Origin of the sequence: Kitasatospora sp. NBC_01246, assembly GCF_036226505.1 — a bacterium.
In the GTDB taxonomy this organism is placed as follows: domain Bacteria; phylum Actinomycetota; class Actinomycetes; order Streptomycetales; family Streptomycetaceae; genus Kitasatospora.
Window position 1 is genome coordinate 2511322 of sequence record NZ_CP108484.1, and the last position, 57671, is coordinate 2568992.

General features: G+C 74.2%; 45 protein-coding genes, 1 tRNA gene and 2 pseudogenes (2 of these 48 only partly in view). 30 read left to right on the forward strand and 18 right to left on the reverse strand.

Annotated elements, in window-relative coordinates; all coding sequences use genetic code 11:
* Both OG618_RS10975 and OG618_RS10980 read left to right on the forward strand, forming a co-directional pair.
* Positions 1-744, forward strand: partial view of a phosphotransferase enzyme family protein gene (locus OG618_RS10975; protein WP_329487156.1) — the 3' portion only. The gene continues 150 nt to the left of window position 1, outside the view; 744 of the gene's 894 nt are visible here — the last part of the coding sequence; its start codon lies beyond the left edge, outside the window; the stop codon is at positions 742-744.
* Positions 745-869: 125 nt separating this feature from the next.
* Positions 870-1955, forward strand: coding sequence for a polysaccharide deacetylase family protein (locus OG618_RS10980; protein WP_329487157.1), 1086 nt, complete (start codon positions 870-872; stop codon positions 1953-1955).
* A gap of 238 nt (positions 1956-2193) precedes the next feature.
* On the opposite strand, the gene OG618_RS10985 is transcribed toward OG618_RS10980, so the two are convergent.
* From OG618_RS10985 to OG618_RS10995, 3 genes and pseudogenes are all read right to left on the reverse strand, one after another.
* Positions 2194-2895, reverse strand: coding sequence for an exonuclease domain-containing protein (locus OG618_RS10985; RefSeq protein ID WP_329487158.1), 702 nt, complete (start codon positions 2893-2895; stop codon positions 2194-2196).
* 904 nt (positions 2896-3799) lie between these two features.
* A pseudogene (locus tag OG618_RS10990) lies at positions 3800-4249 on the reverse strand (GNAT family N-acetyltransferase); the annotation flags it as partial.
* Between the two features lie 88 nt (positions 4250-4337).
* Complete coding sequence (locus OG618_RS10995) at positions 4338-5615, reverse strand: SAV2148 family HEPN domain-containing protein (RefSeq protein ID WP_329487159.1); 1278 nt, start codon at positions 5613-5615, stop codon at positions 4338-4340.
* 445 nt (positions 5616-6060) lie between these two features.
* Here OG618_RS10995 and glgX point away from each other — a divergent pair, with 445 nt between their 5' ends.
* The 3 genes from glgX to treZ all read left to right on the forward strand — a co-directional run bounded on the left by glgX (position 6061) and on the right by treZ (position 12514).
* Positions 6061-8193 carry a glycogen debranching protein GlgX gene (gene glgX, locus OG618_RS11000; RefSeq protein ID WP_329487160.1) on the forward strand — a complete coding sequence of 711 codons (2133 nt, stop codon included), beginning with the start codon at positions 6061-6063 and terminating at the stop codon, positions 8191-8193.
* Positions 8194-8330: 137 nt separating this feature from the next.
* On the forward strand, positions 8331-10772 hold the full coding sequence (gene treY / locus OG618_RS11005; protein WP_329487161.1) for a malto-oligosyltrehalose synthase: 2442 nt from the start codon (positions 8331-8333) through the stop codon (positions 10770-10772).
* Complete coding sequence (gene treZ, locus OG618_RS11010; protein WP_329487162.1) at positions 10769-12514, forward strand: malto-oligosyltrehalose trehalohydrolase; 1746 nt, start codon at positions 10769-10771, stop codon at positions 12512-12514. Before treY ends, treZ begins: the two co-directional genes overlap by 4 nt.
* Positions 12515-12558: 44 nt before the next feature.
* On the opposite strand, the gene OG618_RS11015 is transcribed toward treZ, so the two are convergent.
* Positions 12559-13452, reverse strand: coding sequence for a transketolase family protein (locus OG618_RS11015; protein ID WP_329487163.1), 894 nt, complete (start codon positions 13450-13452; stop codon positions 12559-12561).
* Between the two features lie 58 nt (positions 13453-13510).
* Entirely contained in the window at positions 13511-14212 is a 702-nt protein-coding gene (locus tag OG618_RS11020; RefSeq protein ID WP_329487164.1) for a thiamine pyrophosphate-dependent enzyme, read from the reverse strand.
* 56 nt (positions 14213-14268) lie between these two features.
* On the opposite strand from OG618_RS11020, the gene soxR reads away from it, so the two are divergent.
* Positions 14269-14799 (forward strand): redox-sensitive transcriptional activator SoxR, encoded by a 531-nt coding sequence (gene soxR / locus OG618_RS11025; RefSeq protein WP_329487165.1) that lies wholly within the window; start codon positions 14269-14271, stop codon positions 14797-14799.
* A 66-nt stretch (positions 14800-14865) separates the two neighbouring features.
* Here soxR and OG618_RS11030 read toward each other — a convergent pair whose 3' ends face one another.
* On the reverse strand, positions 14866-15786 hold the full coding sequence (locus OG618_RS11030; RefSeq protein WP_329487166.1) for a PfkB family carbohydrate kinase: 921 nt from the start codon (positions 15784-15786) through the stop codon (positions 14866-14868).
* Positions 15787-16063: 277 nt separating this feature from the next.
* On the opposite strand from OG618_RS11030, the gene OG618_RS11035 reads away from it, so the two are divergent.
* From OG618_RS11035 to OG618_RS11050, 4 genes are all read left to right on the forward strand, one after another.
* Positions 16064-16924 (forward strand): helix-turn-helix domain-containing protein, encoded by an 861-nt coding sequence (locus OG618_RS11035; RefSeq protein ID WP_329487167.1) that lies wholly within the window; start codon positions 16064-16066, stop codon positions 16922-16924.
* The gene (locus OG618_RS11040) at positions 16914-17117 is read left to right on the forward strand and encodes a DUF397 domain-containing protein (protein WP_329487168.1); all 204 of its coding nucleotides are present in this window, start codon (positions 16914-16916) and stop codon (positions 17115-17117) included. Before OG618_RS11035 ends, OG618_RS11040 begins: the two co-directional genes overlap by 11 nt.
* Positions 17118-17151: 34 nt before the next feature.
* A complete protein-coding gene (locus tag OG618_RS11045) occupies positions 17152-17838 on the forward strand; it encodes an HAD family hydrolase (RefSeq protein WP_329487169.1) in 687 nt (228 codons plus the stop codon).
* A gap of 279 nt (positions 17839-18117) precedes the next feature.
* Positions 18118-18846 carry a class I SAM-dependent methyltransferase gene (locus OG618_RS11050; protein WP_329487170.1) on the forward strand — a complete coding sequence of 243 codons (729 nt, stop codon included), beginning with the start codon at positions 18118-18120 and terminating at the stop codon, positions 18844-18846.
* Positions 18847-18910: 64 nt separating this feature from the next.
* Here OG618_RS11050 and OG618_RS11055 read toward each other — a convergent pair whose 3' ends face one another.
* Positions 18911-20092 (reverse strand): hypothetical protein, encoded by a 1182-nt coding sequence (locus OG618_RS11055; RefSeq protein ID WP_329487171.1) that lies wholly within the window; start codon positions 20090-20092, stop codon positions 18911-18913.
* 259 nt (positions 20093-20351) lie between these two features.
* Between OG618_RS11055 and OG618_RS11060 the strand changes: the two genes are divergently transcribed.
* The gene (locus OG618_RS11060) at positions 20352-20768 is read left to right on the forward strand and encodes a hypothetical protein (RefSeq protein WP_329487172.1); all 417 of its coding nucleotides are present in this window, start codon (positions 20352-20354) and stop codon (positions 20766-20768) included.
* Positions 20769-20842: 74 nt separating this feature from the next.
* Here the strand turns inward: OG618_RS11060 and OG618_RS11065 are convergent, their stop codons facing one another.
* A complete protein-coding gene (locus OG618_RS11065) occupies positions 20843-21724 on the reverse strand; it encodes a LysR family transcriptional regulator (RefSeq protein WP_329487173.1) in 882 nt (293 codons plus the stop codon).
* A gap of 76 nt (positions 21725-21800) precedes the next feature.
* Here OG618_RS11065 and OG618_RS11070 point away from each other — a divergent pair, with 76 nt between their 5' ends.
* Positions 21801-22523, forward strand: a complete 723-nt coding sequence (locus OG618_RS11070) for a CTP synthase C-terminal region-related (seleno)protein (RefSeq protein ID WP_329487175.1) — start codon at positions 21801-21803, stop codon at positions 22521-22523.
* Between the two features lie 49 nt (positions 22524-22572).
* Here OG618_RS11070 and OG618_RS11075 read toward each other — a convergent pair whose 3' ends face one another.
* The 3 genes from OG618_RS11075 to OG618_RS11085 are packed head-to-tail and all read right to left on the reverse strand — an operon-like array spanning position 22573 to position 24452.
* Positions 22573-23127, reverse strand: a complete 555-nt coding sequence (locus tag OG618_RS11075; RefSeq protein WP_329487176.1) for a GNAT family N-acetyltransferase — start codon at positions 23125-23127, stop codon at positions 22573-22575.
* A gap of 38 nt (positions 23128-23165) precedes the next feature.
* Entirely contained in the window at positions 23166-23762 is a 597-nt protein-coding gene (gene coaE, locus OG618_RS11080) for a dephospho-CoA kinase (RefSeq protein ID WP_329487177.1), read from the reverse strand.
* Positions 23763-23810: 48 nt separating this feature from the next.
* Positions 23811-24452, reverse strand: coding sequence for an MBL fold metallo-hydrolase (locus OG618_RS11085; protein ID WP_329487178.1), 642 nt, complete (start codon positions 24450-24452; stop codon positions 23811-23813).
* Positions 24453-24513: 61 nt separating this feature from the next.
* Between OG618_RS11085 and OG618_RS11090 the strand changes: the two genes are divergently transcribed.
* Both OG618_RS11090 and zapE read left to right on the forward strand, forming a co-directional pair.
* Positions 24514-24972, forward strand: a complete 459-nt coding sequence (locus OG618_RS11090) for a MarR family winged helix-turn-helix transcriptional regulator (RefSeq protein ID WP_329487180.1) — start codon at positions 24514-24516, stop codon at positions 24970-24972.
* A 70-nt stretch (positions 24973-25042) separates the two neighbouring features.
* Entirely contained in the window at positions 25043-26104 is a 1062-nt protein-coding gene (gene zapE, locus OG618_RS11095; protein ID WP_329487181.1) for a cell division protein ZapE, read from the forward strand.
* Here the strand turns inward: zapE and OG618_RS11100 are convergent, their stop codons facing one another.
* Both OG618_RS11100 and rpsA read right to left on the reverse strand, forming a co-directional pair.
* The gene (locus OG618_RS11100) at positions 26105-28321 is read right to left on the reverse strand and encodes an MMPL family transporter (protein ID WP_329487182.1); all 2217 of its coding nucleotides are present in this window, start codon (positions 28319-28321) and stop codon (positions 26105-26107) included.
* A 252-nt stretch (positions 28322-28573) separates the two neighbouring features.
* Positions 28574-30064: a 30S ribosomal protein S1 gene (rpsA, locus tag OG618_RS11105; protein ID WP_329487183.1), complete on the reverse strand. Its 1491-nt coding sequence runs from the start codon at positions 30062-30064 to the stop codon at positions 28574-28576.
* Between the two features lie 412 nt (positions 30065-30476).
* On the opposite strand from rpsA, the gene OG618_RS11110 reads away from it, so the two are divergent.
* On the forward strand, positions 30477-31331 hold the full coding sequence (locus OG618_RS11110) for a class I SAM-dependent methyltransferase (RefSeq protein ID WP_329487184.1): 855 nt from the start codon (positions 30477-30479) through the stop codon (positions 31329-31331).
* Positions 31332-31473: 142 nt separating this feature from the next.
* On the forward strand, positions 31474-34011 hold the full coding sequence (hrpB, locus tag OG618_RS11115) for an ATP-dependent helicase HrpB (RefSeq protein ID WP_329487185.1): 2538 nt from the start codon (positions 31474-31476) through the stop codon (positions 34009-34011).
* A 66-nt stretch (positions 34012-34077) separates the two neighbouring features.
* Here hrpB and OG618_RS11120 read toward each other — a convergent pair whose 3' ends face one another.
* A complete protein-coding gene (locus tag OG618_RS11120; protein WP_329487186.1) occupies positions 34078-35295 on the reverse strand; it encodes a DUF3103 family protein in 1218 nt (405 codons plus the stop codon).
* Positions 35296-35519: 224 nt separating this feature from the next.
* Positions 35520-38219 carry a DNA polymerase I gene (polA, locus tag OG618_RS11125; protein ID WP_329492072.1) on the reverse strand — a complete coding sequence of 900 codons (2700 nt, stop codon included), beginning with the start codon at positions 38217-38219 and terminating at the stop codon, positions 35520-35522.
* 368 nt (positions 38220-38587) lie between these two features.
* Between polA and OG618_RS11130 the strand changes: the two genes are divergently transcribed.
* From OG618_RS11130 to OG618_RS11155, 6 genes are all read left to right on the forward strand, one after another.
* Positions 38588-39067, forward strand: coding sequence for a PaaI family thioesterase (locus OG618_RS11130; RefSeq protein WP_329487187.1), 480 nt, complete (start codon positions 38588-38590; stop codon positions 39065-39067).
* Between the two features lie 586 nt (positions 39068-39653).
* Positions 39654-40880: a branched-chain amino acid ABC transporter substrate-binding protein gene (locus OG618_RS11135; protein WP_329487188.1), complete on the forward strand. Its 1227-nt coding sequence runs from the start codon at positions 39654-39656 to the stop codon at positions 40878-40880.
* A gap of 129 nt (positions 40881-41009) precedes the next feature.
* Positions 41010-41939, forward strand: a complete 930-nt coding sequence (locus OG618_RS11140; RefSeq protein ID WP_329487189.1) for a branched-chain amino acid ABC transporter permease — start codon at positions 41010-41012, stop codon at positions 41937-41939.
* A 5-nt stretch (positions 41940-41944) separates the two neighbouring features.
* Positions 41945-43879 (forward strand): branched-chain amino acid ABC transporter permease, encoded by a 1935-nt coding sequence (locus OG618_RS11145; protein ID WP_329492073.1) that lies wholly within the window; start codon positions 41945-41947, stop codon positions 43877-43879.
* Positions 43880-43887: 8 nt separating this feature from the next.
* Positions 43888-44730, forward strand: coding sequence for an ABC transporter ATP-binding protein (locus OG618_RS11150; RefSeq protein ID WP_329492074.1), 843 nt, complete (start codon positions 43888-43890; stop codon positions 44728-44730).
* Positions 44727-45443, forward strand: coding sequence for an ABC transporter ATP-binding protein (locus OG618_RS11155; RefSeq protein WP_329487190.1), 717 nt, complete (start codon positions 44727-44729; stop codon positions 45441-45443). The genes OG618_RS11150 and OG618_RS11155 overlap by 4 nt, the downstream gene beginning before the upstream one ends.
* Positions 45444-45524: 81 nt before the next feature.
* Here OG618_RS11155 and OG618_RS11160 read toward each other — a convergent pair whose 3' ends face one another.
* Positions 45525-46214 (reverse strand): ANTAR domain-containing response regulator, encoded by a 690-nt coding sequence (locus OG618_RS11160; protein ID WP_380394343.1) that lies wholly within the window; start codon positions 46212-46214, stop codon positions 45525-45527.
* Between the two features lie 62 nt (positions 46215-46276).
* On the opposite strand from OG618_RS11160, the gene OG618_RS11165 reads away from it, so the two are divergent.
* The 3 genes and pseudogenes from OG618_RS11165 to OG618_RS11175 all read left to right on the forward strand — a co-directional run bounded on the left by OG618_RS11165 (position 46277) and on the right by OG618_RS11175 (position 47245).
* Positions 46277-46360, forward strand: a tRNA-Leu gene (locus OG618_RS11165).
* A gap of 99 nt (positions 46361-46459) precedes the next feature.
* Positions 46460-46606 (forward strand): annotated as a pseudogene (locus OG618_RS11170) (helix-turn-helix domain-containing protein); the annotation flags it as partial.
* 165 nt (positions 46607-46771) lie between these two features.
* Positions 46772-47245, forward strand: a complete 474-nt coding sequence (locus tag OG618_RS11175) for a hypothetical protein (protein WP_329492410.1) — start codon at positions 46772-46774, stop codon at positions 47243-47245.
* A gap of 45 nt (positions 47246-47290) precedes the next feature.
* On the opposite strand, the gene pyk is transcribed toward OG618_RS11175, so the two are convergent.
* Complete coding sequence (pyk, locus tag OG618_RS11180) at positions 47291-48721, reverse strand: pyruvate kinase (protein WP_329487191.1); 1431 nt, start codon at positions 48719-48721, stop codon at positions 47291-47293.
* 266 nt (positions 48722-48987) lie between these two features.
* On the opposite strand from pyk, the gene OG618_RS11185 reads away from it, so the two are divergent.
* From OG618_RS11185 to OG618_RS11195, 3 genes are all read left to right on the forward strand, one after another.
* On the forward strand, positions 48988-50079 hold the full coding sequence (locus OG618_RS11185; protein WP_329487192.1) for a hypothetical protein: 1092 nt from the start codon (positions 48988-48990) through the stop codon (positions 50077-50079).
* Between the two features lie 82 nt (positions 50080-50161).
* Positions 50162-51814, forward strand: a complete 1653-nt coding sequence (locus OG618_RS11190) for a VWA domain-containing protein (protein ID WP_329487193.1) — start codon at positions 50162-50164, stop codon at positions 51812-51814.
* Entirely contained in the window at positions 51801-52325 is a 525-nt protein-coding gene (locus OG618_RS11195; protein WP_329487194.1) for a hypothetical protein, read from the forward strand. Before OG618_RS11190 ends, OG618_RS11195 begins: the two co-directional genes overlap by 14 nt.
* Positions 52326-52362: 37 nt before the next feature.
* Here the strand turns inward: OG618_RS11195 and OG618_RS11200 are convergent, their stop codons facing one another.
* Positions 52363-55677, reverse strand: coding sequence for a helix-turn-helix transcriptional regulator (locus tag OG618_RS11200; RefSeq protein WP_329487195.1), 3315 nt, complete (start codon positions 55675-55677; stop codon positions 52363-52365).
* A gap of 535 nt (positions 55678-56212) precedes the next feature.
* Between OG618_RS11200 and OG618_RS11205 the strand changes: the two genes are divergently transcribed.
* The gene (locus OG618_RS11205; RefSeq protein WP_329492076.1) at positions 56213-56890 is read left to right on the forward strand and encodes a helix-turn-helix transcriptional regulator; all 678 of its coding nucleotides are present in this window, start codon (positions 56213-56215) and stop codon (positions 56888-56890) included.
* 285 nt (positions 56891-57175) lie between these two features.
* On the forward strand, positions 57176-57671 hold the 5' end (the start) of the coding sequence (locus OG618_RS11210) for a bifunctional metallophosphatase/5'-nucleotidase (RefSeq protein WP_329487196.1). Its footprint extends 1331 nt past the window's final position; 496 of the gene's 1827 nt are visible here — the first part of the coding sequence; it begins with the start codon at positions 57176-57178; its stop codon lies off the right edge, out of view.

A 57671-nucleotide genomic window follows, 5' to 3' on the forward strand; every position in this document is an offset into this window, starting at 1 on the left:
GGCCGCGGCCCCGAGCTGTCCGACCGGGCCGGGCGGGAGCTCGGCTTCGCCCGCTGGCTCGCCGACCGGGGCATCCCGGTGGTCCGCCCGTACGACGCCGTCCCGCCCGAGCCGAACGTCGTCGACGGCCACCCCGTGACCTTCTGGGAGCGGCTGGCCCCCGCCGAACGGCCCGCCCGGCCGGTGGACCTCGCGCCGCTGCTGCTCGCCCTCCACCGGCTGCCGCTGCCGCCCTTCCCGCTCGCCCGGCGGGACCTCCTCGCCCCCGTCGAGCGCTGGCTGGCCTCCGCCGAGGGGCACGTCGACCCCGCCGACGTCGCCTTCCTCCGGGACCGCCGCGACGACTTCGCCGCCGCGCTGCCCGGCCTGCCCGCGCAGCTGCCGACCGGCGTGATCCACGGCGACGCGCTGCCGCGCAACGTCCACATCGGGGCGGACGGACCCGTCCTGCTCGACCTGGAGTACGCCTCGCACGACCTGCGCGAGCACGACCTGGTGGTGCTCGCACTCAGCCACGACCGGTACGGCGTCCCGGCCGAGGAGTACCGGGCGTTCACCGAGGCCTACGGCTGGGACGTCCGGGAGTGGGCGGGCTTCGCGGTGCTGCGCGGCGCCCGCGAGACGGCGAGCGCCTCCTGGGTGGCCCAGCAGGCGCCGGGCAACCCGGCCGCGCTGGCGGAGTTCCGCCGGCGGGTCGATTCGCTGCGCGAGGGCGCCACCGGGGTGCGCTGGTACCCGTTCTGAGCCTGCCGTCTCCCGCCTGGGATCGGCGGCTGCGGCGTGCAACCGGGGCGGTCCGATGGGCGTCTTGTCGGACAGTCTCCCTGACCGGGGACCGGTAGCCGCCCAGTGCCTCAGGAGCCGCAGCCATGCCGGAGCACACCACCTCGCAGCGTCCCTCCCCCTCCGTCCGACGCCGCCGCCGGCTGCTCGCGGGCTGCGTGGCGGTGGTCGCCTCACTCGCCCTGGCCGCCTGCGGCACCGCCAACGGGGCGCTGCAGCCGCAGCCGGGCACCACCGCGTCGGGGAACGCCTCGGGCACCACCGCGTCGGGCACCGGCGCCCCGGCTCCGTCCGCCTCGCCCGCCGGGTCCCCCTCCGGCTCCTCCTCGGCGTCCTCGTCCCCGTCCTCGTCCCCGCCGTCGGGCAGCGCCCCCGCCGCCGCCCCGCCGGGCGACGCCGTCCCGGCTTCGAAGCCCGCGACCGGCGGACCGGCCACGCCCAAGCCACCGGCTCCTCCCCGGACCCCGGCGCCCTCGAAGACCCCGGTGCCCGCCAAGACCCCGTCCACCGCACCGGCCACCCGGCCGCCCACGACGGCACCGGCCCCGCCCGCCCCGCCCGCGACCGGGGTGTCCACCTCGGTCGTCCGCTCCACCGCCTCCGGCGGGCGGACGGTGGCGCTCACCTTCGACGACGGGCCGGGCCCCGCCACCGGCGAGGTCCTGGACGTGCTCGCCCGGTACGGCGTCAAGGCGACGTTCTGCCAGATCGGCCAGCAGGCCGCCGCCCAACCCGCCATGGTCAAGCGGATCCGGGCGGCCGGCCACCGGCTCTGCGACCACACCGTGAGCCACCCGCTGCCGTTCGCCCCGCTCTCGCACGACAAGGCCGCGTCCCAGATCTCCGGCGGCCGGGACATGATCGTGCGGGCCGGCGGGCCGGGCACCGAGGTCGCCTGGTTCCGGGCCCCCGGCGGCGGGTTCACCGCCGACAACCAGCACATCGCCGCGGCCGAGGGCCTGCGCCCGCTCGGCTGGTCGGTCGACCCGCGCGACTGGTCCCGCCCGGGCGTCGCCTCGATCGTCTCCACCGTGCAGAGCCAACTCCGGCCCGGCGGCGTGATCCTGATGCACGACGGCGGCGGCGACCGGAGCCAGACCGTCGCCGCGCTGAAGCAGCTGCTCCCCTGGCTGATCGCCCAGGGCTACCGCTTCGACCTCCCCGCGCGCTGACCCGGCCGACCGGCCGAACACCTCGCGACAGCCCGGCCCGGTGATCACCGCTCCGCACCGGGCGACCGATCAACCCGACGCGCCCGCACAGCGGTTGAACACCGGGTACGGGGTGCGACGCCTCCCCACCGCCGGCCACCCGGCCGGCGGACCTGATCACCGTCCCGCACGACCGGGCCGGTGCCCGACGCGGCGCGAGGCCCGGTCGGCCCGGCCGGGTGCTCCGGCGGTCAGGCCCTCAGCGCAGGGGCCAGCGCGGGTCGATGACGGCCTGCGGGTCCTTGCCGCGGCGGAGCCAGGCCTCCAGGCCCTCCGCCCAGCTCCGGTACCAGTCGATCTGGCGGGTGTGCAGGACGGCGAGCGGCACCTCGCCGACCTCGGCCGGGTACCGCTCCGCGAGGGCGACGGCGACCCGGACGGCGGCGAGGGCGTCGCTGCCGGCCTCGTGGGCGTCGGTCAGCTCGACCCCGTACACCTCGCAGACCCGCTGGAGGGTGCGCGAGCCCTTGCGGTACTTGTCGACGGCCCGGTCGATGACCAGGGCGTCGAGGACCGGCGCGACCGGACCGCCGAGGCGCTCGGCCAAGGGGGCCAGGCCGTGGCGGCGCAGCTCGGCGTCGAGCATCGAGAGGTCGAAGGGGGCGTTGAAGGCGACCACCGGGTGACCGGCGGCGAGCCGCTCGCACAGGGCGGTGGCTATCTCGTCGACCGCCGCCTTGGCCGGGCGGCCCTTGCTGCGGACGAGCTCGTCGCCGATGCCGTGGATCGCCTCCGCCTCGGCGGGGATCGGGACGCCCGGGTCGACCAGCCAGCCGGTGGCGCTCAGCCGGCGGGCTCCGACGGTGTCCACGAGGGCGGCCGTGACGATGCGGTCCACGGTCGGGTCGGTGCCCGTGGTCTCCAGGTCGAAGCCGACCAGTGGCTGCTGCCACCAGCTCATAGGGGTGCGTCCTTCCGTCCTGCTGGTCGAAAACAGCCCCTATCATCGCCCGGGCCACCGACAACGCCGCCGGTGGGGCGGGCGGGCACCGCCCCCGGGCCCCGCCGGGCAGGCTCCGGCCCGGCCCGCCGGCACCGTCCCGGGCCCGGTGGAGACCGGCGAAGTGCCCAGCGGCGGTGGCCCGCCGCGAGTGGCCCGGCGGCCGGTCCGGACCGCCGCTGACCGACGCGGCCATGACGGCTCCGCCACTGGCCCAGGCCCGGTCGACAGCCCCCGGGGTCGGTGAGCGGCCACCCGGGGCCGCCGCGAGCGGGCCGGGCCCGCCGGTCTCCGACCGACGCGGCGGCGGCGCTTCGGCGGTGGTGGCCGGACGCCCGGCGCCCGCGGATCAGTTCGCCGCCGCGGCCGACGCCCCGGCCGCCGCCCCGGCCCCGGCCCCCGTGTGCGCGGTCAGCCGGCGGGCCTCGGCCCACACCTCCTCGTCGAGTTCGCCGCGCGTCCGGGTGCTGCGGCCGAGCAGGTCGTAGTCGTCGTCGAGGAGGGCGAGCGCCTCGGCCGGCCCGTCCTCGTGTCCCCACCGCCGGTGCGCCGCGTGCGCCAGCTCCCTCGGCGTCAGCTCGCCGGTCAGCAGCCGGGCGGCCAGCGCCACCAGCCCCGCCCGATCGGCGGAGCGGCTGTCGACCTGCGGGAGGTCGAGTCCGAGCTCCGCGAGCGCCGGCGCCAGCAGCTCGGCGACCGAGGCGTCCGCCTCCCCGTAGGTGCAGGCGGCGAGGGCCCGCAGGGCCGGGGTGTCGAGCCCGGCGGCCAGGGCCCCGCAGGCCGCCTCCACCACCTCGCGGGCCCGCAGCTCGCCGATGGTCCAGAGCAGGGCCCGGTCCCGCAGCCGGGCGGCGGCGGGCGAGCCGACGGGCCGGCGGAGCAGCCGGACGTCCACCGGGTCCTCGGAGACCAGGGTGAAGCCGTGCCGCTCGTAGAGGCGGCGCGCGGGGCTGCCCCGGAGGACGTCGAGCCGCACCGGCTCGCCGGCGGCGTCGGCCTCGGCCAGGACGGACCGCAGGACGCCGGAGCCGACGCCCCGGCCCTGGAGCTCCGGGGCGAGGTAGAAGTGCTCCAGCAGCCGCCCGCCCCGCCCGTCGGGGCGGACGGTGACGCAGCCGGCGAGGGCGCCGTCGACCAGCACGGCCGACGTCCAGCGGGTGGAGAAGGAGTCGCGCAGCCGCCGCCGGACCCGGTGCTCGTCGTAGCGGCCGAGCCGTTCGAGGTCGGGGCGCAGCACCACGGCGCGCAGCTCGACCAGGGGTTCGAGGTCGGCGGTCGTGGCGGGGCGCTTCGTCCAGGCGGGGGTGGTGGTCACCGGGGCAGTCTTCCAGCGGCCCGGCCGGCCGGGCCAGCCGGTTTCGCGGCGGCCCCGGCCCCTGCGCGCCAGCCGGCCCGCCGGCCGCTCAGGAGACCGGCCGGGAGTCCCCCCAGATGCCCTCGAACTCCTCGCGGTAGACCTCCAGCAGCCCGGCGTCGGTGCCGCCCGGCTGCTGGCCGGCGCCGCCGCGCAGGACCAGGGCGGGCGACTCCATGCCGCGGGCCCGGCGCAGGTAGGGCTGGACCACCCCGAGGTCCCGGGTCTGCCGGCGGGGGCCGCCGGTCTGGCCGGACGGGCGCGGGCCCTCGACCAGGTAGGCGGTGAAGCGCGGGGTCTCGTCGAAGACCCGGATCTCGAAGCCGCCCTGGTCGCGCAGCCGGGCCCGGACCCGGCGCACGTGCATGATGTTCATCTCGATCGAACGGGCCAGCTCGCCGCGGCCGAGGCCCAGTTCGCGTTCCCGGCGGCGGACGGCGCTGCTCGCCGGGTTGAGGAAGAGCAGCCGGACCCGGCAGCCGTCGGTGGCGAGGCGGACCAGGCGCTTGCCGGTGTAGTTCTGGCAGAGCATGCCGAGGCCGATGCCGAGCGCGTCCAGCCGCCGGGCGCCGTCCAGCAGGTCCTCCACCGGCAGGTCGCGCTGGAGCCGGACCCGGTCGGCGTGCACCGCGACCACGTCCGCGTACCGGCCGGCCACCAGGGACTCGACGACGTCGGCGGGGACGCCGCCGGTCCCGCCGTCCAGCACGGCGAGCAGCCGGGCGGCGGCGCGTTCGGTCTGGGCGAGCACGGTCGGGGTGAGGACGCGGTTGCGGGAGACGACGTGCCGGGCCACCTCCAGTTCGTCCAGCGCCAGCTCGATCTCCCGGCGGTCGGCCAGGTAGGGGTCGAAGCAGGGCCAGTGCTGGACCATCAGCTCGCGCAGCTGGGGCAGGGTGAGGAAGACCAGCGGGTCGTCGTCGGCCGGGTCGAGCAGGTAGCCCTTGCGGCGGCTGACCTCGCGGACGGCGCCGGCCCGGTGGGCCCACTCCTCGCCGGCCGGGCCGGCCGCGGCCGTCACCCAGTCCTCGCCGTGGGCGGGCGCGTAAATGGGGTAGAGCACCTCGTCGACGAGGGAGCGCAGCCGCTGCTCGACCAGGTTGAGCCAGACGTACGCCCGCCCGGCCAGCCGGACCCGCTGGTAGGCGTCCTCCCACTCGGCGCCGGACCAGGCGAGGGCCGGTATCTCGACCGGGCCGCCCTGGGCCGGCACCACGGCCCGGCCGGTCATGGCGGGGCGCATGACGACCGTCGGGGCCTCGCTGCGGGCGCCGCCCCGGTCGGGGCCGCCGGGCCCACCGCCACGGCCGCCGGCGGGGTACACCATGCGCCACCTCACCTGGTTGCTGCCGGAGCCGGTGGTCTGCCGGATCGCCTGTCGGGTCTTCTGTCGGGTGCTGCCGGTCCTGCCGCGTCCGCCGGCGCCGCACTCCCTGATGGATCGCCACGGCGCGGGAAGCGGCCGGACGATCAAGGGTACTGCCCGCCGCGAGGCGCCCGCAGCCGGTTGGCCGAGGGGGGCGCGTGCGCCCCGGCCGCCCCGTGCGTCCCGGCGGCCCCGGGGGTACCCGGCGGACACCCGTTCGGGCGAACACGCGGCGAATGGCCCCGCCCTCGGGGGCGGCGTCGGGGAGTATGCGGACTGTGCCGTGCGTCACGGCGCGCGACCGTCGCACATGCCCGGCCGCCCAGCCGGGAAGAGAGCGTCGGGGTCCGGGCTGATAGTCGGACTACCTGTCAGTTTCCCTCCGACACAAGGAAGTTGAGGACTCATGCAGGTCTGGCCAGGGAAGCCCTACCCCCTCGGTGCCACCTTCGACGGGGCCGGTACCAACTTCGCGGTGTTCTCCGAGAGCGCCGACCGCATCGAGCTCTGCCTGCTCGACGAGGACGGGTCGGAGACGGCCGTCGAGCTGCGCGAGACGGACGCCTTCGTCCGGCACGCCTACCTCCCCGGGGTCCAGCCCGGCCGACGGTACGGCTTCCGCGTCCACGGACCGTACAACCCGGGCCTCGGCCAGCGGCACAACAGCGCCAAACTGCTGCTGGACCCGTACGCCAAGGCGATGAGCGGGAACATCGACTGGGACGAGTCGGTCTACGGCTACCACTTCGGCGCGCCCGAGCGCCGCAACGACCTCGACTCCGCCCCGCACACCATGCACTCGGTGGTCGTCAATCCGTACTTCGACTGGGGCACCGACCGGCCGCCGCGCACGGACTACCACCGCACGGTGGTCTACGAGGCCCACGTGAAGGGCCTCACCAAGCTCCACCCCGGCATCCCCGAGGAGATCCGCGGCACCTACGCGGGGCTGGCCCACCCGGCGGTGATCGAGCACCTGGCCAAGCTCGGCGTCACCGCGATCGAGCTGATGCCGGTGCACCAGTTCGTCCGCGACCACCGGCTGCGCGACCTCGGCCTGGCCAACTACTGGGGCTACAACACGGTCGGCTTCTTCGCCCCGCACTCCTCCTACTCCTCCACCGGGGACAGAGGCCAGCAGGTGCAGGAGTTCAAGTCGATGGTGAAGGCGCTGCACGCGGCCGGCATCGAGGTGATCCTGGACGTCGTCTACAACCACACCGCCGAGGGCAACCACCTCGGGCCCACCCTCTCGCTGCGCGGCCTGGACAACGTCTCCTACTACCGGCTCGCCCAGGACCAGCGGTTCTACGAGGACACCACGGGCACCGGCAACAGCCTGCTGATGCGCAGCCCGCACGTCCTCCAGCTGATCATGGACTCGCTGCGCTACTGGGTCACCGAGATGCACGTCGACGGCTTCCGCTTCGACCTCGCCGCCACGCTGGCCCGGCAGTTCCACGAAGTGGACCGGCTCTCCTCGTTCTTCGACCTCGTCCAGCAGGACCCGGTGGTCTCCCAGGCCAAGCTGATCGCCGAGCCGTGGGACCTCGGCGAGGGCGGCTACCAGGTGGGCAACTTCCCTCCGCTGTGGACGGAGTGGAACGGCATGTACCGGGACACCGTGCGCGACCTGTGGCGCGGCGAGAACGCCACGCTCGCCGAGTTCGGCTCCCGGCTCACCGGCTCCTCCGACCTCTACCAGGACGACGGCCGCCGCCCGATCGCCTCGATCAACTTCGTCACCTGCCACGACGGCTTCACCCTGCGCGACCTGGTCTCCTACAACGACAAGCACAACGCGGCCAACGGCGAGGACAACCGGGACGGCGAATCCTTCAACCGCTCCTGGAACTGCGGCGTCGAGGGCCCGAGCACCGACCCGGCCATCGAGGAACTGCGCGCCCGCCAGCAGCGGAACCTGATCGCCACCCTGATGCTCTCCCAGGGCGTGCCGATGCTCTCGCACGGCGACGAGCTCGGCCGCACCCAGGAGGGCAACAACAACGCCTACTGCCAGGACAACGAACTCGCCTGGGTGCACTGGCCCGAGGGTGACGGCCCCGAGTCCCGGCTACTCGAATTCACCCAGGGCATGATCTGGCTCCGCCGCGACCACCCCGTCTTCCGGCGGCGCCGCTTCTTCCACGGCCGCCCGGTCTCCGGCCGCCCGGCCGCCGGCCACTACGAGGACCTCACCGACATCGCCTGGTTCACCCCCGGCGGGGAGGAGATGACCAAGCGCAACTGGGGCGCCAGCTACGCCAAGTCGCTCACCGTCTTCCTCAACGGCTACGCCATCTCGGAGCCGGACCGGCGCGGCGGGCGGATCGTCGACGACTCCTTCCTGCTGATGTTCAACGCCCACTTCGAACCGCTGGAGTTCACCGTCCCGGCCGACCACGGCCAGGAGTGGCAGGTCGTGGTCGATACCGCCCAGCCCCGGCTGCCCGCCCCCGGCGCCGGCGCCCGGGTCAAGGCGGGGGACGCGCTCTCGCTCGTCGACCGCTCGCTGATGGTGCTCCAGCGGCCGGCCTAGGCCGGGTGCCGGACGCCCGGCCGCGGGGCGGCGCCCGGGGTCCGCGGCCGGGCCCCACGGCGTGCCGCGGTCACCGTTCACCTGTTCGGATCAGCAACGGGTCTTGGCCGCGGGCTCGCACGGGTAGTCATGGACACATGACCTACGCCGCCGAGCCCGCCCAGCCCCGCCCGGCCGCAGTACCGTCCGCCACCTACCGCCTCCAGTTGCAGCCCGGCTTCACCCTCCACGACGCCACCGCCGCGGTGCCCTACCTCGCCGCCCTCGGCGTCTCCCACCTCCACCTGTCCCCGCTGCTGGAGGCCGCCCCCGGATCCACCCACGGCTACGACACCGTCGACCACGGCCGGATCAGCGCCCAGCTCGGCGGCGAACCGGCGCTGCGCGCGCTGGCCGCCGAAGCCCACCGGCACGGCCTGCGGCTGCTCGCCGACGTGGTGCCCAACCACATGGCCGTCCCCGTCCCCGAACGGCTCAACCGGCCGCTCTGGCACGTCCTGCGGGACGGCCCCGACTCGCCGTACGCACCCTGGTTCGACATCGACTGGACCGCCCAGCCGGGCCCCCCGGACTCCCCCGGCCGCGGCCGGGTGCTGCTGCCGCTGCTGGGCGACCGGCTCGGGGCCGTCCTCGGCGACCTCGTGGTCGACGGCGAGGAGCTCCGCTACCACGACCACGCCCTCCCGCTGCGGCCCGGCACCGCCGGCCTCCCGCTCCCCGAACTGCTCAGCCGGCAGTGGTACCGGCTCGCCTGGTGGCGACTGGCCCGCACCGAGCTGAACTACCGGCGGTTCTTCACCGTCAACGAGCTGATCGCCGTCCGGGTCGAAGTCCCCGAGGTGTTCGAGGCGACCCACGGCGTGCTGCTGCGGCTGCACCGCGAGGGCGTCCTGGACGGGTTCCGGATCGACCACCCGGACGGCCTGGCCGACCCGCGCGGCTACCTGCGCCGGCTCGCCGGGGCCACCGGCGGCGCCTACACGGTGGTGGAGAAGATCCTCACCGGTGAGGAGCGCCTCCCCGGGGACTGGCCGTGCGCCGGCACCACCGGGTACGACGCGCTGCGCCGCATCGACGGCGTGCTCACCGACCACGCCGGCGCCTGCCAGCTGGCCGGCGCCTACGAGCACGCGGTCAGCGGGGCCGGGTCCGGCGGGGAGCCGTGCGCGGACCCGCACCCGGCCGTCGCCGCCGCCCGGCGCGGGCGGGCCGACATGACCGGCCCGCGCGGCGAGCTGGCCGCCGAGGTCGAGCGGCTGGTCCGGCTCGCCGTGCGGATCGGCGCCGCCGAACCCGCCCACGCCGACCACGCGCCCTGGCAGCTGCGGGACGCCCTGCGCCGGGTGCTCACCGGCTACCCCGCGTACCGCCCGTACGTCCGGCCCGGCGAGCCCGCCCCGGCGGTCTCCGAGGAGCAGGTGCGGGAGGCCCTCGACGGCTCCGAGGACGCCACCGGGCGGCTGGTCGCCGACCTCGCCCTCGGGCGGCTCGGCAGCGGGCCCGAGAAGGACGAGTTCTGCGCCCGCTTCGCGCAGACCGCCGCCGCCGTCGCCGCCAAGGGCGTCGAGGACACCGCCTTCTACCGGTGGAACGCGCTGCTCGCGCTGAACGAGGTCGGCGGCGAGCCGGCCCGGCCCGGGCTCCCGCCCGCCGCGTTCCACGCCTGGTGCCACTACGTCGAGGAGCACTGGCCGGCCACCATGACGGTGCTCTCCACCCACGACACCAAGCGCAGCGCCGACGCCCGCGCCCGCCTCGCCGTGCTCGCCGAGCAGCCGCGGGCCTGGGCCGACGAGGCCGCCGCCTGGTCCACCGCCGCCGGCCCGGGCGGCGACCCGAACAGCGACTGGCTGCTCTGGCAGACGCTGGTCGCGGCCTGGCCGATCACGCCGGACCGGCTCGTCCCCGCGCTGCTCAAGGCCGCCCGCGAGGCCAAGCTGCGGACCTCCTGGACGGCCCCCGACGCCGGCTTCGAGCAGGCCCTGGCCGACCGGGCCCGGGCCGCCTACGCCAACCCGGGGCTGCTCCCGCGGATCGAGGGCTTCGTCCGGGCCCTCGCGCCCCACGCCCGGGCCAACACCCTCTCCGCCGCCCTGCTGCACCTGACCGTGCCCGGCGTGCCGGACCTCTATCAGGGCAGCGAGGAGCCGCTGTACACCCTGGTCGACCCGGACAACCGGGGCGTGGTGGACCTCGGCGCGCTCGCCGTCCGCCTCACCGACTCGGCCACCCCCCGGGCGGGCGACCTCGCCCGGGAGAAGCTGCACCTGACCGCGACGGCGCTGCACCTGCGCCGCCGCCGGCCGCTGGGCGCCTACCGGCCGCTGGCCGCCCGGGGCCCGGCCGCCGACCACCTGCTCGCCTTCGCCCGCGGCGACGACGTGATCACGGCGGTCACCCGGCTGCCGTACGGGCTCGCCCGGGCCGGCGGCTGGCAGGACACCGCGCTGGACCTGCCGGCCGGCGGCGCGTGGACGGACGAACTGACCGGACGCCGCCACCCGGCCGGCCCGGTACCGGTGGCGGAGCTGCTGACCGCGCAGCCCGTGGCGCTGCTGACCAGGAGGGGCGAGGCGTGACGACGCACGAGGTCCGGACCTACGAGGTGTGGGCCCCGGCGGCCACCGAACGGGTCGAGGTGGAGGTCGACGGCGCGCGGCACCCGCTGGCCCGGGACGACGGCCGGCCCGGCTGGTGGCACGGGCCGGCGCCGGCCGGGGACTACGCGTTCCGGCTGGACGGCGGCCGCCCGCTGCCCGACCCTCGCTCGCCCCGGCAGCCGCACGGACCGGACGGGCCCAGCCGGTCCGTCGACCACGCCGCGTTCCGCTGGTCGCAGACCGGCTGGCGCGGCCGCCCGCTGCCCGGCGCCGTGCTGTACGAACTGCACGTCGGCACCTTCACGGCCGCCGGTACCTTCGACGCCGCCGCCGAACACCTCGACCACCTCGTCGAGCTGGGTGTCGACTTCGTCGAACTGCTGCCGGTCTGCCCGTTCCCCGGCCGGCACGGCTGGGGCTACGACGGGGTCTCGCTCTGGGCCGTGCACGAGCCCTACGGCGGTCCGGAGGGGCTGAAGCGCTTCGTGGACGCCGCGCACCGCAAGGGCCTCGGCGTCGTGCTGGACGTGGTGCACAACCACCTCGGCCCGTCCGGCAACCACCTGCCCGCCTTCGGGCCGTACTTCACCGACCGGCACCACACGCCGTGGGGCTCGGCGGTCAACCTGGACGCCCCCGGCTCGGACGAGGTGCGCCGGTACCTGATCGGCAGCGCGCTGGCCTGGCTGCGCGACTACCGGATCGACGGCCTGCGGCTGGACGCCGTGCACGCCCTCGCGGACGACCGCGCCGTCCACTTCCTGGAGGAACTCTCCTGCGAGGTGGACCGGTTGGCGACCGCCACCAACCGGCCGCTGTTCCTGGTCGCCGAGTCCGACCTCAACTCCCCCCGCACCACCACCCCCCGCGAGGCCGGCGGCCAGGGCCTCACCGCCCAGTGGAGCGACGACTTCCACCACGCGCTGCACACCGCGCTCACCGGCGAGTCCCAGGGCTACTACGGGGACTTCGCCCGCGCCCCGCTGGCCGCCGTGGCCCGGACGCTCACCCGCGGCTTCTTCCACGACGGCACCTGGTCCTCGTTCCGGGAGCGCAGCCATGGCCGGCCCTTCCCGCCCGCGCACGGCCACCGGCTGCTCGGTTACCTTCAGACCCACGACCAGATCGGCAACCGGGCCCTCGGCGACCGGCTCTCCCCCGGTCTCTCCCCGGGGCGGCTCGCCTGCGGGGCCGCCCTGGTGCTCTCCTCGCCGTTCACCCCGATGCTGTTCATGGGCGAGGAGTGGGGCGCGGCCACCCCGTGGCAGTACTTCACCGACCACACCGACCCGAACCTGGCCGAGGCCGTCCGCCAGGGCCGGCGGCGGGAGTTCGCCGAGCACGGCTGGCGGGCCGACGCGGTGCCGGACCCGCAGGAGCCGGCCACCGTGCTGCGCTCCGTCCTCGACTGGACCGAGCCGGGGCGCGCCCCGCACGCCGAACTGCTCACCTGGTACCGGACGCTGATCCGGCTGCGGCGCACCCGGCCGGAGCTCTCCGACCCGGACCTCGCGGCCGTCCGGACCGAGTACGACGAGGCGGCCCGGTGGCTGGTGCTGCACCGGGGGGCCCACCGGGTGGCGGTCAACCTGGGCGGCGCCCCCGCCGCGCTGCCGCTCGGGGGGCCGGGGCGGGAGGTGGTGGCGTCCTTCGGCGAGTGCGCGCTCGACGGGGCGGCGGTGCGGCTGGGGCCGGACTCCGTCGCGGTCGTCCGGCTGTGAGCGGCGTGGCCGGGGCCGGCCCGCGCCTCGGTTCGCCCGCCGGATCACCAGAGGAAGGTGCCGATCCGCTCCCGCAGCCCGGGCGCGTCCAGGCCGTAGGCGGCCAGGTGCTCGGCCATCGAGCCGTAGTGCCGGTGCTCCGCGCGCGGCACCCCGAGGGCGAGCACCCGGTGCGCCCGGTCCGCCAGCGCCGCGTGCACCTCCCCGGCGGACGTCCCGGCCAGGTAGGGCTCGACCACCACCACGTCCGCGCGTCCGCGGACCACCGCCCGGAGCCCGGCCGCGTCGAACGGCCGCACGGTGGCCGCGTACAGCACCGAGACGTCCAGCCCCTCGGTGGCCGCCAGCACGGCGTCCAGCATCGGGCCGACCGCGAGCACCACGCCCTTGGCGCCCCGGCGCAGGACGGTGAACCGCCCCGCCTCGACCGGTACCGCCGAGGCGTTGCGGTGCTCGGACAGCCGCACGTACACATTGCGGTCGCCGTCGGCCACCGCGTGCCGCAGCAACCGCTCCGCCTCGTCGGGGTGCCCCGGGACGTGGACCGTCCAGTCCGGCAGGGTGTCCAGCAGCGCGACGTCGCCCGGCGACATGTGGGTCCGGCCGCCGGCGGGCCAGTCGTAGGAGCCGACGGCGCTCACCAGCACCGCGCCGACGCCCTGGTGGACGAGGTCCAACTTGACCTGCTCGAAGGGGCGTTCGATCAGGAAGCTGGCGAAGGTGTGGGCGATCGGCCGCATCCCGGTGAGCGCCAGTCCGCCGGCCGCGCCGATCAGCAGCTGCTCGCGGATGCCCACGTTGACCACCCGGTCGGGGTGGCGCTCGGCGGCGGGGGCGAAGCCCGAGGCGCTGATGTCGGCCAGCACGACGGCCAGCCGCGGGTCGTCGTCGAGCAGCCGGGCGGTCACGTCGACGAAGCGCTCGCGCATGGTGTCCATGGAGGTGAAGTCCCTTACTGGTGAGAGGTCTTGTCGGGGCCGCGGACGGACGCGGCGCTCAGGGGTTCTTCGGCTCCACCCGGGCCACCACGACGCGCGGGCGCCCCGGGTGCTCGGCGGTGAACGCCGCGTACAGCGCCTCGTGGTCGCGCCCGTCCACGGTCTCGGCCGACCAGCCCTCGCCCGCGAAGCGCGCCGCGATGCCGCCCCGCCACCCGTGCGTGGCCGAGGAGTTGTCGATGACGACGACGTGCAGCCGGTCCAGCCCGTACGCGCCGGCGAAGGCCAGCGCCTCGTGGTTCGAGCCCTCGTCGAACTCCGCGTCCCCGAGCAGGACCCAGACCGCCGGGTCGTCGAGCCCCTGGGCGCGCAGCCCGAGCGCGGTCCCGACCGCCAGCGGCAGACCGTGCCCGAGCGAGCCGGAACTGATCTCCACCCCGGGGATCAGCAGGCGGTCCGGGTGGTGGCCGAGCGGCGAGTCGTAGGCGCCGAAGCTCGGGAGCAGCTCCGGGTCGATGAAGCCCTTCGCCGCCAGCACCGCGTAGTACGCCATCGGGCCGTGGCCCTTGGAGAGCAGGAAGCGGTCCCGCTCCCGGTCCTCCGCGGTGCCCGGGGTGACCCGCAGGACGCGGTCGTACAGCACCCAGAGCACGTCCAGGGTGGAGGTGGCGGCCGGGCCGTGCTTCTCGGCGCCGGTCATCCGGCCGATCAGGTCCGGGAGTTGCTCGAAGCCGGCCGCGGTGGCGGTGTTCGTCGTCATGCCCACGATCCTGCAACTTGAAGTCAGCTTGAAGTCAAGCGGCTACAGTGAGCGGCATGACCGCCCCCGCATCCGCCCGCGGCGAGAACTCCGGAGCCTCCACCGGACCGAGCCGGCACGACCTGCTCACCATCGGCCAGCTCTCCGAACGCAGCGGCCTCGCCACCTCCGCGCTGCGCTACTACGAGAAGCTCGAACTGATCCACGCCACCCGCACCACCGGCGGCCAGCGCCGCTTCACCCGCGGCACGCTGCGCCGGATCGCCTTCGTCCGCGCCGCCCAGCGCGTCGGCCTCTCCCTCGACGAGGCCAGGGTCGCCCTGGACCGGCTCCCCGAGCACCGCGCCCCCACCGGCACCGAGTGGGACGGCGTCGCCCGGTCCTGGCAGAACCGGATCGACGAGCAGATCGCCGAGCTGGAGCGGCTCAGGGCCAAGCTCACCGGCTGCATCGGCTGCGGCTGCCTCTCGCTCTCCCGCTGCGCCCTGTACAACGCCGCCGACCGCGCCGCCGCGGCCGGCCCGGGCGCGCGCTACCTGCTCACCCGCGACCCGGCCACCGGCCCCGAACCGGGCACCGACGATTGACCGCTCTCCCACGACGCACGCCGAGGGCGGCCGCACCGGGCGCCGTGACGGCGAACGGCCCGGGCCTCACCCTCCGAGCAACCGCTCCAGGTCGGCGCGGCCCGGCACGGCGCCGCGGGCACCGAGCGCGGTGACGGCGAAGGCTCCGGCGGCCGCCGCGGTGGCCGCCGCCCGGGCGAGCGGGAGGCCGCGGGCGAGTTCGGCGGCGAGCGCGCCGCAGAAGACGTCACCGGCGCCGGTGCTGTCGACGACGGCGACCGGCGGCGCCGTCACGCGTTCGCCGCGGCCGTCCTCGGCGACCAGCGCGCCGTCGCCGCCGAGGGTGACCACCGCGGCCCCGCCGAGCGCCGCCAGCGCCCGGGCCGCCCCGGCCGGATCGTCGTCGCCGGTGAGCTGCCGGGCCTCGACCGCGTTGGCGACGAGCAGGGTGCCCGGTCCGGCCGCCCCGGCCGGGAGCGTCCCGGCCGGCGCGGCGTTGTGCACCCATCGCGCACCCGGCACCGCGGCGACGGCCCCGGCCGCCGCTTCGAGGCACGGCGGCGGGACCTCGCCGCTGGTCAGCACCACGTCGCCGGCGCGCAGCCGCAGCGCGGCGAGGGCGTCGGCGACGTGCCCGGCCGAGAGCAGCGCGTTCGCGCCCGGCAGCACCAGGATGCTGTTCTCCCCGCCGGGATCCACCATGACCAGGGCCTGCCCCGTCGCGGCCGCGCCCTCGGTGCCCACCGTGCCGGTGCCGACCGCGCGGCGCCGCAGCTCGGCGAGTGCCCGGCGGCCGGCGTCGTCCGCGCCGACCCTCGCGACCAGGTGGGTGGCCGCCCCCAGCGCGGCGGCGGCGACCGCCTGGTTGGCACCCTTGCCCCCGAAGCCCTCGTCGACGGAGGTCACCAGCACCGTCTCACCGGGCGCGGGCAGGACGGGACAGCGCAGGATCCGGTCGGCGTTCACCGATCCGACGGCCACCACACGGCCGGGAGTCTCTCTGTTCACCCCTCCTGTCTAGACGGTCGGACGCCCGCGTGCCAGGCCGCCACGGACGGGTCGCGTGCGCGAGTGAATATCCGGGCCGGCCGACTTCCCGCTCCCGGCACGACCACCGCCCCGGCATTCCGGCTATTCACCGGCATCACTCCCGCCGGAATTCCGCCGAACCCCGCGCCTTCCGCACATTCGCACGCATGGAATTGCGCGCACTGGTAAGACTCTTGTGATCACGAGAGGAGGTGGCAGACTGTGACTCGACGTCAACTGACAAGGAGCGGCCAGAGTGGACAGCCCGACCGTGCTCCGGCGTAGGCTCGGATCCGAGTTCCGCCGCCTGCGCGAGCAGACCGGGCTGCAGGCGAAAACCGTCGCCGACACCCTGGGATTCAGCGCCGCAAAGGTCTCGCGCATCGAATCGGGCCAGACCACCCTGAAGGAATCGGACGTCCGCGCACTGCTCGAACTGTACGGCGTCCGGGACGATTTCGAGCGGCGGCAGTTCATCTCACTGACCCGCCGCAGCACCCAGCGGGGTTGGTGGCACGACTACGGGGACGCCCTCCCCGACTGGTTCCAGACCTACGTCGGGCTGGAGGCCGATGCCGCCCGCATACGCGCCTACGAGACCGAGTTGATCCCCGGGCTGCTGCAGACGCCGGACTACGCCCGCGCCATGTTCCGGATCTCGCCGTCGGAGCAGGGGCACGGGGAGATCGAACGCCGGGTCAGACTCCGGATCCAGCGCCAGGAGGTCTTCCAGCGCGCCGATCCGCCGGTCGTCCAGGCGGTCCTCAACGAGTCCGCCCTGCGCCGCGCGGTCGGCGGGGCAGAGGTCATGCGCGCCCAGGTGCGCCATCTCGCCGAGTTGGCGCACAAGCCCAGCGTCACGATCCAGGTGCTTCCCTTCAGCACCGGAACGCACCCCGCCATGAGCATGGCCTTCCACATTCTCTCCTTCGCCGACGTACCGGGCGACATCGTCTATGTCGAGGCATTGACGAGCAGCCTCTACCTGGAGAAGGAGTCGGACATCGCGCGTCATGTGCTCGTGTTCGACCAGCTCGCGTCGACCGCCATGAACGCCGAGGAGTCCCTGTCCTGGATGCACGATCTCGTCGCGGAGGGGTACGGAAATGACGACTGACCTGGTGTGGCGCAAGAGCAGCTTCAGCGGCAGCGAGGGCGGGAACTGCGTGGAGGTCGCGGACGGTGCCCCCGGTGCGGTGCCGGTGCGGGACAGCAAGGACCCGTACGGCCCCTCCCTCACCTTCACCGCCGACGCCTGGTGCTCCTTCCTGACCGCCCTGCACAGCGGTGAGCTGCCCGTCCGGCCCTGAAGTCGCCGGCGACGCCTGTGGTCTACTGCCGGTCATGCCGCTGCTGATGCTGGACCTCGACAACACCCTGATCGACCGTGATGCCGCCTTCCTGGCCTCCGCCCGGGCGTTCCTGGCCGAGCACGGCCTGCCCGGCAGCGACCTCGGCTGGATCGCGGAGCTCGACGCGAGCGGGTACACCCCGGAGGACCGGATGGCCGCCGCCCTGGCGGCCCGGTACGGGAGTTCGGTCCCGGCGCGCGCCGTCGACGCCCTGCTCGACAACGGTGGAGCCGACCTCGTGGAGCTCGCCGCTCCCACCCGCCGGGCACTGGCCCGGGCCCGGGCCGACGGCTGGGCGTGCGTCATCGTCACCAACGGCCGTACCGGGCAGCAGGAGGCGAAGATCCGCCGTACCGGGCTCGACCGGATCGTCCAGGGCTGGGTGGTCTCCGAGGCCGTCGGCCACAAGAAGCCCGCTCCGGAGATCTTCCGGGCCGCGGCCGAGACGGTGGGGCAGCCGCTCAGCGGCGCCTGGATGGTCGGCGACTCGGCGCACGCCGACATCGCGGGCGCGCACGCGCTCGGCCTGGGCAGCGTCTGGGTGTCGGCCGGCCGCCCGTGGGCGCAGGACGCGTACCGGCCCACCCTGGTCGCCGAGGACGTCGCCACCGCGATCGGCCACGCGCTCGACCACGCCTGCGGCGGGGCGACCGGCGGCGGGGCGACCGGCGGCCGGTGACGGCCCGGAAAGCTTTACCTCCTGCTGGGGAAACGGCCCCCTCCGCCGAGCTCCCCACGCCCCCTCGACGGCCGCCGGAGGCACCCCCGGCGGGCGGACGCGGCGGGCCGCGAGGGGTGGGGCCAGAGCCGTCCGACGGGCCGTCGGGGCCGCCCCGGCGGGCTTCCGGCATGGCCTCCACCGGCCCGGAAAATGGCCTCTGACCAGCCGCTTTCCCTCTTGCGGCGACTAGAATCGAGGGGACCGGACGGCCCCGCGTCCGCCCGTGGAGAGGACCAGATGCACCGCGACATCCGCACCACCGACGACGTCCTGGACCTGCTGGACCAGCTCTTCCTCCCCGCCGCCGACCGGTGGACGGACCAGGCCCGCGACTGGTGGGACCAGTTCTACGCGGACCGCTCCGCGCCGCGCCCCTTCTTCGTCCCCAAGCCCGACGAGAACCTCGTCTCCTACCTGGACCGCGGCCTGCTCACCCCCGGCCGTGCCCTGGACCTCGGCGCCGGCCCCGGACGCAACGCCATCCACCTCGCCTCGCAGGGCTTCGAGGTGGACGCCGTCGACCTCTCCCCCACCGCCGTCGCCTGGGCCGGCGAACGGGCCCGCGAGGCCGGCGCCGACGTGCGCTTCCACTGCGGCAACATCTTCACCGTCGAACTCCCGCACCGGCAGTACGACCTGGTGTACGACTCGGGCTGCCTGCACCACCTCCCGCCGCATCGGCGGATCAGCTACCTCGCCCTCCTGGAGCGGGTGTTGAAGCCCGGCGGGCACCTCGTCGTGAACGCCTTCGCGGCCGGCGCCATGGGCTCCGAACTCCCCGACCGGGAGCTCTACCGCAACGGCCGGCTGGACGGCGGCCTCGCCTACACCCCGGACGAACTGCGCCACCTCTTCTCGGAGTTCACCGAGATCGAGATCCGCCCGATGGTGCCGCACGGGCCCGACTCGCCGCTCTTCGGCATCCCGGTGCTGCTGAGCGCCCTGTTCCGGCGCCCGGCCGAGTAGGCCCGGGCGCCGGGGTTCGCGTGGTGCCGGGGGGGTGCGTGGTGCCGGGGTCCGCGTGGTGCCGCTACGCCACGACGGCGAGCGGCATCACCCGCCCACCGTCGGTCAGCAGCATCGCCACCGCGCTCACCGCGCCGGTGGCGAGGTCGACCCGCAGGACCAGCACCCGCTGCCCCTGGTTCTCCGAGCCGTGCTGGACGGTGGTGTACGCCGCGTCGGCGGCGCGGTCGACCACGAACGCCTCCTCCTGGACGGCGGGCCCCCAGAACTGCTCGGGGATGGTGGCGAGCGGCTTGAGCGCGATCCGCGGGTGGGCCGGGTCGGCGGTGTCCACGGTGGCCAGCGCGAGTTCGCGCCCGTCGGCGCTGAGCACCTGGCGGTCGCCCACCAGCGCCTTGGGGTTGAGCACTCCGCCGCTGACCTCCGCGACCGGGTTGGCGGCGAGCGTGGCCACCGGGCCGACCCGGACGGTCCGCCGGTCGTCCGCGGCGACCGTCAGCGAGCCGTCGCCGTTGGCCACCGCCCGCTTCGCCACCTGCGCCGGCACCACCCGGCCGCCGAGGAAGGCGAGCGCCTCGGGGGCGCGCACGCCGATCCCCTCGACCGGGTGCTCCCCGGTGCCGTCCGGCCGGACGGCCCGCAGGCGCCCGTCGGCCGCCGGACCGCTCGACTCGCTCCAGTGCACGACCTCGCCGCTCACCGGGTCGACGACCGGGGCGCTCTGGCGGGTGCCCGCACCGGCGGCGGGCAGGCCGGAAATGTCCTTGAGGTCGGCCGGGCCGCCCTGGCCGAGCACGGAGACGCGGGGCTCACCGGGGTGGTCCGCGTCCTGGAAGCCGTACTGCGCGGTGCCGACCATCCCGGCGAAGCCGGCGGTGAAGCCGGCCGGGGTCGCACAGCCGCGGATGTTGGTCGGCGGCTTGGCGAGCCCGTTGCTGACCGCGAAGCTGCGCACCTTCCGCGCCGCGCCGTCCGCGCCGACGGTGACCAGGACGCAGCGCTCGTCCGGCGTCCCGGCGTGCGTGCTCACCGAGAGGACCAGCCCGCCGACCTCGGTCGCGGTGGGCAGCGTGTCGAGGAGCACCTTCTCCGGGAACCGCACCTCGGCCGTCGGCCCGCCGGTGCCCGTCGTGGCACCCGCCGACGGGGTGGCCTCCCCCGTCCCCGTACCGCCGCTCTGGCACGCCGTCAGCGCCAGCAGCGGCACGGCGGCCGCCGCCAGGACAGCCCTGCGCAAGGGCTTCACGCCCCCCACCTCCACCCGTTTCGGTTCCGGCCCAGGGTAGCCGGGCCCGGTTCCGGGCCGTACGGCGGCGCCCGGTCGGTCCGGCGGGTGGCCGGGGGCGGTCCCGCCGACCACCGGGCGCGGTCGCGGCCGCGGCAGCTCAGGACCGCGCCGGGGCAGTGGTCCAGGGAGGGGTACCGGAAGGCGGACTCCTCGTCGCCGCCCCCCTGGCCGTCGCCGGACGCCGATGCCCTACGGTGGGCGCCGGAAGGGGTGGCACATGACCGACGACCGACCGACGAACTCGGCTCCACCGCCCGCACCTTGGCCGCTGATCGCGACCGGGAAGCCGTTCGCCGACCGGGTCGGCGACCTGGTCCGGGCCTGGGAGGCCGACGGGCGGGCCCCGGACCGGCTGGTGCACGGGAAGCCGTTCTTCGCCCTGTACTGCTGGCACCTGTGGACCATCCGCGAGGGCCGGCCGCACGACGCCGCCACGGCCGCGTACGTGGCGAGCGCCCACCGGGCGAACGGCGGCGCGGCCGGCTGGGACGCCCTGCTGCGCGGCCGGGCGTACTGCTCCTGCCACGGCGAGCGCTGGCGGCTGGAGAACCTCTCGATCTGCCTCGGCTGCCTGGAGTACGTCTGCTTCGAGCTCGGCCGGCCGTGCTGCCACGGCGCGCCGGTCGTCGGCTGAGACTCGGCCGGGACCGGACCCGCCGGACCGCCCCACCGCCAAGCCCGCCCGGGTACCGCCCGACCGACAGTCCGTCAGCCGGCCAGCAGCCGGGCCAGCAGCGCCGCCGGACCCTCCGGCAGGCTGCCGTGCACCAGCTCCGTCCGGTGGACCAGCCGCGGCTCCCGGACCGGCACGGCGACGACACCCGCCGCGCCCTCCGCCGCCGGGGCCGGGAGGACGACCAGGCCGTGCCCGGCGGCGACCAGGGCGAGCAGGCCGCGGACGTCCGTACCCAGGTAGCGCGCGGCCGGGCGGAACCCGTCGACGGCGGTGGCGGCCCGCAGCCGGGCCGCGTCCGGCGCCAGGTCGGGAGCGTCCAGCCAGCGCGCGGCGGACAGGTCGGCCAGGGCCAGACCCGCGCGGCCGGCCAACGGGTGCCCGGTGGGCAGCGCGACGGCGAGCGGCCGCTCGCCGACCGCGACCGTGCCGAGCGGGCCGACCTCCGGGAGCGGCAGCGGGTCGCTCGGGGCCGCGAGCCCGTCGATCAGGGCGAGGTCCACCTCGCCGGTGGCCACCTGGGCGGGCAGCGCCTGCGGGGGGAGGACCCGCACGACGAGGTCCAGCCGCGGGTACTCCCGGCGCACGTCGGCCAGCGCGCTCCCGAGCGCGGCGCCGACCGCCAGCGGGGTGGCCCCGAGCACCAAGCGGGCGCTCGGGGTGCCCGCCAGGCGTGCGACGTCGGCGCGCGCCGCGTCCAGCCGCACCAGCAGCGGGGCGGCGTGCTCCAGCAGCCGCGCGCCGGCCTCGGTCGGGCCGACCGGGCGGCGGCCGAGCAGGACCGTCCCGAGATCGGCCTCCAGCGCGGCGATCTGCTGGGAGACCGCGGACTGCGTGAAGCCGAGCGCACGGGCCGCCTCGGAGAAGGAGCCGAGCCGGACCACGGTGACGAAGGTGCGCAGCTGGTGGGGGTCCATGGCTATCAGATCCTCTGATCCAAAGGTAAGAAATCATCGTTGGCGCTGATCCGGAGTCAGGGGTCAGGATAGCCGCATGACCTACCTGACCCCCCGCCTCGCCCTGGTCGGCGACCGCTCCCCCGCCGTCCGCTCGCACGCCCGCGTGCCCGGGCTGCTCGACGCCCTCGCCACCCGCGACCAGCTCGCCCTGGACGCCTACTGGATCCCCACCGGGGACGCCGGGGCACCGGGCGCCCTCGACGGCTTCGACGCCGTCTGGCTGCTCCCGGGCAGCCCCTACCGCAGCGAAGCGGGCGCGCTGGCCGCCGTCCGCACCGCCCGCGAGCGGGGCATCCCGTTCCTCGGCACCTGCGCCGGCTTCCAGCACGCCGTGGTGGAGTACGCGCGCAACGTCTGCGGCATCGACGGCGCGGCGCACGGCGAGAGCCACCCCGACGAGGACGACCTGGTGATCGTGCCGCTCAGCTGTTCACTGGTCGGGCACGAGGGCGCGGTGCGGATCGCCCCCGGCACCCTCGCCGAACGCGTGCTCGGGGAGACCCGGACGCTGGAGCGCTACCACTGCCAGTACGGGCTGAACCCGGCCTACCTGGAGCGGCTGCGCTCGCCCGGGCTGCGGTTCAGCGGTACGGACGAGGCCGGCGAGCCGCGGATCCTCGAACTGCCGGAGCACCCCTTCTTCCTGGCCTCGCTCTTCCAGCCCGAACTGGCCGGGGACGGCACCCGGGCGCACCCCTTCGTCCGGGCGCTGGCCGCCGCGGCGGTCGAGCACGCCGGCGCGGCCGCCCGCGCCTGAACCGGCCGCACCTGAGCCGGCCGCCGGGGTGCGGGCGGGAACGGCGGGCTCACATCGGCAGCGACCGCAGCCGCACCGGCCCGTCGGGCAGCCGCGCCCCCTCGGTCAGCGGTGTCCACATGGTCCGCAGCGGCATCGGTACGACCCGCCCGCCCGGCTGCTCCACCAGCACCTCACCCGCCGTCTCCCGCCAGCCGAGCCGCTCGTAGAGCGCGACCAGCGGCGGCCGGCAGAACAGCAGCGCGTACCGCGGGCCCAGCGTCCGGGCGTGCGCCAGGGCCGCGCCGACCACCACCCGGGCCAGGCCCCGGCCCCGGGCGTCGGGGGCGACGGCCACGCCGCCGACCCCCACCGCCTCGGTGTCCGTCCCGCCGACCGTCAGCGGCAGCGGCAGCAGGCCGGCGTGGGCGACCAGGCGGCCGTCCGCCGCCCGGACGCCGAAGTGGATCTCCTTCGGCAGCCAGGTCAGGCCGGTGTGCGCGACCCCGAAGGGATCGTCACCGGCGCCCAGGATCTCTTCGAGGTCGCGCCGGGCGTACTCGGCGAGGCGAACGGCAGCGGGTGCGGATGCGGATGCGGCGGCGGGTGCGGGGTGATCGGCCATCCCCCCATGATCGCCTTCCCGGCCGGCTTCGAGAAGGGTCAGCCCTGACGGGCCTTCAACGCGTTCCAGACCTCGTCGACCCGGGGGGCGAGTGCCTCCAGCGGTCCGCTGTTGTCGATCACCACGCCCGCGACGGCCAGCCGGTCGGCCCGGGAGGCCTGCGCGGCCATCCGGGCCCGGGCCTCCTCCTCGGTCATGCCGCGCAGCCGGACCAGCCGGTCGATCCGCACCTCGTCGTCGGCGTCGACCACCAGCACCAGGTCGTACAGCGGGGCGAGACCGTTCTCCGCCAGCAGCGGGACGTCGTGCACCACCACCGCGTCCGGGGCGGCGGCCGCCTCCAGCTCGGCGGACCGGGCCCGGACCAGCGGGTGGACGATCGCGTTCAGCGCCCGCAGCCGCTCGGGGTCGGCGAAGACGACGGCGCCGAGCGCCGGGCGGTCCAGCGCACCGTCCGGCCGCAGCACGCCCTCACCGAACTCGGCCACCACGGCACCCAGGCCGTCCGTCCCGGGGGCGACCACCTCACGGGCGATCACGTCCGAGTCCACGATCACCGCGCCGTGGGCGGCGAGCAGCCGCGACACCTCGCTCTTGCCCGCACCGATGCCACCCGTCAGTCCGATCTTCAGCATGGCGCCAGGCTACCGGCGCCCCCGGCCCGCGGTCAGCCCCGACCGGGCTCAGTCCAGGTCGAGGCTCTCGCCGTCCCCGAGGGTGCGCAGCTCGGCGCCCGTCCCCGGGCCGCCGGGGCCGACCAGGCGGGTGTGCACGGCCAGGCCCGCCGGGCTGAGCACCGCGTCGTGGATCGGCAGCGCCCGGCGCGGGCCCGCCTCCCGGACGTAGTCGACCAGTTCGGAGACCTTGGTCCAGGGGGCGGCGATCGGGAGCAGCAGCGTCTCCACGACGTGCGGCGGCACGGTCAGCGCGTCACCGGGATGGAAGAGCCGGCCGTCGAAGAGGAAGCCGATGTTCTTCACCGGCGGGATGTCCGGGTGGATCACCGCGTGCCACTCGCCGTGCACGGAGACCTCGATCCCGCCGATCTCGAAGGCGTCGCCCTCGCCGACCACCGCGACCCGAGGGGCGACGCCCTCCAGCTGGTCGGCGACCGCTCGGTTGGTCCAGACCCGCAGCGCCGGGTCGGCCTCCAGAGCGGCGCGCAGCCGGGCCTCCTCGAAGTGGTCGGCGTGCTCGTGGGTGATCAGCACCGCGTCCGCGCCTGCGAAGGCGGCGGGGTCGGTGAACATCCCGGGGTCGACGACGACGGTGGTGCCGCCGTGCTCCAGGCGGACGCAGGCATGGCCGAACTTGGTGATTCGCATGGGAAAACCGTACAGCAAGGCTGTGCAGTTTCGCTGTACACCTGAGCGCTAGACTTCTCCCATGACCAGCGACACCGCAGGCGGCCGCAACACCGCCGCCGCTCCGCGTCCGGAGACCCTCGAACTGGCCGCCGACCTCCGCGCCGCCGTCGGCGACCTGGTCCGCGCGCTCCGCCCCGGCGACACCCTGCCGCAGAACCAGGCGGGCGTCCTCGGCCTGCTGATCCGCGACGGGCAGGCCCTCACCGTCAGCGAACTCGCCACCCGCCAGCGCGTCCGCCACCAGTCGATGGCCCGCACGGTCGCCCTGCTCACCGGGGCCGGCCTGGTCACCCAGGAGCCGCACGCCACCGACGGACGCAAGCTGCTCGTCTCCCCCACCGGGGCCGGCCGCGCCGCCCTCGCCGAGCAGCGCGCCCGCCGCGAGGCCCGGATCGCCACCGCCATCGAGGCCCGACTCACCCCCGGGGAGCGGGAGACCCTCCGCGACGCCGTCGCCCTGCTGCGCCGCCTGCCCTGACCGCCGCGCACGGCGGCGGGCAACTCCCCGGAAAGGGAGCGGTTCTGACGTCCTGCTAGGGTCCGAACCCGTGACAGACAGGGCTCAGCAGCAGTACGAGGCCATGCGGGGCCACTTCCACCGGGCCGCCGAGCAGCGCGGCTTCGTGCTCGACCCCGCGCAGGAACCGCCGGTCGAACGGCTCAGCCGGCTCGCGGGCGAACTGGCCCGCCCGACCTGGCGGCTGCGGCAGCCACCACGGCACCTCTACCTCTGGGGACCGGTCGGCCGCGGCAAGAGCTGGCTGGTGGACACCTTCCTCGACGGCCTGCCCACCCCGCGCAAGCGCCGGCTGCACTTCCACGACTTCTTCCGCCGGCTGCACGAGGGCGTCGCGCAGGAGTCCCACGCCCACCGGGAGGGCTCCGCGGTCGACCGGGCCGTCGACGAGCTGCTCGGGGACTGCCGGCTGCTGGTCTTCGACGAGTTCCACGCCCACGACGCGGGCGACGCCATGCTGGTCGCCCGTCTGTTCACCACCCTGCTCAACCGCCGGACCACCCTGGTGACCACGTCCAACTACCCGCCCGACGGGCTGATGCCGGACCCGCTCCACCACCACCTCTTCGAGCCGACGATCAGGCTGATCACCGAACGGATGGACGTCCTGGGCGTCTGCGGGGCGGTGGACTTCCGGCGGCAGCCGCGCGCCGAGGACGCCCGGCAGCGCTTCCCCCGCGGCGCCCGGCTGCTTCCGGGGACGGAGCGGGCCGCGGGCCTCACACCGCCCCGGCCCGAGGAGGCCACCGCGGTGACGGCGCACCACCGCGCGCTGCCGGCCCGGGCGGTCCGCGACGACCTGGTCTGGCTCGGTTTCGACGAGCTGTGCGAGGGCCGCACCGCCGTACCTGACTACCTGGTGCTCGCCGAGCGCTTTCCCACGCTCGTCCTGGACGGTGTGCCGCCGCTGGCCACCGCCTCCTCCGACGCGCGCCAGCGCTTCGCCAACCTGGTCGACGTCTGCTGCGACCGCGACACCCGCCTGGTGCTGATCGGCGCCGACCCGCTCGCCGGACTGCCCGCCGGCTCCGGTCTGCTGCGCGACCTCGACCGCACCACCAGCCGGCTCGCCCTGCTCCGGCAGCCCGGCTGATCAGGTGTTCGCACCCACCCCGGCGCCGGCCAGGTCGTGGACGGGGGCCCGCGGCACCGGCAGCACGGCCGGCTCGATGGCCGGCAGTTCGACGTGCTCGCTGAGGCCGAACCGCCGGTGCAGCCGCCGCAGCGGAGCCGGGGCCCACCAGTTGAACTCGCCGAAGAGGCTCATCGCGGCGGGCACCAGCAGGCAGCGGACCAGGGTGGCGTCCACCGCCACGGCGACGGCCAGCGCGATGCCCATCTGCTTGACCATCAGCATGTCGCCGAGCGCGAATCCGGCGAAGACGATCACCATCAGCAGGGCCGCCGAGGTGATGATCTTCCCGCTGCGCTGGACGCCCAGTTCGACCGCCCGGGTACAGCTGTGCCCCTTGTCCCGCAGTTCCTTGATCCGGGCGAGCAGGAACACCTCGTAGTCCATCGACAGGCCGAACGCGAAGGCGAAGACCAGCACCGGGATGAACGTCTCCAGCCCGCCCGTGGGGCTGAAGCCGAGCAGACCGCTGAACCAGCCGTCCTGGAAGACCAGGGTGAGCGCGCCCAGGGAGGCGCCGAGCGAGAGCAGGTTCATCAGCAGGGCCTTGACCGGCATCACCAGCGAGCCCGTCATCAGGAAGAGCAGCACCAGCGTCCCGAGCGCCACCAGGCCGAGCGCGATCGGGCCCCGGGTGAGCAGTTCGTGCTGGAAGTCGACCACCGAGGCGGCCCCGCCGGTGACGTAGGTGGTGAGCCCGCTCCGGTCGGCGCGCAGCTCCTTGACCACCTGTTCGGCCTCGGCGCCCTGGGGATCGCCGTGCACCAGCACGTCGACGGTGGAGAGCCGGTCGCCGACCGGGGTCACCGCCCGGACGCCGTCCACTCCGGGCAGCTTGGCGACCACGTCGTCCGCGTACGCCTGGGCCACCGGCGCGCCGCCCTCGACGACCACGGTGATCGGGGCCTGGGCGGACTGCGGGAAGCGCTGGTCGATGGTCTCGGCGACCTGCCGGCCGGCCGAGGAGGCGGGCAGCACGGCGGCCCCGGAGGTCCGCATGTCGGCGTGCAGGAACGGCGCCCCGGCGGCCATCAGCAGCGCGGTGCAGGCGAGGGCGACGGGGACGGCGCGCTTGCGGACCCGGCGGACGGTGCGGCTGAAGAATCCCTCGTCGGGGACGGGCGCGCTCGGTGCCTTGATCCGGCTCCCGGCGAAGCCGAGCAGCGCGGGTATCAGGGTCAGTGCCGCCGCCACGGCGATCACCACCACGCTGACTCCGGCGGCGGCGACCGCGCCGAGCACCGGGCTGGTGAAGACGAAGAGGCCGGAGAGCGCCACGGCGACGGTCAGTCCGGAGAAGGCCACCGTCCGGCCCGCGGTGGCGGCGGTCCGTTCGACGGCGGCGGCGATGCCCGCGCCGTGCCCGCGTTCCTCGCGGAAACGATTCACCATGAGCAGTGCGTAGTCGATCGACAGGCCCAGTCCCAGCACGGTGGCGATCGGCAGCACGCTGGTGTCGATGTCCATGATCCTGCTGAACCCGAACATGGCCAGCAGCGCGCCGCCCACCGAGGCGACCGCGCCGATCACCGGCAGGCTGGCGGCGGCCAGGCCGCCGAAGACCAGCACCATGACGACCAGGGTGAGCGGCAGGGTGACGATCTCGCCGAACCGGGTGTCCTTCTCGGTCTGCTTCTTGACCTCCTGCTCCAGCACGAGGTCGCCGCCGACGGTGACCTCGGCCCCGTCCGCCCGGATCCCGGCGAGGCGCTGGCCGACGGCGTCGGTCTGCGCGGCGGTGCTGCCGTCGGCCATCCGGACCGAGACCAGGCCGGCGTCGCCGTCGGCCGAGCGCAGCGCGGCGGCGGCCGGGCCGGGGCCGTAGGCGTCGCTGACCGAGGAGACCCCCGGCAGTGCGGCGATCTCGGCGGTGGCGCGGGTGACGGCGTCCCGGACCCCCGGGTCGTCGACGGGCCTGCCGTCCACCACCGCGGTCACCGTGCCCCGGGCCGGGTCGGCCGCGGTGACCACCGCGCTGCCGCGGTCGGCCTCGGAACTGGCCGAGGAGGCACCGGCGACGGACCCCTCGAACACCCGGCCGCCGATCAGGACCCCGACCACCAGGACGACGGCCCAGAGACCGAGGACCCACCGCCGGTGCCGGAAGCAGAACCGGCCGAGGGCAGCGAGCCGCCCGTCGACCTGACGGCCGGCGGACGTGCGGATGGGGGGTGTCACTGCGGTGCTACGGCGCATGTGCGGGGGTGCCTAGCGTGCGGGGCCGGAGTGAACGACCCGTCGGGCAACTCATCCCAAGGTAGGGCCTAGGTCCTGAATCACCCATAGGCACCCGATGAGCCCCTTATCACAAAAATCCAGCGGATAAGGAACAAATAAGTGAATGCCCAAAACAATGAGCCCCACCCGGAGTTCCGGGTGGGGCTCATCGGTCAAGCGGCTATGCGCAGGGCACTAGCCAAGGGCGAGAGCTCAGCTCTGGCCGCCCGCCAGCTTCTCGCGCAGGGCAGCCAGGGCCTCGTCCGAAGCGAGAGCGCCGGAGCCCTCGTCGCTGCTGGAGGAGTACGAGCCACCGGCGGCGGCGGCGACAGCGTCGCCACCCTCGGCAGCGGCCTCGGCGTCGGCCTCGCGGCTCTTGATGACCTGGGCCTGGTGCTGCTCGAAGCGGGACTGCGCCTCGGCGTACTGGCGCTCCCACTCCTCACGCTGCTTCTCGAAGCCGGGCAGCCAGTCGTTCGCCTCGGGGTCGAAGCCCTCCGGGTAGATGTAGTTGCCCTGGTCGTCGTACGAAGCGGCCATGCCGTACAGGGTCGGGTCGAACTCGACCTCGGCCGGGTTGGCACCGAGGGCCTCGTTGGCCTGCTTCAGCGAGAGGCTGATGCGACGACGCTCGAGGTCGATGTCGATGACCTTGACGAAGATCTCGTCGCCGACCTGGACGACCTGCTCCGGGATCTCGACGTGGCGCTCGGCCAGCTCGGAGATGTGGACCAGACCCTCGATGCCCTCGTCCACGCGGACGAACGCACCGAACGGAACCAGCTTGGTGACCTTACCCGGAACGACCTGGCCGATCTGGTGGGTACGGGCGAACTGCTGCCACGGGTCCTCCTGGGTCGCCTTCAGCGACAGGGAGACGCGCTCGCGGTCCATGTCAACGTCGAGAACCTCGACGGTGACCTCCTGGCCGACCTCGACAACCTCGGACGGGTGGTCGATGTGCTTCCAGGACAGCTCGGAGACGTGAACCAGACCGTCGACGCCGCCGAGGTCCACGAACGCACCGAAGTTGACGATCGAGGAGACGACGCCGGAGCGCACCTGACCCTTCTGCAGGGTGGTGAGGAAGGTCTGGCGGACCTCGCTCTGGGTCTGCTCCAGCCAGGCACGGCGGGACAGGACCACGTTGTTGCGGTTCTTGTCCAGCTCGATGATCTTGGCCTCGAGCTCCTTGCCCACGTAGGGCTGGAGGTCGCGGACGCGGCGCATCTCGACGAGCGAGGCCGGCAGGAAGCCACGGAGGCCGATGTCGAGGATGAGACCACCCTTGACGACCTCGATGACGGTACCGGTGACGATGCCGTCCTCTTCCTTGATCTTCTCGATCGTGCCCCAGGCGCGCTCGTACTGAGCACGCTTCTTGGACAGGATGAGACGACCCTCCTTGTCCTCCTTCTGGAGAACCAGGGCCTCGATGTTGTCCCCGACGGAGACGACCTCGTGCGGGTCGACGTCGTGCTTGATCGAGAGCTCACGGGACGGGATGACGCCCTCGGTCTTGTAACCGATGTCGAGGAGCACCTCGTCACGGTCGACCTTCACGATGACGCCCTCGACGATGTCGCCATCGTTGAAGTACTTGATGGTCTCGTCGATCGCGGCGAGGAACGCTTCCGCGTCGCCGATGTCGTTGACCGCGACCTGCGGGGTGGTGCTGAGGGAGGAGTCGGTGGGGCTCGTCATTAGGAAAAGGGCTCCGGTACGGACATGAAGTCGTAGGTAATGCCACGCGGAGGGCCCGTATCGCTCCCACCGAAAGCCGGACAGCCAAGAACACGGCGCACCGAAACATCCCGCACAGCGAGAAATCGATGTCCGTCTTGCGACCGTGGGGTCTTCGACAGATGCGAGCGCGACCTGCTCCGTCCGAGGCGCGCAGGCCCGCAGCGCAACTTGTAGCATACGGGGACGGCCAGGCACGGTCAACGCCAAGGGCGCCAAGACGGTGGAGGCCGGTATGGATCAGGCCATATCCTCCGATTGCGCACCTATGGTGGCGGCCGCAGGAAGCCCTTCCCCGGATGCCACCGCCTGGATCCGGGCCCTGACGGGCCGGCTCGCGGCAGCGGCGCTTCCGCAGACCACACCCTACGCGATGGGCTCTATCACCGTGGCCACCACCCCCCTGTCCGACCCGCATGATCTTGACGACGACGGCGACGACGCGCTAAGGCGCGAGGCCGAGGCCGGCGAGAGCAGCCGGGCCAGCCGGCACTGGTGGGACCGCAACGCGGACGAGTACCAGGACGAGCACGGCGAGTTCCTCGGCGACGACCGCTTCACCTGGTGCCCGGAGGGCCTGGACGAGGCCGACGCCCGACTGCTCGGGGAGGTCGCGGACCGCCGCGTCCTGGAGATCGGCGCCGGCGCCGCCCAGTGCTCCCGCTGGCTGGCCGCCCGGGGCGCCCGGCCGGTCGCGCTGGACATCTCGCACCGCCAGCTCCAGCACTCCCGCCGGATCGACCTCGCCCGCGGCGGCACGCCCGTACCGGTGGTCCAGGCCGACGCGGCGGTGCTGCCGTTCGCCGACGGCGCCTTCGACCTGGCCTGCTCGGCGTACGGGGCGGTGCCGTTCAGCGCCGACACCGGCGCGCTGATGCGCGAGGTGCACCGGGTGCTGCGGCCCGGCGGGCGCTGGGTGTTCTCGGTGACCCACCCGATCCGCTGGGCGTTCCCGGACGAGCCCGGCGTCGAGGGGCTGACCGCCACCGCCTCGTACTTCGACCGCACCCCCTACGTCGAGCAGGACGAGCGGGGCCGGGCCACCTACGTCGAGCACCACCGCACGATCGGGGACCGGGTGCGCGAGCTGGTCGGCGCCGGGTTCCGGCTGCTGGACGTGGTGGAGCCGGAGTGGCCGGCCGGACTCGACCAGGAGTGGGGCGGCTGGTCGCCGCTGCGCGGGCGGCTGATCCCGGGCACGGCGATCTTCGTCTCCGAACGGGACTGAGCGGGCCGCCGGGGCTGTCGGACCGGCGCCCGTCGCGGCCGGGCCGGGGAGTCGGGGCCGCCGTGGCCGGGCCGGGCCGGGCAGTCGGGGCCGTCGCGGCCGGGCCGGGCCGGGGAGTCCGGGAGTCGGGGAGACTGTCCGGGTGAACCCCGCCTGGCGCGATCTGCCCGTCCGTACCGCCCTGCCGGCCCTGCACCGCGCGCTCGACCGGCGCGGGGTGGCCGCGCTGGCCGCCCCGCCCGGCACCGGCAAGACCACCCTGGTGCCGCTGGCCCTCGCCGGGCTGCTCACCGAGGAAGGCGACCGCCCGGTCCGCCGGGTGCTGGTCGCCGAGCCGCGCCGGCTCGCGGTGCGGGCGGCGGCCCGGCGGATGGCCTGGCTGCTCGGCTCGACGGTGGGGGCCGAGGTCGGCCACACCGTGCGCGGCGAGCGCCGGGTCGGGCCGGACACCGTGGTCGAGGTGGTGACCACCGGCGTCCTGCTCCAGCGCCTCCAGCGCGACCAGGAACTGCCCGGGGTGGACGTGGTGGTGCTGGACGAGTGCCACGAACGGCACCTGGACGCCGACACCGCGCTCGCCTTCCTGCTGGACGTCCGGGCGGCGCTGCGGCCGGAGCTGCGGATCGTCTGCGCCTCGGCGACCTCGGACACCGCCGCCTGGGCCGAACTGCTCGGCGGCGCCGAGGGCCCGGCGCCCGTCGTCGAGGCGCACGGCGTCTCGCACCCGGTCGACGTGGTGTGGGCGCCGCCGCCCCGGGCCGTCCGGCCCGCGCACGGCACCCGGGTCGACCCGGCGCTGCTGGAGCACGTCGCGGCCACCGTCCGGCGGGCGCTCACCGAGTGCCGGGGCGACGTGCTCTGCTTCCTGCCCGGCGTCGGCGAGATCACCCGGGTCGCCGGGCTGCTCGCGGACGCCCCGGCGCAGCTGCTCCAGTTGCACGGCCGGGCCCCGCAGTCGGTGCAGGACGCGGCGCTCGCGGCGGGCGAGGGCCGCCGGGTGGTGCTGTCCACCGCCGTCGCCGAGTCCTCGCTGACCGTGCCGGGGGTGCGCGTCGTGGTCGACGCCGGCCTGGCGCGCGAGCCGCGCACCGACCACGCGCGCGGCCTGGCCGGCCTGGTGACCGTCCGGGCCTCGCTGGCCGCCGCCCGGCAGCGCGCCGGGCGGGCCGGGCGCGAGGCGCCGGGCACCGTCTACCGCTGCTGGGCGGAGGCCGAGGACGCCCTCGCCGCGCGCTGGCCGACGCCCGAGATCGCGCTCGCCGACCTGACGCCGTTCGCCCTCCAGGCCTCCTGCTGGGGCGACCCGGACGCGACCGGGCTCGCGCTGCCCGACCGGCCCCCGGCCGGGGCGATGGCCGCCGCCCGGCAGACCCTGCGGGCGCTCGGCGCGGTGGACGCCGACGGCCGGGCCACCGCGCGCGGTGTCCGGCTGGCCCGGACGGGGCTCCACCCCCGGCTCGCCCGCGCCCTGGTGGACGGCGCACCGGCGGTCGGCGCGCGGCGCGCCGCCGAGGTGGTGGCCCTGCTGTCGGAGGAGCCGCCGCGCGCCCTCGGGGACGACCTGGGCGCCGTGCTGCGGACCGTCCGGGACCGCCGCGACCCGTACCCGGGCCGCTGGCGCGAGGAGGTGCGGCGACTGCTGCGCGGGGTGGACGGGAGCCCGGCGACCCCGCTGCCGGACGCGACGGCGGTCGGGCTGGTGGTGGCGCTGGCCTTCCCCGAGCGGATCGCCCGGGCCCGGGTGGAGAAGCCCGAACCGGGAGCCCGCAGCCCGTACCTGATGGCCTCGGGCACCGCCGCCGAGCTGGCGCCGGGCACCGCGCTCGGCTCGGTGCCCTGGCTGGCCGTCGCGGCGGCGGACCGGCCGGCCGGCTCGCCGTCCGCGCGGGTGCTGCACGCGGCCGCACTGGACGAGGAGACGGCCCGGCTGGCGGGGGCCCCGCTGCTGACCACCCGGGAGGAGGTGCGCTGGGACGTCCGGCGCCGCGAGGTGACCGCCCGGCGGGTGGAGTCGCTGGGCGCCGTCGAGCTGGCCGCGGCGACACTGGACCGGCCCCGACCGGCGCTGCTGCGGGCCGCGCTGCTGGAGGGGCTGGCCCGGGAGGGCGTCGGTGAGCTGCTGAGCTGGCCGGCCGGGGCGGCCGGCCTGCGCGAGCGGCTGGCCTTCCTGCACGCGGCGCTCGGCGAGCCCTGGCCGGCGGTCTCGGACGAGGCCCTGCTGGCCCGGGCGGACGACTGGCTGGAGCCCGAACTCTCGCGCGCCCGGCGGCGCTCCGACCTCGCCCGGATCGACACCGCGGGCGCCCTGCAGCGGCTGCTGCCCTGGGCGGGCGGCGCGGCCGGGCGGCTCGACGAACTGGCGCCGGAGCGGATCACGGTGCCGTCCGGCTCCCGGATCCGGGTCGACTACAGCGGCGAACGGCCGGTGCTGGCGGTCAAGTTGCAGGAGCTGTTCGGCTGGGCCGCCGCGCCCGCGCTGGCCGGCGGGCGGGTGCCGCTCACCGTCCACCTGCTCTCCCCCGCCGGGCGCCCGGCCGCCGTGACCGGCGACCTCGCCTCGTTCTGGCGCGAGGGCTACCGGGCCGTCCGGGCCGAGCTGCGGGGCCGCTACCCGCGCCACCCGTGGCCGGAGGACCCGAGCACCGCCGAGCCGACCCGGCGCCTGAACGCCCGGCGCTGACCGCCCGGGTGGCCGCCCGCGGGGTCGCGCCCCGCGGGCGGCCGCCCGGTCGGAACCGTCGGAACGTCAGAACTGCTCGACGAAGTACGGCTCGACGGTCATCCAGCCGTTGCCGCGGGCCCCGTTGAGCCGGCCCGAACTGGTCCGGGCGAGGGTGTACCAGGACTCGACGTAGTCCGGGTCGTCGACCCACCAGGAGGTCGGCAGGGCCGCCAGGACGGCGTTGACCAGCGGGATGTAGGCACCCTGGTCGGCGATGGTGAGCAGGACGGCGGCCACCGCCTGGGCCAGCGCCAGGTAGTTGGTGTCGCCGTCGTCCTCCATCAGGACGACGTCGGCCAGGTTGTACTTGTAGTTCGACCAGTTCACCAGGATCTGGTTCGGGTAGTACACCGTGCCGTCGTACTGGAGGTACGGCATGGCGACCGAGTCGACCCGGACCTTGCCGTCCTGGCCGAAGCCGGTCACCAGGCCGAACATCTCGGCGGCGCCCTTGAACCAGGACTCCTCGTCGTCGGCGACCTCGATGCCACTGATCTTGGTGGCCCACCAGCCGCCGGCCGCCTGCGCCGCGCCCGGTCCCTGCGCCGTCGCCGGCCCGTTCGCCGCCCCAGGCCCCTTCGCCGCGGCGGCACCGCCGGCGGTGTCGAGACCGCGTGCGGCGAACTCCCGCTGGAGGACGGCCATACCGGCGGCCAGCGTCCTGGCGGTGTCGATGTCCACCAGGTAGACCGGCTGCCCGGGCACCGCCGCGGCGTCGAGCGCGTGGGCCCGGCCTGCGGTGTCGTAGGCGCGGACGGTGCGGGCGTGGTCGTCGGCGACGGCGGTGGCCACCAGCGGCGCGGCGCCCGCGTCCAGCGCGGCCCGCATCGACGGGTCGGCCAACTGGACGCGCAGCAGCGGGCCGAGGTCGCCGAGGCCCTTGGCGGCGGCGATCCGGCGGTCCGCCTGCGCGGTGGTGGCGGCGAGCCGGCCGGCGGGGCCCTGGGCGGCCGCGGCCAGCGGGCCGAGGTCGGCGGCGCCGGAGGCCGCGTCGGCGGTCGCGGACCGCAGCCGGTCACGCAGCGCGGCGTCGGTGAGGGCGCCGGCCAGCGCGCGGGCGACCTCGTCCTCGATCGCGGACACCTGGGTGGCGGTGGCGATGGCCCGGGCGGCGGGCGCCTGGGCGGGAGCGGTGGGGTTCGGTGCCGGGGCCGGGGCGGCCAGCGCCTGGCCGGCGCCGAGCGCCAGCAGCGGCAGGGCCGCGAGGGCCACGACGGCGCGCCGCAGAGGGGGCACGGACATGAGGGGATCTCCAGACTCGTCGGGTGAGGCGTCGGAGCGGGTGGAGCGGCACGGCGCGCGGATCATGGACGTCGGTGCCATGACAAGTGAAGAGCTCTCCTGACGCCGGATCAACCCCCGGTACGAAGCAATCGCCCGCCGGACGGCCCGGTCGGCCGCCGGACGGCGAGAAGGCGGTGGGCGCGGCCCGATCCGGACCGCGCCCACCGCCTTCTCGCCGGCCGTCAGTGCGCGGCGGCCTCCCAGTTCGCGCCGACGCCCACCGAGACGTCGAGCGGGGCGCGCAGCGGGTAGGCACCGGCCATCTGCGCGCGGACGATCGCCTCGACCTGCTCGCGCTCACCGGGCGCCAGCTCCAGCACGATTTCGTCGTGCACCTGGAGCAGCATCCGGGAGGTGAGGCCGGCGGCGGTCAGCGCCTCGTCCACCCGGAGCATGGCGATCTTGACGATGTCGGCGGCCGAGCCCTGGATCGGGGCGTTGAGGGCCATCCGCTCGGCCATCTCGCGGCGCTGGCGGTTGTCGCTGTTGAGGTCCGGCAGGTAGCGGCGACGGCCGAGCAGGGTCTCGGTGTAGCCGGTGGCGCGGGCCTCGTCGACGACCCGGCGCAGGTAGTCGCGCACGCCGCCGAAGCGCTCGAAGTAGGTGTCCATCAGGCCCTGGGCCTCGGCGGGCTTGATGCCGAGCTGCTGGGAGAGCCCGTACGCGGAGAGCCCGTACGCCAGACCGTAGGACATCGCCTTGATCTTGCGGCGCATCTCGGCGTCCACCGCGTCGCCGGGGACTTCGAAGACCTGGGAGGCGACGGTGGTGTGCAGGTCCTCGCCGGTGGCGAAGGCCTCGATCAGGGCCTCGTCCTCGGAGAGGTGGGCCATGATGCGCAGTTCGATCTGGGAGTAGTCGGCCGTCAGCAGCGCCTCGTAGCCCGCGCCGACGACGAAGGCGCGGCGGATGGCGCGGCCCTCCTCGGTGCGGACCGGGATGTTCTGCAGGTTCGGGTCCTGCGAGGAGAGCCGGCCGGTGGCGGCGACCATCTGGTTGAAGGTGGTGTGGATCCGGCCGGCCGGCGAGACCGTCTTGAGCAGGCCCTCGACGGTGGTGCGCAGCTTGGCCTGGTCGCGGTGGCGGAGCAGGATGACCGGCAGCTCGTTGTCGGTCTGGCCGGCCAGCCAGGTGAGCGCGTCGGCGTCGGTGGTGTAGCCGGTCTTGATCTTCTTGGTCTTGGGCAGGGCCAGCTCGCCGAAGAGGATCTCCTGGAGCTGCTTGGGCGAGCCGAGGTTGAACTCGTGGCCGGCGGCGGCGTGCGCCTCCTCCACCACGCGCTGGATCTCGGTGGCGAACTGGGCCTCCAGGCCGGTGAGCCAGGGGCGGTCGGCGGCGATGCCGGTGCGCTCCATCCGGGCCAGCAGGGCGGCGATCGGCAGCTCCATGTCGCGCAGCAGCTCGGTGGCGCCGACCTCGGCGAGGCGGGTGTCGAAGAGGGCGGCGAGGTCGAGCACGGCGCGGGCCTGGAGCATCAGCGCCTGGGCGCGGGCGGCCACCGCGTCGACCTCGTCCGGCTCCTCGGGGGCGTCGAAGGCGAGCTGGCCGCTCTCGGCGACCGCGGCCGGGGCGAGCGAACGGGCCAGGTACTCCTCGGCGAGCACCTCCAGGGTGAAGGTGCGGCGGCCGGGCTTCTCCAGGTACGCGGCGAGGGCGGTGTCGGCGACGACGCCCGCGATCGTCCAGCCGCGCTCGGCGAAGGCGCGCATCACCTGCTTGGCGATGTGCAGGGCCTTGGGGGCGGCCGGGTCGGCCAGCCAGTCGGCGAAGGCGCGTTCGTCCTCCTCGGCCAGCAGCGCCGGGTCGAACCAGGCGGCGGTCTCGCCGGCGGCCAGCGCGATCTCGGTGACCTCGCCGGTGCCGAGCGCCCACCGGTAGACGGCGGCCAGCGCGACCGGGGCCTTGCCGTCGGAGTGCCCGCGCAGCCACCCGGCCAGCGTGCCCGGGTCGGTGAGCAGTTCGCCGTCCACCTCGACGCCGGGGGCGAGTTCGACGGCGGCCTCGGGCTCGGCGGCGGCCGGGTCGATGCCGAAGACCCGGTCGCGGAAGTTGGCGTTGCGGAACTCCAGCGACTCCATCAGACCGGCGACCGCCTCGCGGTCGAACGCGGCGCGCTCCAGGTCGGCGACGGCGAGCGGGAGTTCGACGTCGCGGACCAGCTCGGTGAGGACGCGGTTGCGCTTGACCGAGTCCAGGTGGTCGCGCAGCTTCTCGCCGATCTTGCCCTTCACCTCGTCGGCGCGGGAGACGAGTTCGTCGAAGGAGCCGAACTGGTTGACCCACTTGGCGGCCGTCTTCTCGCCGACGCCCGGGATGCCGGGCAGGTTGTCGGACGGGTCACCGCGCAGCGCCGCGAGGTCGGGGTACTGGCGGGGAGTGACGCCGTACTTCTCGGCGACCTTCTCCGGGGTGTAGCGGGTGAGCTCGGAGACGCCCTTGGTCGGGTAGAGGACGGTGATGTGGTCGGTGACCAGCTGGAGCGAGTCCCGGTCGCCGGTGACGATGTCGACGTCGAAGCCGGCCGCCTCGGCGGCGGTGGCCAGGGTGGCGATGATGTCGTCGGCCTCGAAGCCCTCGACCGTCATCCGCGGCACCCGCATGGCGTCCAGCAGTTCGCCGATCAGGCCGATCTGGCTGCGGAACTCGTCCGGCGTCTTGGCCCGGTTGGCCTTGTAGTCGGGGAACTCGACGGAGCGGAACGTCTGCCGGGAGAGGTCGAAGGCCACCGCGAGGTGGGTGGGCCGCTCGTCCCGGACGGTGTTGGCGAGCATCGAGGCGAAGCCGTACACCGCGTTGGTGGGCTGGCCGGTGGAGGTGTTGAAGTTCTCCACGGGCAGCGCGTAGAACGCCCGGTAGGCCATCGAGTGCCCGTCGAGCAGCATCAGCCGGGGCCGCGCCCCGCCGCCACCCGCCGCGCCCTTGTCCGTACTCTGCGTAGCCACGTCAACGTCCGTTCCTGCCGATTCCACTACCGGCCACCGATCCTATGGCCCGGCACCGACAAAAAGGGCGCCGCGCGGTCCGGGCGCCGGGCCCGCGGGGTGCGGCGCCCGGGGGCGCGCCCGCGCAGGCGCGCCCGCGCGGGAGCAGCCGGGTCCGGCCGGCGGGGGGACGGGTCCCGGCCGGCGGGGGAACGGTCCGGGCGCACCCGCCACGCCAACTCCCCCACGCGATCACTACCGCCGAGTAGGACGGTCGTACGATCGCAGGCAGCACGACGACGTGACCCCCGAGCGGCAGGAGCTCCCCCATGACCGAAGCGGCCCCCGGCGCGACCACCCCCGAACCGGCCCCCGCCCTGAACATCCCGCAGGAGGTGCTGGACCACTTCGCGAAGCTCGGCGTCGACCCGGCCACCTTCTCCGGCGGCCGCCTCGGCGACAAGCTCGGGATCCGGGTCGTCGAGGCCTCCGGCGACCGGGTGGTCGGCACGATGCCGGTCGAGGGGAACCAGCAGCCGTACGGGCTGCTGCACGGCGGCGCCTCGGCGGCGCTGGCCGAGACCCTCGGGTCGGTCGGCGCGATGCTGCACGCCGGCCCCGGCCGGTACGCGGTGGGCGTGGACCTGAACGCCACCCACCACCGCTCGGCCACCTCCGGCCTGATCACCGGGGTCGCCACCGCCGTGTTCAAGGGACGCACCGCCGCCACCTACGAGATCGCGATCACCGACGACACCGGCAAGCGGATCACCAGCTGCCGCCTGACCTGCATGCTCCGCGACCTCTGACGCCCCGTCGGCCCGGCCGACCCGTCAATGGCCCGCCGGTCGGGCCGACCGATCATCAATTCCCTTGTCCGCCCCCTTGTTTGACCTTCGACTGCCCTGGGCAGGCGTTGGTCCAGACAAGGGGGCGGACGCGTTTGCGCGCACTGCGAGGGATGTAACACTGCGTAACAAGTAGGAAATCCGAACTTTCGACCGCTTCCGGACCCGCATCGACCCGGGGGCGCTTCGCCATTCCCGGGAATGTCCGATATTCGGACGCACACGCCCGACACCAGCACGGCGGACAGTCGTGTCCGATTATCGGTGAGGCCAGGAGTCACCCGCAATTCTGGCCCTTACATGCACCTACCAGCGGGTAGACGCCCGTCAGTACAGGATCGATCGGGCCAGAACGACCACATAGTGAGACGGTCGCTCCGTGTGCTCATAACAAGAGAATCACAGCCTCGCCACAGCACTGCCCGAGCCGCCCAGAGGCATCTAGAGTCACGGCCAGTCACCGCGCCACCGGATTGGGCCAGGCCCATTGCGCATCCCGGCTCCCGCCACTCAGGCGCGGCGCCCTCCTGAACCGAAGGGGACCCCTGTGCGTCACCGTTCAGCAGTTGTCGTGAGCATTGCCGTGATCGGCGCCCTCAGCATCAGCGCCTGCGGATCCCGCGGCGAGAAGAAGTCCGGGGACGGCAACGCCGGGGCCACCACCGTCACCATCGGCGTGGACGCGCCGCTCACCGGCGACCTCTCCGCCCTCGGCCTCGGCATCCGCAACTCCGTCGAGCTCGCGGTCAAGCAGGCCAACGAGAAGAACGAGGTCCCCGGCGTCAAGTTCGAGATCAAGGCCCTCGACGACACCGGCAAGCCCGCCCCGGGCCAGCAGAACGCCACCCAGCTGGTCGCCGACAAGAACGTCATCGGCGTCGTCGGCCCGCTGAACTCCAGCGTCGCCCAGTCGATGCAGCAGATCTTCAACGACGCCAACCTCGTCCAGATCTCCCCCGCCAACACCGGCGTCGCGCTCAGCCAGGGCGAGAAGTGGGCCAGCGGCGACAAGGCCCGCCCCTTCAAGTCCTACTTCCGCACCGCCACCACCGACGCCGTCCAGGGCCCCTTCGCGGCCCAGTTCCTGGCCAAGGACGCCAAGAAGACCAAGGTCTTCCTCATCGACGACCAGAAGACCTACGGCGCCGGCCTCGCCGCCACCTTCAAGGGCGAGTTCGTCAAGCAGGGCGGCACCATCGTCGGCGAGGAGCACGTCAACCCCGACGACCGCGACTTCGCCGCCGTCGTCACCAAGGTCAAGAGCTCCGGCGCCGAAGCCGTCTACTACGGCGGCGAGTACCCCGCCGCCGGCCCGCTCTCCCTCCAGCTCAAGGACGCCGGCCTCACCATCCCCCTGATGGGCGGCGACGGCATCCAGAGCGGCGACTTCATCAAGCTCAACCCCAAGAGCGCGGGCGACTACGCCACCGCCGTCGGCCTGCCCGTCGAGGCGCTCCCCACCGCCGCCAAGTTCATCGCCGACTACAAGACCGCCGGCTACAAGGACGCCTACGAGACCTACGGCGGCTACTCCTACGACAGCGGCTGGGCGATCATCGAGGCCGTCAAGAACGTCGTCAAGGACAACGGCGGCAAGCTCCCCAGCAACCCCCGCGCCAAGGTCGTCGAGGCCGTCCAGAAGGTCTCCTTCGACGGCGTGACCGGCAAGGTCTCCTTCGACGAGTTCGGCGACACCACCAACAAGCAGCTCACCGTCTACACCGTCAAGGACGGCAAGTGGGCCGTGGAGAAGTCCGGCACCTTCAGCGGCTGACCTGACCACCCGTCAGGCACAGTCCGGAACACCGGAGTCATCCCGCGCGGGGGCGCCACCAGTGCCCCCGCGCGCGCCCACATCCCCCACCCACGCGGACTTCACGCAACGCACAACGGAGGCCCAGCGGTGCACGACCTACCGCAGCAGCTGGCCAACGGCCTGATCCTCGGCGCCCTCTACGGGCTCGTCGCGATCGGCTACACGATGGTCTACGGCATCGTCCAGCTCATCAACTTCGCCCACGGCGAGATCGTCATGGTCGGCGGCTTCGGCGCCCTGACCGCCTACCTCGCCCTCCCCGGCGGCACCACACTCTGGCTGGCCCTACCGCTGATGCTGATAGCCGGCATCCTGGTCTCCACGCTCACCGCCGTCGCCGCCGAGCGCTTCGCCTACCGGCCGCTGCGCACCGCGCCCCGACTGGCCCCCCTGATCACCGCGATCGGCCTGTCGATCGTCCTGCAGCAGCTCGTCTTCTCGTTCTACCCCGACGCGAAGAAGGCCCGGGTCTTCCCGAAGATCCCCGGCGACCCGTTCGAGCTCGGCTCCGTCACCGTCCAGCGCAGCGACATCTTCCTGATCATCGCCGCCCCGCTCTGCATGCTCGCCCTCGGCTGGTTCGTCACCCGCACCCGCTCCGGCCGCGCCATGCAGGCCACCAGCCAGGACCCCGACACCGCCAAGCTCATGGGCATCGACACCGACCGGATCATCGTCATGGCCTTCGCCATCGGTGCCGCGTTCGCCGCCGTCGCCGCCGTCGCCTACGGCCTGCGCAGCGGCCAGATCGACTTCCGGATGGGCTTCCTGCTCGGCCTCAAGGCCTTCACCGCAGCCGTCCTCGGCGGCATCGGCAACATCTACGGCGCCATGCTCGGCGGCGTCGCCCTCGGCCTCGCCGAAGCCCTCGCCACCGGCTACATCCAGCACCTGCCCGGCATGCACCTCTTCGGAGGCGGCGCCTGGAAGGACGTCTGGGCCTTCGTACTCCTCATCCTCGTCCTGCTCGTCCGACCCCAGGGCCTGCTCGGCGAACGCGTCGCGGACAGGGCGTGAGCACCATGACCACCACCTCGACCACCGAGACCACCCCGGTCATCCCGCTGCCGGCCCGCGCCGCCGCCATCCTCACCGGACTCGGCGCCCTCGCCACCGCCGGCTCCGCCCTGATGTCCTGGACGTACACCGACGAGTTCCCCGGCGACCTCACCTACTACGGCTCCCCCGCCGGCCTCCAGTGGCTCGCCCTCACCGCGGGCCTGCTCACCCTCGCCCTGCTGCTCGCCACCCACGGCGTCCGCGGCCTGCGCTGGGCCGCCCCCACCCGCAGCCACAACGCCGTCCTGCTCGCCGCCGCCGGCGCCTTCGCCGTCAGCTGGTTCTCCGTCATCGCCATCGCGGTCGACCTCGGCGGCCTCGCCAACCTCGACCCCGGCGGCTGGGTCGCCGCCCTCGGCTCGCTGCTCGCCGTCGTCGGCACCCTCGGCCTGCCGCTCGACCGGCGCACCCACGTCCCGGTGCGGATCCTCGACCGGCGGCTGTTCCTGCTCCTCCCCGCCGCCCCGGTCGTCTGGTTCGCCACCCACGCCGTCCCCGAGGACAAGCCCGTCGCCCCGGTGCTGACCGCCCTCGCCGGCGCCCTGGTGATCGCCGCCGCCGCCGTCCTGCTCCTGCAGATCGGCCACCTCGCCAACAGCGGGCTCCGCCTCGGCACCGTCGAGCGGCCACTGCCCGCCGCCCGCGAACTGCCCTCCTGGGCCGAGGTCCTGCTCATCGTGCTGGCCTTCGCCATCGGCCTGTTCGCGATCACCTTCGGCATCGACACCGAGTACGGCGAACTCTTCACCGCCTACCTGCTGCTCGCCGCCGCCGTCGTCCCCGCCCTGGCCAAGGGCGGCCTGCTGGCCCGGCTGCGCGCGCTGACCGTCAAGTACCGCCCGGTCACCACCGGCGCCGCCTTCGCCGCCGCCGCCAGCTTCCCGTTCACCCAGACCAGCGACCAGTACACCTCGGTCGCCGCCAACATCCTGATCTTCGCCACCGTCGCCCTCGGCCTCAACATCGTCGTGGGCCTGGCCGGCCTGCTCGACCTCGGCTACGTCGCCTTCCTCGGCGTCGGCGCCTACGCCGCCGCCCTGGTCTCCGGCTCCCCCGCCTCGCCGATCCACGTCCAGTTCCCCTTCTGGGCCGCGATGCTGACCGGCGCCGTGGTGTCGATGATCTTCGGTGTGCTGATCGGTGCCCCCACCCTGCGGCTGCGCGGCGACTACCTCGCCATCGTCACCCTCGGCTTCGGCGAGATCTTCCGCATCACCATGCTCAACCTCAACGGCACCACCGGGCCCAAGATCACCAACGGCTCGAACGGCATCCCGCGGATCCCCGACCTCCAGATCCTCGGCTTCGACCTCGGCAAGCCGCACACCGTCCTGGGCGTCGAACTCGGCCGGTTCTCCAACTACTACCTGCTGATGCTCCTGGTCACCGCCTTCGTCGTACTGGTCTTCGCCCGGGTCGGCAACTCCCGCATCGGCCGCGCCTGGGTCGCCATCCGCGAGGACGAGACCGCCGCCGAGGCCATGGGCATCAACGGCTTCCGGCTCAAGCTCCTCGCCTTCGCCCTCGGCGCCTGCCTCGCCGGCCTCGCCGGCACCGTCCAGGCCCACGTCAGCTACACCGTCACCCCCGACCAGTACACCTTCGCCGAGGCCCTGCCGCCCAACTCCGCCTTCCTGCTCGCCGCCGTCATCCTCGGCGGCATGGGCACCATCAGCGGCCCGCTGGCCGGCGCCACCCTCCTCTTCCTCATCCCGAAGAAGCTGGAATTCCTCTCCAACTACCAGCTGCTCGCCTTCGGCATCGCCCTCATCGTGCTGATGCGCGTCCGCCCCGAAGGGCTCATCCCCAACCGGCGCAACCAGCTGGAATTCCACGAGGCCGCGATCCCCGCGCAGCTCTCCGGCGACACCGTCGCCCTCACCAAGGCAGGGGCGTGACCAGCCAGATGACCACCACCGACGCCCCCGCCGCCGTCTCCGGGCCCGGCCCCGCCAAGCCCCTGCTCGAAGTCTCCGGCGTCACCATGCGGTTCGGCGGCCTCACCGCCGTCAACAACGTCTCCCTCACCGTCGGCGAAGGCGAGATCATCGGCCTGATCGGCCCCAACGGCGCCGGCAAGACCACCTTCTTCAACTGCCTCACCGGCCTCTACGTCCCCACCGAGGGACGCGTCGCCTACCGCGGCACCGTCCTGCCGCCCAAGCCCCACCTCGTCACCCAGGCCGGCATCGCCCGCACCTTCCAGAACATCCGGCTCTTCGCCAACATGACCGTCCTGGAGAACGTCCTCGTCGGCCGGCACAGCCGCACCAAGGAAGGCATCTTCTCCGCCATCCTCCGCGGCCCCGGCTACCACCGCGCCGAAGCCGAGAGCCGCGCCCGCGCCATGGAACTGCTGGCGTTCACCGGACTCGCCGACAAGGCCGACCACCTCGCCCGCAACCTCCCCTACGGCGAACAGCGCAAGCTGGAGATCGCCCGGGCCCTCGCCTCCGACCCCGGCCTGCTGCTCCTCGACGAGCCCACCGCCGGCATGAACCCGCAGGAGACCCGGGCCGCCGAGGAACTCGTCTTCGCCATCCGTGACAAGGGCATCTCCATCCTCGTCATCGAGCACGACATGCGGTTCATCTTCAACCTGTGCGACCGCACCGCCGTCCTGGTCCAGGGCCAGAAGATCGTCGAAGGCGACCGCGAGACCGTCCAGAGCGACGAACGCGTCATCACCGCCTACCTCGGCGCACCGCTCGAAGGCACCGCCCCCGCAGCAACGGAGACCGACCAGTGACCGCACTCCTCGAGGTCAAGGACCTCCGCGTCGCCTACGGCAAGATCGAAGCCGTCAAGGGCATCAGCTTCACCGTCAACCAGGGCGAGGTCACCACCCTGATCGGCACCAACGGCGCCGGCAAGACCACCACCCTGCGCACCCTGTCCGGCCTGCTCAAGCCCACCGGCGGCACGGTCACCTTCGACGGCCAGGCCCTCACCACCGTCCCCGCCCACAAGATCGTCGCGCTCGGGCTCGCCCACTCCCCCGAGGGCCGGCACATCTTCCCGCGGATGACCATCGAGGAGAACCTGCTGCTCGGCGCGTTCCTGCGCACCGACACGGCCGGCATCGCGGCGGACGTCGAGCGGGCCTACGGCCTCTTCCCGATCCTCGGCGAGCGGCGCAAGCAGGCCGCCGGCACCCTGTCCGGCGGCGAGCAGCAGATGCTCGCCATGGGCCGGGCACTGATGTCCCAGCCGAAGCTGCTGATGCTGGACGAGCCCTCGATGGGGCTCTCCCCGCTGATGATGCAGAAGATCATGGCGACCATCGTGGAGCTGAAGGCTAGCGGCACGACCATCCTGCTGGTCGAGCAGAACGCCCAGGCGGCGCTCTCGCTGTCCGACCAGGGCTACGTGATGGAGACCGGCCGCATCGTGCTCAAGGGCACCGGCGCCGACCTCCTGCACGACGAGTCCGTGCGGAAGGCCTACCTCGGCGAGGACTGACCTCCCGCCCGACAGGCACGTGGAAGGGCCCGGCAGCGTGCGCTGCCGGGCCCTTCCACGTGCCTGTCGGCCCACGGGCCGCTACTGCTCGCCCTTGGCCTCGTCGGCCTTCTTCTTGTCCTGGGCCTCGCCCTCTTCGATCACGGCCTCCGCGACCGCGGCCATCGTCATCCGACGGTCCATCGAGGTCTTCTGGATCCACCGGAACGCGGCCGGCTCGTTCAGCCCGAACTTGGTCTGCAGCACGCTCTTCGCCCGGTCCACCAGCTTCCGGGTCTCCAGCCGCTGGGTGAGGTCCTGGATCTCCTCCTCCAGCGTCCGCATCTCGGTGTACCGGGAGACGGCCATCTCGATCGCGGGGACCAGGTCACTCTTGCTGAACGGCTTCACGATGTACGCCATCGCGCCCGCGTCCCGCGCCCGGTCCACCAGCTCGCGCTGCGAGAACGCGGTCAGCATCAGCACGGGCGCCAGGTGCGCCTCGTGGATCTGCTCGGCGGCGGAGAGCCCGTCCAGGACGGGCATCTTCACGTCCAGGATCGCCAGGTCGGGCCGCAGCTCCTCGACCAGCTTCAGCGCCGTCGCCCCGTCCCCGGCCTCGCCGACGACCGTGTACCCCTCCTCTTCGAGCATCTCCTTCAGGTCGAGGCGGATCAACGCCTCGTCCTCGGCGATCACAATTCGGGTGATCTGGGGCATGTCGGTCTCAAGCGGCTCTGCCTGCTCGTCGGCGGTGCTCACGGGGCTCCTCGTTCCGGCGGGGTACTGCATCAATGAGGGTACCTACACCCACCCGCGGACGCGCACGCGGTATGCTGTCGCAGTCGCACCCGGCCGGGTTGGCGGAATAGGCTTACGCGGATGTCTCAAACACATCTGTCCGAAAGGACATGCGGGTTCGAATCCCGCACCCGGCACTTCAAGCGGTATTCCCGCTGAATGAGGAATTCACCGGATCCGGTGGATGATCGCGGGATCTCCCGAATGTCACCCGAGCAGCGGACACGCTGAGCGACATGGCTTCCCCCTCAGCACGCGAACAAGCCGTCCGCCTCCTTCGCCAAGGCGTCCGCAACGCCGACGTAGCACGGAGGCTCGGCGTCCCACCCGGCACCATCTCCTGGTGGAAACACGAAGATCTTGCCAAGCACGGTACGCCTCCCGGGCGCAAGCGGTCGACCTGCGTCCATTGCTACGGAGACGGGATAAACCGCTCCGCTTACGCCTACCTACTCGGCCTCTATCTGGGCGACGGCCACATCAGCCGACCCAAGCAGCACCGCACGGCGAGCCTGTCCATCTCCTGTGACGACAACTGGCCGGGAATCATGGATTCCGCCGAGAAGGCCATGCGCGAGGTGATGCCGCGCAACAGGCCGTGCCGCGTCCGCCGAACCGGCTCCCACGACGTGAAGCTGTACTCCCAGCACCTGACCTGCTACTTCCCCCAGCACGGCGCCGGCAGGAAGCACGAGCGCCTCATCGCCCTGCAGCCGTGGCAACAGGAGATCGTCGAAGCCCACCCGTGGGAGTTCCTGCGCGGCCTGATCCACTCCGACGGCTGCCGCATCACCAACTGGGCGACCCGCACCGTCAACGGTGTCGTCCGCCGCCACGAATACCCGCGCTACTTCTTCACCAACACCTCGACCGACATCATCGCCCTCCTCACCTCGACCCTCGACGCCGTCGGCGTGCGGTGGAAGACCTCCGTCCCTCGCCCCACCGGCCAGGTCAACGTCTCCATCGCTCGCAAGGCCTCCGTCGCCCTCATGGACGCCCACATCGGCCCCAAGTACTGATGGCGGCGCGCTCCCCCGGAGCGCGCCGCCATCGGCGAAGCCCGGTCAGCTGTCCAGTGTCCCCACGTGGTGGACGCGGACGAGGTTGGTGGAGCCGGCGAGGCCGGGTGGGGAGCCGGCGGTGATGACGACGATGTCGCCCTTGCGGCAGCGGCCGAGGGAGAGCAGCGCGGCGTCGACCTGTTCGACCATCTCGTCCGTGGTGGCGGCGAAGGGGCCGAGGAAGGTCTCCACGCCCCAGGTGAGGGCGAGTTGGCTGCGGACGGCCGGTTCGTAGGTGAAGGCGAGCACCGGGATCGGCGAGCGGGAGCGGGAGAGCCGGCGGGCGGTGTCGCCGGACTGGGTGAAGGCGATCAGGTACTTGGCGCCCAGGAAGTCGCCGATCTCGGTGGCCGCGCGGGCGACGGCGCCGCCCTGGGTGCGCGGCTTGGTGCCGGCGGTGAGCGGCGGGAGGCCGTCGGCGAGGACGTCCTGTTCGGCGGCCTCGATGATGCGGCCCATGGTCCGGACCGTCTCGACGGGGTACTTGCCGACGGAGGTCTCGCCGGAGAGCATCACCGCGTCGCTGCCGTCGAGGACGGCGTTGGCGACGTCGGAGGCCTCGGCCCGGGTGGGGCGGGAGGCGTTGATCATCGAGTCCAGCATCTGGGTGGCGACGATGACCGGCTTGGCGTTGCGCTTGGCCAGCTTGACGGCGCGCTTCTGGACCATCGGGACCTGTTCGAGGGGCATCTCCACACCCAGGTCGCCGCGGGCCACCATGATGCCGTCGAAGGCGTCCACGATGGATTCCAGGTTCTCGACCGCCTGCGGCTTCTCGATCTTGGCGATGACCGGGACGGAGCGCCCCTCCTCCGCCATCACGCGGTGGACGTCCTCGATGTCGCGGCCGCTGCGGACGAAGGAGAGCGCGATCAGGTCGGCGCCGGTCCGCAGGGCCCAGCGCAGGTCGGCGATGTCCTTCTCGCTCAGCGCGGGTACGGAGACGGCGACGCCGGGGAGGTTGAGGCCCTTGTGGTCGGAGACCAGGCCGCCCTCGACGACGGTGCAGCGGACCAGCGGGCCGGCCACCTCGACGACCTCCAGGGTGACCCGGCCGTCGTCGACGAGGATCCGCTCGCCGCTGGTGACGTCGGCGGCGAGGCCCGGGTAGGTGGTGCCGCAGATGTTCTGGTCTCCGACGACGCCCTTGTCGGTGGAGATCGTGAACTCGTCGCCGCGTTCGAGAAGTACCGGACCTTCGGCGAAGGTCTCCAGTCGGATCTTCGGGCCTTGAAGGTCGGCGAGCACGCCGACGCTGCGGCCGGTCTCGTCGGCGGCCTTGCGGACCCGGCGGTAGCGCTCCTCGTGCTCGGCGTGGGAGCCGTGGCTCAGGTTGAAGCGGGCGATGTCCATCCCGGCGTCGACCAGCGTCTTGATCTGGTCGTACGAGTCGGTGGCTGGCCCGAGAGTACAGACGATTTTTGCTCGGCGCATACCCCTGAGCGTAGGCATTACCGGCGCGTAACATCGACGCCCGTCCGACCGGCGGGATGACCTTTGCAGGAAGGTGAGTTGAACAATCTGACACCCGCTCGGACTGGTGTGCGCGCGGCACCCGGCGGGCGTCCGCCGATGCGATTCCGTGAAGGGGTGTTCACCCCCGGTTCACCACGCCTTCGACCGCCGCTCGCGGCCCGGCGGGACGCTCGTCACCCGGGTGGGAGCCCGGACACGGGTCCGACGAGGGGGAATCGCCCGGTATGAAGCGTGCGTTCGGGGTGATCGCGGCACTGGTGCTGCTCGGCGGGGTGGCGTTCGCGCTGCTCAAACCCACCGGCCAGGACGATCCGGGCTCGAAGGTCGTCACGGTGACCGGCGTGATCGGCTCCGAGAAGCGAGACTTCTTCAAGGATCCGGACGTCGTGGCCGCGCTGGCGGAACAGGGCCTCAAGGTCGATGTGCAGACCACCGGGTCGTGGCTGATGAGCGAGAGCGACCTCGGCCGGCTCGACTTCGCGTTCCCGGCCAGCCTGTCGCCGGCCGAGGCGATCCGCCGGCAGCTGCAGCTCAAGGACGGGCCGGTCCGCCCGTTCTACTCGCCCCTGGTGGTGCTGGCCCACCGGTCGACGGCCAAGGTGCTGGCGCAGAACGGGCTGGCCTCCCAGGACCAGAACTCCCGGGTGTGGACGTTCAGGATGGACGAGTACGTCAACGTGGTCAGGGCCGGCCGCCGGTGGGAGGAGCTCACCGGCGCGAAGGACCAGGCGGACCTCAGCGGTGCGGTCTTCATGACCACCACGGACCCCGCCGAGTCCTCCTCCGGGGCGCTGTACCTCGCGCTGGTCTCCTACCTGCTCAACAACCACCAGGTGGTGTCGAGCGACGCCGAGGTGCAGCAGGTGAAGGCCGTGCTGTCCTCGCTGACCAGCAAGCAGGGCATCCAGAAGAGCAGCAGCGACGAGCCGTTCCGGGACTTCCTCTCGAACGTGGGCAATCCGCTGGTGCTCGCCTACGAGTCGCAGGCGGCGCAGCTGGCGGTGGAGGGCAAGGGGACCGGCGACATGGTGGTGCTGTACCCGGACACCACCATCTCCTCCGACCACACCATCGTCGGGCGCACGGCGGCCGGGCAGAAGCTGGCCGCGCTGCTGAACGACGACCAGAAGCTCCGCAAGCTGGAGGCCAGGTACGGGTTCCGGCCGCAGTCGGATCCGGCCGCCTTCGGTCTGCAGACCGCCGGGCGGGAGAACCCGGCCTTCGCGGCGGACCTGACGGCGGCGCGGGTGAAACAGGCGCCGGTGCCGTCCTCGGAGGCGCTGGCCAAGCTGGTCGACGCGGCGAAGGGGAAGTGACCGGCCGATGGCGGGCGGGACGGTGGCGGGGCGAACGGGACCGCCCGAAGCGGTACACGACGGCACGACGGACGGGGCGACGATGAGGACGACCAGGGTGGGGGCCGCGGCGGGGCGCGGCGGGCGGGTGCTGGTGGCGGGGCTCGCCCTGCTGGTGGCGGCGACGGCGTGCACGTCCTCGCCGGCGCCGGCTCCGCAGCAGAGCGACGCGCCGGCGCCGACCGCGCGGGCGGGGGTGCTGCGGTTGCTGGCCGGCAGCGAACTGCAGGACATGGCGCCGGTGCTGGAGGAGGCGCAGAAGGCGACCGGGGTGACCGTCCAGTTCGCCTGGACCGGGTCGCTGGACGGTGCGGACGCCGTGGCCTCGGGCCGGGCGGACGGCAAGTACGACGCGGTCTGGTTCCCCTCGAACCACTATCTGCGGCTGGACGACGCGGGGAAGTCGAAGCTGCTGTCGGAGACGCCGGTGATGGTGTCGCCGGTGGCGGTGGGTGTGCGGTCGTCCGCGCTCAACGAGCTGGGCTGGGGCGACGGTTCCAAGGTGAGCTGGGGGCAGCTGGCGGACGCGGCGTCGACCGGCAGGCTGGCGTACGGGATGGCCGACCCGTCGCGGTCCAACTCGGGCTTCTCGGCGCTGGTGGCGGTGGCGGCGGCGTTCTCGGGGGCGGATTCGGCGCTCACCGAGGCGGACGTGCGGAAGGCGACGCCCTCGTTGAAGCAGTTCTTCACGGGGCAGAAGCTGACGTCGGGTTCGTCCGGCTGGCTGGCGCAGGCGTACGCGCGGGCGGAGCAGGGCCGGGTCGGGGCGCTGGTCAACTACGAGTCGGTCCTGCTGTCGATGAACAAGACGCTGGCGGCGGACCAGCAGTTGACGGTGATCCGGCCGACCGACGGCGTGGTGTCGGCGAACTACCCGCTGACGCTGCTCAGTTCGTCGGCCGAGCGGGAGCGGGACTCGTTCCGGCGGCTGACCGACTACCTGCTGAAGGACGATGTGCAGAAGCGCGTCTCGGAGTTGACGCTGCGTCACCCGGTGTCGGCGGGGGTGGCGGCGGCTCCGTCGCTGCCGGCCGACCGGCGGCACGAGTTGCCGTTCCCGGGCAGCAAGGCGGTCGCGGACGGCCTGTTGGCCTCGTACCAGGACGAGCTGCGCCGGCCGTCGCGGACGGTGTACGTGCTGGACACCTCGGGGTCGATGGCGGGGGCCCGGCTGGCGGCGCTGAAGTCGGCGCTGGGGCGGCTGACCGGGGCGGAGGACACCCGAGGGGTGCGGCGGTTCCGCAACCGCGAGGAGGTGACGCTGCTGTCGTTCGCCTCCAAGGTGAAGTCGACGAAGACGCACACGGTGCCGGCGGCCGGTGCGCAGCAGGAGCTGGCGTCGATCAACGCGGATGTGCAGGCGCTGTCGGCGGACGGCGGGACGGCGGTGTACAGCTCGCTGCAGGAGGCGTACCGGTTCCTGGACCGGCAGCAGGCGGCGGCGCAGGACGACCGGTTCACGTCGATCGTGGTGATGACGGACGGTGAGAGCAACGAGGGCGCGTCGGACAAGGACTTCCGGAACTTCTACAACGGGTTGTCGGCGGCGCAGAAGGCGGTGCCGGTGTTCCCGATCCTGTTCGGGGACGCGGCGAAGAACCAGTTGCAGGGGATCGCGGATCTGACCGGGGGCAAGCTGTTCGACGGGACGGCGTCGCTGGACGGGGCGTTCGAGGAGATCCGTGGGTACCAGTAGCCGCGGGGGTCCGGGCGGGCGGCGGATGGTGGGGTATCTGGAGTCCACCCGCAATCTGGTCGGCTGCGGGGGCGGGGCGGTCGGGCTGGGGCTGCACTTCGCGGGGCTCGGCGGTGCGTGGTGGCCGGGGATCGTGGCGGCGCTGTACGTCGTGGGTGTGCTGCTGGCGCCGGGGCCGCGCCCGGTGACCCCGGGGCGGGTGCCGGACGTGCCGGTGCCGGACGCGCCGCTGCCCGCGCCGCCGGTGCGCTGGGTGGAGCTGGACGCGCTGGCGGGTTATCTGGGGACGGTGGCCCTGCCGTCGTCGGTGAAGCTGGACGACCTGGTGGAGCGGTTGCGGGTGGTCGGTCCGGGGCCGGCGGCGGAGCGGATCGTGCTGCGGCGGCTGCCGGTGGCGGTGGACGGCTATCTGCGGGCGCGGACCTGGGAGCGCTGGACGCCGGACGGCGAGGATCCGGGGGTGGCGCTCGCCCGGGAGGTGGAGCGGATGGCGGCGGTGCTGGCGGGTTGAGCGGGGGAGGCTCGCGCCGGGTGTCGGCGCGGGCCGGTCACGTCTCCAGGGCGCCGGCGAGTTCCGCCCGGCGGCGGACGCCGAGTTTGCGGAAGCTGTTGGTCAGGTGGGTCTCCACGGTCCGGACGGCCAGGTGCAGCATGGCGGCGATCTCGGCGTTGGAGTGTCCGGCCGTGGCCAGGCGGCAGATCCGCAGTTCGCTGTCGGTGAGGGCCTCGGCGCCGGCGTGCTCGCCGCGGCCGCGCCGGGCGCCGCTGGCGCGGAGCGCCTCGACGGCGACGGCCCGCAGTCGTATCGCGCCGAGCCGTTCGGCGCGGCCGGCGGCCTCGCGCAGGGCGCGGCGGGCGGCGCCGCGGCGGCCGCCGTCGGCGAGCAGGCGGCCGTGGGTGATCAGTGCGGGGATGAGTTCGGTCTCGATCTCGGCGGTGCGCAGGAGTTCGACGGCCTCGGCGGCGAGGTCGAGTCCGTGGCGGCCGCCGGTGGCGGCGCCGAGGGCGCGCAGGGCGCGGCCGACGGTGCGCGGGGTGCCCCAGATCCGGGCGAGCCGCAGTTCCTCCTCGGCGAGGGCGACGGCGGGGCCGGGTTCGCCGAGGGCGGTGTGGCAGTCGGCGGCGGCGGAGCGCCAGGGGGTGACGATGGGGCTGAGGACGTGCCGTTCGCCTTGGCGGCGGCCGCATTCCATCAGGTCGACGAGGGCTTCGGCCGGTTCGCCCGTGGCGAGTCGGAGCAGGCCGCGGGCGTACAGGTACTCGTTCCACTCCCAGGAGCCCTGGGCGCGGTCCGCGGCGACGGCGCGGGCGAGGCCGTGGGCCTGCCAGTAGCGGCCGGTCTCGGTGAGGGCGATGACGGCCTGGGCGACGAGGTGGGCGTTCTGCTGGCCGAGCAGGCCGGCGTAGGTGGCGGGAGCCTGCGCGTCGGCTTCGGCCGGTTCACCGGGCGCGGTCGCGGCGCCCGGCGTGGTGACGTCGCGGTCCGCGAGGTGCGGGTCCGCGGTGCCCGGGGCGCAGGCGCCCGGGTGGCCCGGCCCGGTGGCGCCCGGGCCGCTGGCGCCCGGGCCGGTGTCCGCCGGTGTCCCGCACCACCAGGACCAGACGGAGCGCTCGTGGCGTTCGGGCCGCTCGGCGCTCTCGCCGCCGGACCGGCCGCGGACGCCTGTCCGCAGCCCCTGGCGGACGGGCTGGGCGGGGGCGGGCGGGGCCGCCTGGGCGGGGGCGGGCGCCGGTCCCGGGAGCGCGGCGGGCCCCGCGCAGGCGGCGGGCGCGGACGCGGCGGCGGCCGACGCGGCGGACGATCCGGTCAGCGCGAGGTCGTCGAGCAGCGCCTGGTACTCGCCGCGCATCACCCGGCTCTCGGCGCGCACGCTCAGCAGGCACTGGTAGCCGGGGTCCAGCGAGGGCCCCCGGTACGCGGCCAGGCCACGCGCCACCAGCCGGTCCGCCTCGGGCAGCAGGTCCGCCCACTGGGCCAGGGTGGCGGCGGAGACCAGGACGTAGGAGCGGCAGAGCGGGTCGACCGGGGCGTCGAGCAGGTCCTTGACCCGGGCGGCGACCTCGGCCGCGGAGAGCACCCCGCTGGTCGAGTCGAACTCGGTGAGCAGCGCGTACGCGGGCGGTGCGAGCCGGTGCTGGGTGCGGGCGGCGAACCGCTGGACGCCCTCGACCACCTGGAGCCAGCTGTGGCCGTCGTGCGCGGCGATCAGTGCGGCGGCGGCCTGGACGGCGTGGACGAGGTCGTCGCGGTCGGCGAAGCGTTCGGCCAGTTCCTCCATCAGTTCCAGCGCCGCGGGGGCGTCGCCGCGGGCGGCCAGTACGGCGCCGAGCGTGTTGGCGGTCTGGAAGACGCCTTCGTCGGACTGCTGGAGGTGGACGGCCTCGGCGAGGTGGCGGACGCCCGCGGTGCGCTCGGCCGGGCCGAGGGTGACCTCCAGGCCGCCGAGCTCGGTGAGCAGCAGGCCGCGCCGGCGGTCGTTGAGCGGCTCGGTGAGGACCCGGCGCAGCAGGGTGACGGCGTCCTCGGGGCGGTCGGCCTCGGCGGCCTTGCGGGCGGCGCGGCGCAGGGCTTCCGCGGCCCAGCGCGGGGCGGGGGCGGGGGTGAGCAGGAGGTGTCCGGCGACGCGTTCGTCGGGTGCTCCGGTGCGGTGCAGGAACTCGGCGGCGGCGCGGTGGACGCGGGCGCGGTGGCCGGGTTCGTGGCCGGCCAGGACGGCGTCGGTGAGCAGCGGGTGGGCGAAGCGGGGCCAGCGGCCGGGGCCGGGGTCGTCGAGCAGCTGCTGGGTGGTGAGCTCGGCGAGCCAGCCGGTGATCTGGTCGGGGTCGGCGCCGGCGAGTTCGGCGAGCATCGGTACCGGGTCGAAGTCCCCGGCGCCGGGCAGGGGGGCGGTGCGGGCGGCGGGGTGTTCCTGCATCCGGGCGAGGACGCGGGCGGCGGTGAGGGCGCGGTCGCCGCCGCCGCGCAGCCACTGTTCGACGGCTTCGGGGAAGGCGCCGCCGGGCATCCGGGCGCAGCTGTCGGGCAGGGCGCGGAGGGTGGTGAGGGCGCGGGGCGCGGGCAGGGCCGGGAGGGCGACGAGGGCGGGCGGGGCGGGCAGGGCGGTGAAGGCGGCGGGGCAGCACTCGTCGGGGTGGTCGCGCAGGTCGGCGAGGAGTGCGGTGAGCAGCAGCGGGTTGCCGCCGGTGGCGCGGACGCAGTCGTCGGCGAGGGCGGGCGGGGCGCCGAGGCCGAGGTGGAGTTCGGCGAGCCGGGTGGCGGCGGTGGTGTCGAGGGGGTCGAGCCGGGTGGTGTCGGCCAGTCCGGGGGGCAGGCCGCGGCCGAAGCGGGCGGGCGGGCTGCCGAGGGCGCTCTGGCGGCGTTCGGTGGCCAGCAGGAGGACGGGCAGCCGGTCGATCCGGCGGGCGAGCTGGAGCAGCCAGTCCCGGGAGGCCCGGTCGGCGAGGTGGATGTCGTCGACGGCGAGCAGGACGGGGCTGTGGGCGGCGTGCAGGCGCAGCAGGGCCCAGAGGTCGGTGTCGGTGTCGGGGGCGGTGCGGCCGGTCCCGGGGGGCGGTGTGCCCTGGCCGGGGGCGGCCTCGAACAGCTGGCGGGCGGCGGCGTAGGGGGTGGTGGCCTCGTCGACGGAGCAGCGGGCCCACAGCACGGTGGTGCCGTGCGCGGCCTCGCGGCGGGCGGCTTCGGCGAGCAGGGCGCTGCGGCCGGTCCCGGCGGCGCCGGTGACCAGCAGGACGCCGCCGGTGCCGGTCCGGGCGCGGGTGGCGAGGGCGGCGATCCGGCGCAGCTGGGGGTCGCGGGCCGCGAGGTGCGGTGGTGCGGCGACGGTCCGGTCCTGCTGGTGTCGGCGCGTCCTGACGGTACTCATCTGCTTCCCTCCCGCGACGCCCGCCGATGACCGGACGGGCACTTTTCCCCGTTGTGCAGGGAAACGGCTTGACGCCGTGTCAGCGGCTCGGTTACAGCTGTGATTCTCGTCGCACCCCTTTCGGAGCCGCTCCGCACCCACCCCCGCCCGATCCGTCCGGCTGCCCTCCGCGCCCCGCACCGCCCCCGCCCGGGCCGGGGCCGCGCCCGTCGTGCGCGTGTCCGCACGGCGCTGCGCTGCTCCGTTGCCGCCGGGTGGCCGATCTCGTGGTGGACCACGATGGCCGTGGCCGCCCGTGGCGGGGACCATGGAGCCTACCGGGGGGCCGTCGTCGTTCCCGCATCGCACGCCGCACGCCTGTGCCCGCCGGGCCCTGCAAGGGCCTGGGCGCGGCGCACCGCCGTCCGGCCGCGAGCCGGGGATTCTCCAGGAGGGGGCCAGCTTGACTGTCCTGCACACCGACCACGAACGCCGGGCCGTGCCCAGGCACGCTCCCGCGTCGGCGGGCCAGCGGATGGTGCCGCCGCAGCGTCCGATGTCCGCCCGGCACGTCGCCCCGTCCGCCGCTCCCCCGTCCAGCGGTGGCCGGACCAGCGTCGTCGTCCAGGCCGCGGACCCGATCTCGCGGGCCGGGGCGGAGGCGCAGCTGCGCCGTCACCCGGGGCTGGAGCTGTTGGATCCGGCGCCGGGTGCGCCGACCACACCGGGGGCGGTCACCGTGCTGCTGGCCGAGTCGGCGGACGCCGCCGTGATGGCGAACCTGCGGCGGCTGGTGCGCGGTGCCGAGCAGCGGGTGGTGCTGGTCGTCGAGCGGATGCGCGAGGCCGAGCTGCTGGAGGCGGTGGAGTGCGGCGTGGCCGCGATCATCTGGCGCCGGGAGGCCACCGCCGAGCGGCTGGGCCGGGCGGTGCTGGCGGCGGCCCGGGGTGACGGTGATCTGCCGGCGGACCTGCTGGGGCGGCTGATCAGCCAGGTGGGCCGGTTGCAGCGGAGCGTCCAGGGGATGCCGGGCCATGCGCCGTCGGGGCTGTCCGAGCGGGAGTCGGACGTGCTGCGGCTGGTCGCCGAGGGCTGGGACACGGGTGAGATCGCGGCCCGGTTGTCGTACTCCGAGCGCACGGTCAAGAACGTCCTGCACGGGTTGACGACCCGGCTGCAGTTGCGCAATCGGGCCCACGCGGTCGCCCACGCGGTCCGCGAGGGGTACATCTAGGCCCCGCGCCCGTCCTTCGGCCACCCGCCCGCCGCGTCCCGTCCGCCGGCGCGGCGGGTGGCCGCTTTTCCGGCCGCGGCGGGTGACCTGTTCCGCGGCCGCGGCGGGTACGGTGCGCGATGCCGGTGCGGCGGCGTCACGAACGAGTCGCCAAGATCTCACCTGCTGGAAACGTTTCGGGGCTACCCATCGGCCGGGTCGCGCGGCACACTTCTACGCGCGTACCTCTACGCGCGTCACCACACCTGACGACCCATTCGCCGTCCCCACCCGGGAGAGCCGTCCATGCCTCTGAACCGTCGTGACTTCGTCGCCCGGTCCGCCGCCACCGCCGCCGGCGCCGCCCTGGCCGGCGGCGCCGGCCTCGTCGCCGCCACGCCCGCCGCAGCGGCGGGCCCGGACGAGGCCCGCGCCAAGGGGCGGGCCAAGAAGCAGGCCTTCACCGTCATGGGCACCACCGACCTGCACGGCCGGGTGCTCAACTGGGACTACTTCACCGACGCGGTCTACGCCGACAAGGCGCACAACGAGGTCGGTCTCGCCAAGATCTCCACGCTGGCCAAGCAGGTCCGCGAGGAGAAGGGCTGGGACCGCACCCTGCTGATCGACGCCGGCGACACCATCCAGGGCACCCAGCTGACCTACTACTACGCCCGGGTCGACCCGATCGCCACCGAGGCCGACACCGCGCCCGAGCACCCGATGGCGCTCGCCATGAACACCATGGAGTACACGGCCGCGGCGCTCGGCAACCACGAGTTCAACTACGGCATCGACACCC

Bases quoted from the DNA above. Each gene is read 5' to 3' on its own strand.
- OG618_RS11145 (WP_329492073.1), top strand. From the start codon at position 41,945: ATGACCACCACCTCGACCACCGAGACCACCCCGGTCATCCCGCTGCCG.
- OG618_RS11065 (WP_329487173.1), bottom strand. From the start codon at position 21,724: ATGGACCCCCACCAGCTGCGCACCTTCGTCACCGTGGTCCGGCTCGGC.
- glgX (WP_329487160.1), top strand. From the start codon at position 6,061: ATGCAGGTCTGGCCAGGGAAGCCCTACCCCCTCGGTGCCACCTTCGAC.
- polA (WP_329492072.1), bottom strand. From the start codon at position 38,219: ATGCTGCTCGACGGGCACTCGATGGCCTACCGGGCGTTCTACGCGCTG.
- OG618_RS11045 (WP_329487169.1), top strand. From the start codon at position 17,152: ATGCCGCTGCTGATGCTGGACCTCGACAACACCCTGATCGACCGTGAT.
- OG618_RS11160 (WP_380394343.1), bottom strand. From the start codon at position 46,214: ATGCAGTACCCCGCCGGAACGAGGAGCCCCGTGAGCACCGCCGACGAG.
- OG618_RS11085 (WP_329487178.1), bottom strand. From the start codon at position 24,452: ATGCGAATCACCAAGTTCGGCCATGCCTGCGTCCGCCTGGAGCACGGC.
- OG618_RS11185 (WP_329487192.1), top strand. From the start codon at position 48,988: ATGAAGCGTGCGTTCGGGGTGATCGCGGCACTGGTGCTGCTCGGCGGG.
- OG618_RS11150 (WP_329492074.1), top strand. From the start codon at position 43,888: ATGACCACCACCGACGCCCCCGCCGCCGTCTCCGGGCCCGGCCCCGCC.
- OG618_RS11110 (WP_329487184.1), top strand. From the start codon at position 30,477: ATGGGCTCTATCACCGTGGCCACCACCCCCCTGTCCGACCCGCATGAT.
- treY (WP_329487161.1), top strand. From the start codon at position 8,331: ATGACCTACGCCGCCGAGCCCGCCCAGCCCCGCCCGGCCGCAGTACCG.
- soxR (WP_329487165.1), top strand. From the start codon at position 14,269: ATGACCGCCCCCGCATCCGCCCGCGGCGAGAACTCCGGAGCCTCCACC.
- OG618_RS11075 (WP_329487176.1), bottom strand. From the start codon at position 23,127: ATGGCCGATCACCCCGCACCCGCCGCCGCATCCGCATCCGCACCCGCT.
- OG618_RS11070 (WP_329487175.1), top strand. From the start codon at position 21,801: ATGACCTACCTGACCCCCCGCCTCGCCCTGGTCGGCGACCGCTCCCCC.
- coaE (WP_329487177.1), bottom strand. From the start codon at position 23,762: ATGCTGAAGATCGGACTGACGGGTGGCATCGGTGCGGGCAAGAGCGAG.
- OG618_RS11090 (WP_329487180.1), top strand. From the start codon at position 24,514: ATGACCAGCGACACCGCAGGCGGCCGCAACACCGCCGCCGCTCCGCGT.
- OG618_RS10985 (WP_329487158.1), bottom strand. From the start codon at position 2,895: ATGAGCTGGTGGCAGCAGCCACTGGTCGGCTTCGACCTGGAGACCACG.
- OG618_RS11175 (WP_329492410.1), top strand. From the start codon at position 46,772: ATGGATTCCGCCGAGAAGGCCATGCGCGAGGTGATGCCGCGCAACAGG.
- OG618_RS11130 (WP_329487187.1), top strand. From the start codon at position 38,588: ATGACCGAAGCGGCCCCCGGCGCGACCACCCCCGAACCGGCCCCCGCC.
- OG618_RS11200 (WP_329487195.1), bottom strand. From the start codon at position 55,677: ATGAGTACCGTCAGGACGCGCCGACACCAGCAGGACCGGACCGTCGCC.
- OG618_RS11015 (WP_329487163.1), bottom strand. From the start codon at position 13,452: ATGGACACCATGCGCGAGCGCTTCGTCGACGTGACCGCCCGGCTGCTC.
- OG618_RS11020 (WP_329487164.1), bottom strand. From the start codon at position 14,212: ATGACGACGAACACCGCCACCGCGGCCGGCTTCGAGCAACTCCCGGAC.
- OG618_RS10995 (WP_329487159.1), bottom strand. From the start codon at position 5,615: ATGGTGTACCCCGCCGGCGGCCGTGGCGGTGGGCCCGGCGGCCCCGAC.
- OG618_RS11120 (WP_329487186.1), bottom strand. From the start codon at position 35,295: ATGTCCGTGCCCCCTCTGCGGCGCGCCGTCGTGGCCCTCGCGGCCCTG.
- OG618_RS10980 (WP_329487157.1), top strand. From the start codon at position 870: ATGCCGGAGCACACCACCTCGCAGCGTCCCTCCCCCTCCGTCCGACGC.
- OG618_RS11060 (WP_329487172.1), top strand. From the start codon at position 20,352: ATGACCGACGACCGACCGACGAACTCGGCTCCACCGCCCGCACCTTGG.
- OG618_RS11190 (WP_329487193.1), top strand. From the start codon at position 50,162: ATGAGGACGACCAGGGTGGGGGCCGCGGCGGGGCGCGGCGGGCGGGTG.
- pyk (WP_329487191.1), bottom strand. From the start codon at position 48,721: ATGCGCCGAGCAAAAATCGTCTGTACTCTCGGGCCAGCCACCGACTCG.
- OG618_RS11205 (WP_329492076.1), top strand. From the start codon at position 56,213: ATGTCCGCCCGGCACGTCGCCCCGTCCGCCGCTCCCCCGTCCAGCGGT.
- OG618_RS11040 (WP_329487168.1), top strand. From the start codon at position 16,914: ATGACGACTGACCTGGTGTGGCGCAAGAGCAGCTTCAGCGGCAGCGAG.
- OG618_RS11050 (WP_329487170.1), top strand. From the start codon at position 18,118: ATGCACCGCGACATCCGCACCACCGACGACGTCCTGGACCTGCTGGAC.
- rpsA (WP_329487183.1), bottom strand. From the start codon at position 30,064: ATGACGAGCCCCACCGACTCCTCCCTCAGCACCACCCCGCAGGTCGCG.